The 57,671-nt window shown below is 46.6% G+C and carries 48 protein-coding genes (1 of these 48 cut by a window edge); 45 read left to right on the top strand and 3 right to left on the bottom strand.

Annotated elements, in window-relative coordinates:
- A protein-coding gene (locus C8U37_RS05405) for an ABC transporter permease (RefSeq protein WP_108032240.1) crosses the window boundary here: on the top strand, positions 1-3,444 show its 3' portion. It extends 372 nt beyond the left edge of the window; the window shows 3,444 of its 3,816 coding nt (coding positions 373-3,816); the start codon falls outside the window, past its left edge; it ends in the stop codon at positions 3,442-3,444.
- 61 nt (positions 3,445-3,505) lie between these two features.
- Here the strand turns inward: C8U37_RS05405 and C8U37_RS05400 are convergent, their stop codons facing one another.
- Complete coding sequence (locus C8U37_RS05400; RefSeq protein ID WP_170100197.1) at positions 3,506-3,976, bottom strand: FUSC family protein; 471 nt, start codon at positions 3,974-3,976, stop codon at positions 3,506-3,508.
- A 439-nt stretch (positions 3,977-4,415) separates the two neighbouring features.
- On the opposite strand from C8U37_RS05400, the gene C8U37_RS05395 reads away from it, so the two are divergent.
- From C8U37_RS05395 to C8U37_RS05305, 19 genes are all read left to right on the top strand, one after another.
- Positions 4,416-5,564: an ABC transporter substrate-binding protein gene (locus C8U37_RS05395; RefSeq protein WP_108032238.1), complete on the top strand. Its 1,149-nt coding sequence runs from the start codon at positions 4,416-4,418 to the stop codon at positions 5,562-5,564.
- 224 nt (positions 5,565-5,788) lie between these two features.
- On the top strand, positions 5,789-6,667 hold the full coding sequence (locus C8U37_RS05390; RefSeq protein WP_108032237.1) for a branched-chain amino acid ABC transporter permease: 879 nt from the start codon (positions 5,789-5,791) through the stop codon (positions 6,665-6,667).
- A gap of 9 nt (positions 6,668-6,676) precedes the next feature.
- Entirely contained in the window at positions 6,677-7,663 is a 987-nt protein-coding gene (locus tag C8U37_RS05385; protein WP_108032307.1) for a branched-chain amino acid ABC transporter permease, read from the top strand.
- Positions 7,663-8,436: an ABC transporter ATP-binding protein gene (locus tag C8U37_RS05380; RefSeq protein ID WP_108032236.1), complete on the top strand. Its 774-nt coding sequence runs from the start codon at positions 7,663-7,665 to the stop codon at positions 8,434-8,436. The genes C8U37_RS05385 and C8U37_RS05380 overlap by 1 nt, the downstream gene beginning before the upstream one ends.
- Before the next feature lie 37 nt (positions 8,437-8,473).
- Entirely contained in the window at positions 8,474-9,142 is a 669-nt protein-coding gene (locus tag C8U37_RS05375) for an ABC transporter ATP-binding protein (RefSeq protein WP_106449384.1), read from the top strand.
- Positions 9,143-9,145: 3 nt separating this feature from the next.
- Positions 9,146-9,799, top strand: a complete 654-nt coding sequence (locus C8U37_RS05370; RefSeq protein WP_086629317.1) for a CBS domain-containing protein — start codon at positions 9,146-9,148, stop codon at positions 9,797-9,799.
- Positions 9,800-10,647: 848 nt separating this feature from the next.
- Complete coding sequence (locus tag C8U37_RS05365) at positions 10,648-11,184, top strand: hypothetical protein (protein WP_108032235.1); 537 nt, start codon at positions 10,648-10,650, stop codon at positions 11,182-11,184.
- 155 nt (positions 11,185-11,339) lie between these two features.
- Entirely contained in the window at positions 11,340-12,200 is an 861-nt protein-coding gene (locus C8U37_RS05360; RefSeq protein ID WP_108032234.1) for a M15 family metallopeptidase, read from the top strand.
- A 37-nt stretch (positions 12,201-12,237) separates the two neighbouring features.
- A complete protein-coding gene (locus C8U37_RS05355; protein WP_170100196.1) occupies positions 12,238-12,858 on the top strand; it encodes a glycoside hydrolase family 73 protein in 621 nt (206 codons plus the stop codon).
- A 216-nt stretch (positions 12,859-13,074) separates the two neighbouring features.
- Positions 13,075-14,205 (top strand): 5-(carboxyamino)imidazole ribonucleotide synthase, encoded by a 1,131-nt coding sequence (gene purK / locus C8U37_RS05350; RefSeq protein ID WP_108032233.1) that lies wholly within the window; start codon positions 13,075-13,077, stop codon positions 14,203-14,205.
- Between the two features lie 45 nt (positions 14,206-14,250).
- Positions 14,251-14,907 (top strand): GntR family transcriptional regulator, encoded by a 657-nt coding sequence (locus tag C8U37_RS05345; protein ID WP_108032232.1) that lies wholly within the window; start codon positions 14,251-14,253, stop codon positions 14,905-14,907.
- A gap of 695 nt (positions 14,908-15,602) precedes the next feature.
- Positions 15,603-17,885 (top strand): DNA helicase PcrA, encoded by a 2,283-nt coding sequence (pcrA, locus tag C8U37_RS05340; RefSeq protein WP_211306134.1) that lies wholly within the window; start codon positions 15,603-15,605, stop codon positions 17,883-17,885.
- A 19-nt stretch (positions 17,886-17,904) separates the two neighbouring features.
- Positions 17,905-19,935 (top strand): NAD-dependent DNA ligase LigA, encoded by a 2,031-nt coding sequence (gene ligA / locus C8U37_RS05335; protein WP_108032230.1) that lies wholly within the window; start codon positions 17,905-17,907, stop codon positions 19,933-19,935.
- Entirely contained in the window at positions 19,928-21,061 is a 1,134-nt protein-coding gene (locus C8U37_RS05330) for a CamS family sex pheromone protein (RefSeq protein ID WP_108032229.1), read from the top strand. The genes ligA and C8U37_RS05330 overlap by 8 nt, the downstream gene beginning before the upstream one ends.
- 358 nt (positions 21,062-21,419) lie before the next feature.
- Positions 21,420-21,725 carry an Asp-tRNA(Asn)/Glu-tRNA(Gln) amidotransferase subunit GatC gene (gene gatC / locus C8U37_RS05325; protein ID WP_108032228.1) on the top strand — a complete coding sequence of 102 codons (306 nt, stop codon included), beginning with the start codon at positions 21,420-21,422 and terminating at the stop codon, positions 21,723-21,725.
- Positions 21,722-23,176, top strand: coding sequence for an Asp-tRNA(Asn)/Glu-tRNA(Gln) amidotransferase subunit GatA (gatA, locus tag C8U37_RS05320; protein ID WP_108032227.1), 1,455 nt, complete (start codon positions 21,722-21,724; stop codon positions 23,174-23,176). Before gatC ends, gatA begins: the two co-directional genes overlap by 4 nt.
- A gap of 12 nt (positions 23,177-23,188) precedes the next feature.
- Positions 23,189-24,619, top strand: a complete 1,431-nt coding sequence (gene gatB, locus C8U37_RS05315) for an Asp-tRNA(Asn)/Glu-tRNA(Gln) amidotransferase subunit GatB (RefSeq protein WP_108032226.1) — start codon at positions 23,189-23,191, stop codon at positions 24,617-24,619.
- Between the two features lie 510 nt (positions 24,620-25,129).
- Positions 25,130-26,161 (top strand): diacylglycerol kinase, encoded by a 1,032-nt coding sequence (locus C8U37_RS05310; protein WP_108032225.1) that lies wholly within the window; start codon positions 25,130-25,132, stop codon positions 26,159-26,161.
- Between the two features lie 101 nt (positions 26,162-26,262).
- Entirely contained in the window at positions 26,263-26,673 is a 411-nt protein-coding gene (locus C8U37_RS05305; RefSeq protein ID WP_108032224.1) for a thioredoxin family protein, read from the top strand.
- Positions 26,674-26,852: 179 nt separating this feature from the next.
- Here the strand turns inward: C8U37_RS05305 and C8U37_RS05300 are convergent, their stop codons facing one another.
- A complete protein-coding gene (locus C8U37_RS05300; protein WP_108032223.1) occupies positions 26,853-27,251 on the bottom strand; it encodes a VOC family protein in 399 nt (132 codons plus the stop codon).
- A 219-nt stretch (positions 27,252-27,470) separates the two neighbouring features.
- Here C8U37_RS05300 and rlmD point away from each other — a divergent pair, with 219 nt between their 5' ends.
- The 16 genes from rlmD (at position 27,471) to C8U37_RS05215 (ending at position 48,648) form a co-directional block, all read left to right on the top strand.
- Positions 27,471-28,853, top strand: a complete 1,383-nt coding sequence (gene rlmD, locus C8U37_RS05295; protein WP_108032222.1) for a 23S rRNA (uracil(1939)-C(5))-methyltransferase RlmD — start codon at positions 27,471-27,473, stop codon at positions 28,851-28,853.
- 153 nt (positions 28,854-29,006) lie between these two features.
- The gene (locus C8U37_RS05290) at positions 29,007-29,912 is read left to right on the top strand and encodes a GGDEF domain-containing protein (protein WP_211306133.1); all 906 of its coding nucleotides are present in this window, start codon (positions 29,007-29,009) and stop codon (positions 29,910-29,912) included.
- Positions 29,913-30,082: 170 nt separating this feature from the next.
- On the top strand, positions 30,083-30,520 hold the full coding sequence (locus C8U37_RS05285) for a hypothetical protein (protein ID WP_108032221.1): 438 nt from the start codon (positions 30,083-30,085) through the stop codon (positions 30,518-30,520).
- A 139-nt stretch (positions 30,521-30,659) separates the two neighbouring features.
- The gene (locus tag C8U37_RS05280; protein WP_108032220.1) at positions 30,660-31,448 is read left to right on the top strand and encodes an SDR family NAD(P)-dependent oxidoreductase; all 789 of its coding nucleotides are present in this window, start codon (positions 30,660-30,662) and stop codon (positions 31,446-31,448) included.
- A 138-nt stretch (positions 31,449-31,586) separates the two neighbouring features.
- The gene (gene truA / locus C8U37_RS05275; RefSeq protein ID WP_108032219.1) at positions 31,587-32,327 is read left to right on the top strand and encodes a tRNA pseudouridine(38-40) synthase TruA; all 741 of its coding nucleotides are present in this window, start codon (positions 31,587-31,589) and stop codon (positions 32,325-32,327) included.
- 158 nt (positions 32,328-32,485) lie between these two features.
- Positions 32,486-33,814, top strand: coding sequence for an MATE family efflux transporter (locus C8U37_RS05270; protein ID WP_108032218.1), 1,329 nt, complete (start codon positions 32,486-32,488; stop codon positions 33,812-33,814).
- Entirely contained in the window at positions 33,798-34,175 is a 378-nt protein-coding gene (locus tag C8U37_RS05265) for a hypothetical protein (RefSeq protein WP_108032217.1), read from the top strand. The genes C8U37_RS05270 and C8U37_RS05265 overlap by 17 nt, the downstream gene beginning before the upstream one ends.
- Positions 34,176-34,245: 70 nt before the next feature.
- On the top strand, positions 34,246-35,175 hold the full coding sequence (locus C8U37_RS05260; RefSeq protein ID WP_108032216.1) for a Fic family protein: 930 nt from the start codon (positions 34,246-34,248) through the stop codon (positions 35,173-35,175).
- 534 nt (positions 35,176-35,709) lie between these two features.
- A complete protein-coding gene (gene pflB / locus C8U37_RS05255) occupies positions 35,710-37,980 on the top strand; it encodes a formate C-acetyltransferase (RefSeq protein WP_108032215.1) in 2,271 nt (756 codons plus the stop codon).
- A 161-nt stretch (positions 37,981-38,141) separates the two neighbouring features.
- Entirely contained in the window at positions 38,142-38,600 is a 459-nt protein-coding gene (locus C8U37_RS05250) for a nuclear transport factor 2 family protein (RefSeq protein WP_108032214.1), read from the top strand.
- Positions 38,601-38,605: 5 nt separating this feature from the next.
- The gene (locus C8U37_RS05245) at positions 38,606-39,589 is read left to right on the top strand and encodes an SDR family NAD(P)-dependent oxidoreductase (RefSeq protein WP_108032304.1); all 984 of its coding nucleotides are present in this window, start codon (positions 38,606-38,608) and stop codon (positions 39,587-39,589) included.
- Positions 39,561-41,165 (top strand): phytoene desaturase family protein, encoded by a 1,605-nt coding sequence (locus C8U37_RS05240; protein WP_108032213.1) that lies wholly within the window; start codon positions 39,561-39,563, stop codon positions 41,163-41,165. Before C8U37_RS05245 ends, C8U37_RS05240 begins: the two co-directional genes overlap by 29 nt.
- 474 nt (positions 41,166-41,639) lie before the next feature.
- The gene (rsgA, locus tag C8U37_RS05230; protein ID WP_108032211.1) at positions 41,640-42,719 is read left to right on the top strand and encodes a ribosome small subunit-dependent GTPase A; all 1,080 of its coding nucleotides are present in this window, start codon (positions 41,640-41,642) and stop codon (positions 42,717-42,719) included.
- A gap of 172 nt (positions 42,720-42,891) precedes the next feature.
- Positions 42,892-43,965 (top strand): Fic family protein, encoded by a 1,074-nt coding sequence (locus C8U37_RS05225; RefSeq protein WP_108032210.1) that lies wholly within the window; start codon positions 42,892-42,894, stop codon positions 43,963-43,965.
- A gap of 234 nt (positions 43,966-44,199) precedes the next feature.
- Positions 44,200-45,879, top strand: a complete 1,680-nt coding sequence (locus C8U37_RS05220) for an SWIM zinc finger family protein (RefSeq protein WP_108032209.1) — start codon at positions 44,200-44,202, stop codon at positions 45,877-45,879.
- 156 nt (positions 45,880-46,035) lie between these two features.
- A complete protein-coding gene (locus tag C8U37_RS05215; RefSeq protein ID WP_108032208.1) occupies positions 46,036-48,648 on the top strand; it encodes a PRD domain-containing protein in 2,613 nt (870 codons plus the stop codon).
- A 26-nt stretch (positions 48,649-48,674) separates the two neighbouring features.
- Here C8U37_RS05215 and C8U37_RS05210 read toward each other — a convergent pair whose 3' ends face one another.
- Positions 48,675-49,118, bottom strand: coding sequence for a DUF3284 domain-containing protein (locus C8U37_RS05210; protein ID WP_108032303.1), 444 nt, complete (start codon positions 49,116-49,118; stop codon positions 48,675-48,677).
- A 313-nt stretch (positions 49,119-49,431) separates the two neighbouring features.
- Here C8U37_RS05210 and C8U37_RS05205 point away from each other — a divergent pair, with 313 nt between their 5' ends.
- The 9 genes from C8U37_RS05205 (at position 49,432) to C8U37_RS05165 (ending at position 57,604) form a co-directional block, all read left to right on the top strand.
- Positions 49,432-49,746: a PTS lactose/cellobiose transporter subunit IIA gene (locus tag C8U37_RS05205; RefSeq protein ID WP_108032207.1), complete on the top strand. Its 315-nt coding sequence runs from the start codon at positions 49,432-49,434 to the stop codon at positions 49,744-49,746.
- 16 nt (positions 49,747-49,762) lie between these two features.
- Positions 49,763-50,062 (top strand): PTS sugar transporter subunit IIB, encoded by a 300-nt coding sequence (locus C8U37_RS05200; RefSeq protein WP_108032206.1) that lies wholly within the window; start codon positions 49,763-49,765, stop codon positions 50,060-50,062.
- A gap of 23 nt (positions 50,063-50,085) precedes the next feature.
- On the top strand, positions 50,086-51,408 hold the full coding sequence (locus tag C8U37_RS05195; protein ID WP_108032205.1) for a PTS sugar transporter subunit IIC: 1,323 nt from the start codon (positions 50,086-50,088) through the stop codon (positions 51,406-51,408).
- A 34-nt stretch (positions 51,409-51,442) separates the two neighbouring features.
- A complete protein-coding gene (locus tag C8U37_RS05190; protein ID WP_108032204.1) occupies positions 51,443-52,957 on the top strand; it encodes a family 1 glycosylhydrolase in 1,515 nt (504 codons plus the stop codon).
- Between the two features lie 364 nt (positions 52,958-53,321).
- Entirely contained in the window at positions 53,322-53,798 is a 477-nt protein-coding gene (locus C8U37_RS05185) for a hypothetical protein (protein ID WP_245879763.1), read from the top strand.
- A gap of 299 nt (positions 53,799-54,097) precedes the next feature.
- On the top strand, positions 54,098-55,492 hold the full coding sequence (locus C8U37_RS05180) for an alkaline phosphatase (protein ID WP_211306132.1): 1,395 nt from the start codon (positions 54,098-54,100) through the stop codon (positions 55,490-55,492).
- Between the two features lie 283 nt (positions 55,493-55,775).
- Positions 55,776-56,429: a class I SAM-dependent methyltransferase gene (locus C8U37_RS05175; protein ID WP_108032202.1), complete on the top strand. Its 654-nt coding sequence runs from the start codon at positions 55,776-55,778 to the stop codon at positions 56,427-56,429.
- A complete protein-coding gene (locus C8U37_RS05170; protein ID WP_108032201.1) occupies positions 56,426-56,746 on the top strand; it encodes a DsrE family protein in 321 nt (106 codons plus the stop codon). Before C8U37_RS05175 ends, C8U37_RS05170 begins: the two co-directional genes overlap by 4 nt.
- A gap of 18 nt (positions 56,747-56,764) precedes the next feature.
- The gene (locus tag C8U37_RS05165; protein ID WP_108032200.1) at positions 56,765-57,604 is read left to right on the top strand and encodes an ADP-ribosylglycohydrolase family protein; all 840 of its coding nucleotides are present in this window, start codon (positions 56,765-56,767) and stop codon (positions 57,602-57,604) included.
- Positions 57,605-57,671: the final 67 nt, after the last annotated feature.

Genomic DNA, 57,671 nt, shown 5'->3' with positions numbered 1-57,671 from the left:
CCGAAAAAAAGCGGGGAAATCGCTTTGGATGCCAAACAGAATCTGATGGAGACTTATCAGATCGGGGATACCGTCAGCTTCCGCCATGAGTCCGATGAAGGGCTCTCGGAGGAGGATAAGGAAAACCGCATTTCCTTGAAAGAGCAGGAATACACAGTCGTCGGTTTCGTAGACTCGCCGATGTACATCGAAACGATGATGCGTGGCTCTACGAACGTCGGGAAAGGCAGCTTGGATGCTTTCGTTGTCGTGCCCGATTCGGACATGCTCGGCAGCATCTACACGGAGGCTTACCTGACGATCGCTCCCGATGCGGCGGAAACCGGCTACACGGATAGCTATGATGATCAGGTTGACAGCCTGGCCGATGAAGTGGAGCTCGCCTTGAACGGGAGACCGTTGGAACGCATCAACGAAATCCGTGCAGAAGGTCAGCGGAAAATCAAAGATGCGGAAGATGAACTGCAGGAAGGGAAAGACAAACTTGCGGAAGCCGAGCAGGAACTGCAGGATGCCCGGCAACAATTGGATGACGGGACAGCGGCCTATGAAGAAAATCGCCAGTTGTTTCTGGATGAGATCGCAAAAGCCGAGAACACGTTAGCCACCACCCAAGCTGAAATCGATGCGGGCATGGCCGAATACCGTGCAGGCTTGGCGACATATCTGGAAAAAAAAGCGCTCTACGACGAGGCGAAAGTTGCCTGGGAGACGCAGAAAGACTCCCTGCAAGGACAAACCGGTTCGGATGCTTCCGTGGACGTGTTGCTGGCAAGTCTGCCTGATACGCCGGAGGGCAATGAAATCGCTGATTTGGCGCAGGCTTTATTGGATGGGCAAGCCGAAGTTGGAGCGACCCAAGCCTCACTGGAAGCCAAAGCTGTGGAGCTGCAGGAACGGGCAACCGCTTTAGCCACAAAAGGCGAATTGTTGCTGGCTGAGCAGACGAGTCTGGAGACGGATGGAGCAGCTTATCAGAACGAACTGACCCTTTTCACCGCTGATATGACAGCTTTCCAAACGGAAAAAGCAACCAAACAAGCGGAATTCTCCGCAAGACAAGCCGCCATCGATGCAGAAAGGGACGCCTTGGCAGCTTTGGATCCAGAAACGGACCCCAGCGTGGCAGAGCGCTTGGCGGCCTTAGCCGATCAACAAACGACTTTGGATACCGAACAAGCGGCTCTGGCGCAAACTGAAGCGGATTTGGCAAGCCGTCAAAGCGCTTTGGAGCAAGCGGGAGCCTCCTTAGCGATCCGGCAAGAAGCCCTAACCGCAGCAGCCGCGGCCTTCCAGGCGGAAAGCGCGACTGAAGAGGCGGCTCTATTGGAAGAACAACGCCTTTTGGAGGAAGCCGGCGCTGAACTGGCTGCCAAAGGTGAAGAATTAGTTCAGCAGCAACAACTGTTGGAAGAAAAACTTGCGGCATTCATGGCCGATGCCGAAGCCCAAATCGCAGCCGCCGATGCGCAATTCGCCGAACAAGGAACAGCTTTGGAGAACGGCAGATTGGAATTGGAATCGGCGTTCGCCCTACTGGAAGCCGGACAGGCACAGATCAACAACGGTTGGGCTGAGTTGGAAAGTCAGCGTGTGAGCGGAGAGCAGGCCCTATCCGAAGCTTGGCAGGAAATCCAGCAGGGCGAAGAGGATTATCAAGAAGGCTTGGCCACCTTCACAGCTGAGCGCGCAGACGCAGAAATCGAGATAGCCGAAGGGGAACGCCAGGTCGCAGAAGCGAAACAGACGCTGGCCGATCTGATCGAACCGGTTTACTATGTGACGGATCGGTCCGGAAATCCTGGCTATCAGGAATACCGCGACAATGCCGACCGCATCTCGGCGATCGCAGAGATTTTCCCGGTGTTCTTCTTCCTGATCGCGGCCTTGGTGAGCTTCACGACGATGGCCCGGATGGTGGATGAACACCGCCAACAGATGGGGACGCTGAAAGGCCTCGGTTACAGCGATTTCGACATCGCCAAAAAATATTTGATTTATGCAGCAATCGCCTGCGTCGTAGGAACATCGCTCGGTTTGGTGGCTGGTTATAATATTTTCCCTGCTGTCATCTTTGATGCCTACGGGTCCATGTACAGCCTACCTTCCGTGAAAATCACCTATTACTTGTCCTATGCCCTGATTTCGATAGCTATCGCGATGCTCTGCACCATCGGCCCGGCAGCATGGGCAGCCCATGCCTCGCTCCGAGAAAATCCGGCAGCGATGATGCGGCCGAAAGCGCCGAAGAACGGCAAACGCGTACTTTTGGAACGCTTGACGTTCATTTGGGATCGCTTGAGCTTCAATTCGAAGATAACGGTACGCAACTTGCTGCGCTACAAAGCGCGCAATATGATGACGATACTGGGCGTAGCCGGCTGTACGGCCTTGATCCTGACCGGGTACGGCATCAAAAATTCCATATCCGGATTGGCGGACACGCAATTCAATGATGTGATGCGCTACAATGCCATCACGGCGATGCGTCCGGAAGCGAGTGAAGAAGAAATCGCCTCCTATGATGAACTGATCGCTGCGACCCCAGAAATAACCGACCATCTCAAGGTGGTCCAGGAGAACTATAAGCTGGATAAAAAAGGCGTGAACCTGCAGAACGTCACCGTCTTTGCTCCGCTGGAAACCGATAATCTTTCGGATTTTGTCAGCCTGCGTGACCGCGGGACGCAAGAACCAATCGCACTGACGGATGAAGGAGCCGTCATCTCTGAGAAATTGGCCAATTTGGCCGGCGTCGGACCGGGGGACAGCATCGAAATCCGGAATGATGAAATGCAGACCTATCAAGTTCCGATCCAGGCTGTCACCGAGAACTACGTCAACCATTACCTTTACTTGACGCCGAACCTTTACGAAGACATTTTCATCCAAGCCGCGGAACCGACAACGGATTTGTTGCTGTTTGAAGAACCAGAAAGTTGGGAGAGGAGCTTCGGATCCGAAGCGATGGGAGAAAAGGCTGTCGCACTGGTGACGTTCATAAACTCCGTCGACCGCAGCTTCGCTGAAACCTTAGGGAGTCTTGACATCGTCACATTGGTATTGATTGTGTCGGCAGCCGCATTGGCTTTCGTTGTCCTGTACAGTCTGACGAACATCAACGTATCTGAGCGGATCAGGGAACTATCTACCATCAAAGTGTTGGGGTTCTATGATGTGGAAGTGAGCATGTACATCTACAGAGAGTCGTTGATCTTAACCTTGCTGGGCATTTTGTCCGGGTTTGTTCTCGGAAAAATTTTGAGTACAGTCGTACTTAAAATGGTGGAAATCGACTTCATGATGTTCCCGCCGACCATCATGCCGATCAGTTACCTTTACTCAGGCCTGCTGTCTTTATTGTTCTCAAGCGTCGTCATGCTGATCATGCACCGCAAGCTGAAACAAGTGGACATGATCGAAGCGTTGAAGTCAGTCGAATAAGAAAATAAAAAACGCGCAAGCAGCCAATGGATGGCGGCTTGCGCGTTTTTTCTGCAGTTGCTCAGTTTTCGGATGGTGTTTGAGGCGCACCAGGCAGCAGGTAGTTGACCCCGATGGCGATGGAAGTGCCGATGACTGTGTCCAGTACCCTTTGGATGGCATAGGTGATTTTTTCAGTGTCATCTATATTGTAGAAAACGACAAGGAAGGTCGCGGTCGCACCGACGATAGCCGTTGACATGTCCAAGATGTTGCAGACCATGATCAGGATGATGACGGCGATGATTGTTCCGAAGAAATCCACAGAAAAATCCAGTCCCAGAAAATCTTTGATGGCAATCAAGGTGACACCAAGGATGCCGGCGACAGTATTGCCTCCGACACGACGGATTCCATGATGGAGTGACTGCGAGCAATCTTCACGCAAAGCAAAGACTGCCGCCAAACCGGCCAACATAGGAGAACCTCGGTCCAATAATTTGAACAGTAGGACACAAAAACCGACAGCAACGCCGGATTTGGTTGTACGCATGCCTACGCGGAACTTCTCCTTATCCAAATGGAACATAGTAAGTACTGCACTTCCTCTCGAAATGAAATAATATCTCAATCATAAGCATTTTTGAATTTTTATCAAGTCATTTTCGTATTATTGTGCAAATAATGCACCTGCATTTGCTGTTTTGTTCAGTATGACTTTCCGGAAAATGAGAAAAAAGAGCAGTTGTTTTTGGACAAAAAATGCCCGTTATTATGCAAGTCATTTTATTGGATTTGTTGCAACGGCGCTTCTTTGAGGGGGCGTAAAAAAAGAACATTCGCTTTTTGCCAAAAAAGGCCAAAATTGGGTTGCTTAAATTGTCAGAATATTCTATACTAATGACATTAAATTTTAAGGAGAAGGATGAGGGCCTTTTCTTTGAATTTACAACGAATTATTAACATATAGTGAGATGGGGAGGATTATTTAGATGAAAAAGAAATTATTGATGGGCTTGGCATCTGTATTCGTACTTGCAGCATGCGGCAATGGCGCGACGACAGAAGAGAGCGATACAATCAAATTGGGTGGTAACTTCGAATTGTCAGGCGGTGCGAGTGCATACGGAACACTGATGGACGAAGGGATCAAAATGGCCGTTGCAGAACAGAATGCTGCAGATGGCTTGTTGGGCAAAGAGATTGAATACATATCTTACGATAATAAATCCGAGCCTTCAGAATCCACATCGGTTGCGACGCGTTTGGCTACCGAAGATAATGTTGTCGCAATCCTAGGACCTGCTACAACTGGTGCAGCCAATGCACAATCGCCTGCAGTTACAAGAGCAAAAGTACCAGCGATCCTTCCTGCTGCTACAGGCGATAGCGTAACAATGGATGGCGAATCTGTGTTGGAATACGTATTCCGCGTATGCTTCCAAGATTCATTCCAAGGTAAAGCTTTGGCTGAATTCGCTCAAACAGATTTGCAAGCTACAAAAGCTGTTATTTTAGTGGATAACTCAACTGACTACGCAATCGGTTTGGCTGATGCGTTCAAAGAAACATTTGAAGGAGAAATCGTAGCGGAAGAAAACTTCACAGCCGGCGATACAGACTTCAAAGCGATCCTGACAAACATTTCGAAATTAGATTATGATGTCATCTTCTTGCCTGGCTACTATGAAGAAGGCGGCCTGATCATCAAGCAAGCCCGTGAAATGGGTATCGCGCAACCGATCCTTGGACCGGACGGCTTCGCCAACTCAACATTGGTTGAATTGGCCGGTGCCGACAACGTTGATAATGTATTCTACGCCAGCCACTTCACTCCGAACAGTGAAGATCCTAAAGTACAAGACTTCTTGGCTGCTTTTGAAGCAGAGTACGGCAAACCTGCAGATTCATTCGCAGCTTTGGCTTACGATGCCGCACAATTAGTATTCGATGCAATCGCGACTGCTGACAGCACAGATCCTCAAGCAATCACAGATGCTTTAGCGGCAACTGAAGATTTCGAAGGCGTTACAGGTAATTTCTCATTCGACGAAAATCATAACCCTGTAAAATCCGCTTTCGTTATCGAATTACAAGATGGTTTAGAAGTCGGCAACTCTGTTGTGGAACCAGCTAAATAAAAATGGCCTGGCGCACAAAATAGCGGCATTGAAACCTGAATAGACCGTTTGATTCCAAAGTAACACAATGAGGTGCTGGCAGAATTTGCTTAGCACCTTTCTTTATGTTTTACCTCATCAAAAGTTAATCCCTCATCGTGCGTTAATATTAGTAAACTATAATCGGACAATACAGTATAATGAAAGAAAGAATTCTGTAAAGCAGAAGAAAAGAGAGGTGTAAAATGGAAAATTTAGTTCAGCAGCTGATAAACGGTATATCGTTGGGAAGTATCTACGCCTTGATTGCGCTAGGGTACACCATGGTATACGGCGTCATCAAATTGATTAACTTTGCCCACGGGGACATTTATATGGTGGGCGCGTACCTTGGCTATGCTTTGATCCAAAACGTTGGCCTCGGCCTATTCCCAGCCATACTGATTTCAATGATTTTTTGTGCCATTTTAGGGGTGGTCATCGAGAAGATCGCCTACAAACCATTGCGGGGAGCAACAAGGGTAGCAACGCTGATTACAGCCATCGGGGTTTCCTATTTATTGCAAAACGTCATGATCTATATAATGGGGCCTCAAGTGAAGGCCTTCCCGACAGCATTGAAAGTCCAGAATTGGACATTCGGCGGGGTGACCATCAACTCGCAGCAAATCCTGATTTTTCTGACGACGGTCATTCTGATGATCGCTTTGCAGGTCATCGTGAAGTACACCAAAATGGGGAAAGCCATGCGGGCGGTCAGCACCGATCCTGAAGCGGCACAATTGATGGGGATCAACGTGGATAACGTCATTTCCTTTACATTCGTCCTGGGCTCTTCCTTAGCCGGAGCGGCAGGCGTATTGGTCGGTATCTACTATAATTCGATTTCACCATTGATGGGTGTGACACCGGGTCTGAAAGCTTTCGTTGCGGCAGTATTCGGCGGCATCGGCATCATCCCTGGGGCCATGGTCGGCGGTTATGTCATCGGAATCATTGAGACATTGGTCAGCGCATATGGCGGCTCAATGTTCAAAGATGCAGTCGTTTACCTGATCCTGATCATCATCCTGATCGTAAAACCTTCCGGAATCTTCGGGAAAAATACAAAAGAGAAAGTGTAGGTGATAACAATGAAACAATTGAACAAAACAAATCTAGGTTGGCTCATTCTTATCGCTTTGACGGTTGTTGTCCTGTTCGTCGGCGTCAGCACAAATGTCATTTCTCCGTTCTATCAAATTACTTTGGTGACGATTCTGATCAACATCATCCTGGCGATCGGATTGAATCTGGTCATCGGTTTTTCAGGCCAATTCTCACTGGGACATGCCGGCTTTATGGCGATCGGAGCCTACAGCGGTGCCATTATCGGGGATAAGATGGAAGGCTTGCCAGGGTTCTTCGTAGGGTTGTTGGTGGGCATGGTCATTTCCATCGCTGTGGCCTTGATCGTCGGGATACCGACGCTCCGACTGAAAGGCGACTACTTGGCCATCGCGACACTGGGGGTAGCGGAAATCATCCGTATCCTGATCCTGAACATGGGGGACCTTACGAACGGTGCGCGCGGCATCAGCGGCATCTCTTTTCCCTTCGAATCAAACATGAGCTTCATTCTGATTTTATTCCTGATAGTGGTCATAACGACAATCATCACCGTCAACTACATCCACAGCAGCCCGGGTCGTGCGACCATCGCCATCCGTGAAGATGAGATCGCAGCCGAGTCGATGGGGGTCAACGCAACGACATACAAAGTCATTGCCTTTATGATCGGTGCGGCAACCGCCAGCATCGCCGGTTCTTTGTACGGCACCTATTTCAGCGTCATCACGCCTGGCGATTTCACTTTCCAGAAATCAATCGATGTGCTGATCATCGTCGTATTCGGCGGCATCGGCAGCGTAACCGGCACGGTCGTCGCTGCTGTCGTGCTAGGCGTCCTGAATACCTATCTGCAATCGTTCGGTGAGCTGCGGATGATTTTCTACGCGCTTGCCATCATTGCCATCATGGTCTTCCGTCCAGGCGGACTATTGGGTAACCGTGAATTCACGATGTCCGGCTTGTTGAAACGCTTCGCGAAAAAAGATTCTGTTAAGAAGGAGGTCCAATAATGAGCCTATTAGAAGTAAAAGAGTTGACCAAAAACTTCGGCGGTTTGGCCGCTGTCTCCAATGTCGATTTTGCGATCGAAGAAAATGAATTGGTCGGTCTGATCGGTCCCAATGGTGCTGGTAAAACGACCTTCTTCAACTTGCTGACGGGCGTTTACGTTCCGACAGAAGGCACAATCGAATTGGAAATCGACAACAAAAAAGTGCTTTTGAACGGAAAAGCGCCTTATAAAATTACGGACCTCGGCTTGGCGCGTACCTTTCAGAACATCCGCCTCTTCAAAGAACTGACGGTCATCGATAATGTGCTGATCGCGATGCACAGTACTATGGGTGAAAATACTTTCCACAGCTTGTTGCGCACACCGACTTATTACCGCAAGGAAGCGGAAATGCGCGAAAAAGCGTTGGAACTGTTGGCCATTTTCGAATTGGAAAAGAAATACGATGTTTTGGCGAAAAATCTCCCTTATGGCGAGCAACGCCGTTTGGAAATCGTCCGCGCTCTGGCGACAGATCCGAAAATCCTCTTTCTGGATGAACCAGCAGCCGGCATGAACCCGCAAGAGACTGCGGAATTGACCGCTCTGATCCGTAAAATACAGAAAGATTTCAAAATCACTGTCGTTTTGATCGAGCATGATATGTCCTTGGTCATGAATGTGTGCGAAAGAATCTATGTATTGGAATATGGCCGTCTGCTTGCCAAAGGAACGCCGGAAGAAATCCAAAAAAATCCAGCCGTAATCAAGGCTTATCTAGGAGGCGACTAACGTGCTGAAAGTAAAAAATCTATCTGTGCATTATGGCATGATCCAAGCCATCAAAGATATCAGCTTTGAAGTGAATGAAGGCGAAATCGTGACTTTGATCGGAGCCAACGGAGCAGGGAAGTCCACCATTTTGCGTACGATTTCCGGGTTGGTAAAACCGTCTTCAGGCGAAATCGAATATCTAGGGAAACCAATCCACAATGTGGCGACCAGAAAAATCGTTGAACAAGGGATCGCCCAAGTTCCGGAAGGCCGCCATGTATTCAAAGGTTTGACCGTACAGGAAAACCTTGATCTGGGAAGCTTCACCCGCAAAGACAAGCAGAATCTTGCAGGTGATCTGGAAGCGGTATTCGAACGTTTCCCGATCCTGCGTGAAAGAAAAAATCAGGATGCGGCCACTCTGTCCGGTGGAGAACAACAGATGTTGGCGATGGGCCGCGCTTTGATGACGAAGCCGAAGCTGTTGCTTCTGGATGAGCCTTCGATGGGGCTGGCGCCAATCTTCATCAAGGAAATCTTCCATATCATCCAGGATATCCAGAAACAAGGCACGACGATCCTTTTGATCGAACAAAACGCCAATGTTGCGCTGAAAATCGCGAATCGCGGCTATGTATTGGAGACGGGAAATATCGTATTGACCGGAACCGGGGAAGAATTATTAGCAAGTGACGAAGTTCAGAAAGCTTACTTAGGAGGCTAAATAATGGATGTACAAAGCTATATGTCAACGGATTTAGTAACGATTCAACCTTCAACAAAAATCATCGAAGCTTTGGATCTGATGAAAGAGCACAAGATTCACCGTCTGCCGGTCGTGCAAGGCGAGACCATCGTGGGTTTGATCACGGAGGGCATCATCGAGCGCAATACACCTTCCAGCATGACCAGCTTGGATATGCATGAAGTCAACTATCTGTTGAATAAAACGACAGTGGCCGACATCATGGAAAAACGTGTCGTGACAATCAACAAGGAAGCTCTTTTGGAAGAAGCTGCCGTAATGATGCGCGAGAATGGCATCAGCGTATTGCCGGTCGTCGAGGCAGGCAACCGCCTGATCGGCATCATCACCGAAAAGGATATCTTCTCTGCCTTCATCGATGTGCTGGGCTACTACACACCGGGCGTCCGCGTTGTCGTCAATATCCATGAAGACAAAAAAGGCGTCCTCGAAGACCTGACGGATATCTTTTCCGATGAGAACATCAACATCCAACAGATCGCGACTTACCGCAAAATGGGCTATGTCCAAGTCGTCATCCAACTGGAAAGCAAAGACATCGACGGCATCCGTGCCAGACTAGAAGAACACGGCTACGAAATCGGATCAATCATCTACAAACCAGAAAGAGTATAGTGTGTGATGAATCCTGAGCTCAGAGTTTGAGCACTAACGAGGTTCAGGACCAAACAGCCCGGTTTTGGCTGGGTGGGCATGAACAGCGTTAGGCGGAGAACTCTAGGATTCAGAACCGTACTAAAAGGATACGATGAATCCTGAGCTCAGAGTTTGAGCACTAACGAGGTTCAGCAAGCAATATCTTAAAAATTAATAACCGAGAGGCTGTATCTCAGACCAGAAAGTACTATTCTGGTCTGAGATACAGCCTCTTCTAATTTAGAATGGAGTTTATGCCCGGAAATTCCCCGCCAAAAGCTTGTTGGCGGGGAAAATCAGTTCAGATCACAGTCAGAAAACCCGCCAAAATCAGCTTGGCGGGGAAAAATGCCCGCGGACAACACGAGATTCCCCGCGATAACCATTTTGGCGGGGAATCTCACCACGAACTCGAACGCTAGACCCTACAATCATACCGTCAAACCACATAGATGAGGCGGACCCATTTGCGAGACAGTACCGTTTTTTCGTTATCCGGTAACTTTCTGTGCGACCACTCTCCATTGCTGCGAGCTGTTCTCTTCTCCGGCGAGCGGAGGGTTCGCCGGAGTTCGGCCCACATTCTGTTTATTTTCTCCGATAAGCACTGCCTCACCGGAGTTAAGACCGATAGTTACCGGCGTTCTCCGAGGAGCGGATCCTTCACCGGAGCTGCGCACGCATGCGGTCGCGCTTCTCCGGCGAGCGGGTGCATTAGGAAGAAGCAATCCCGCATTTCAAGACAGCCTCAGTTTTTTTTCGCAAATTATTTCTTTTATCACGTAATAAGTGTATAATAAGAACATGATAGATTGGAGGTTACATAAATGAATAATGCACTTATAACAATTGTCTTGTATACGATCAAAGAGCAATATGTCAGTGAAAAAGCTTTTTATGCCAATCAACTAGGGATCTCGCCGCAGAGCTGGGATCGCTGGAAAAAAGGAGAGCATGGTTTAAAACCAGAGAACATGCAGATCATTTCAAAATTGTTTACCGATTATGAATGGATGCTTGTCCAGAAAGTTTGCCGCAATGCCGAAATTCTACCCGAAGTGGCAGAGAACCCTGTAAGAGAATATCATTTCCTAAAATATCAAGTCGCCAAAAAATGGATAGCGACGGATTTGGCCGATTTCAAATGGTACACTACCGATGAGACCGTCCATGATTCAGAAGTCCATAGATCGGCAATCACCACACTCCGGCTTGAGTGCAATTATGATTTCTGGAGTTACAAAGATATCATCGATCTGCGCTTGCCTAGCATCATCCGCCATCAGATCGATTCGGAAAAAATCAATCTGCTTGAATGGTTCAATGAGAATACGCCTGATACCATCACAAAAATTACTGAATAACAGAATATAACAGAATATAAACCGGAAAGCCGAGATGATACTATCTTGGCTTTTCGTTTGGATTTGAGCGTAGGCTTACTTTTTGGGTGTGGAATGACGGATGTTTGTGCTAAAATAGGCATAACAAAAAATTACAGACCAGAAGAGGGTAGAAGATGGAAACGAAAAAAAAATACTCCCATACACCTGAGAGGTACGCACAAAGACTGCGTTGCCTTGCGGGTCTCTTGCTGGCGATGCTCTTTTTCACAGGGTGCACAACCGAGGACGATGAACCGTCAAACAGTCAGCAGGATGCGATAGCAAGCAAGCATTCCGAAGAATCGCAAGCCGCTTCCGAAGCTGCAGTTGATGAAGCCGATGAAGACGAGCCCAAAGTGATCGTGACTCCTACCGCTTCCTCAACTGATTGGAATCTGGTTTTGGTGAACAGGGAAAATCAGCTTGCTGCAGAAATCGCAACGGAGTTTTACCTTACCGAGAGCGGCTATCAGATCGACAGCAGGATAAAGGACCCTTACTTGGCACTTTTGGAAGCCGGGAAAGCCGCCGGAATGGATTTCACGATGATCTCAGGTTACCGCTCCATCGAGCAGCAGCAAGCAAACTACGACGTCAACTATCAAAATTATCTGGCCTCAGGTTTGTCTGAAGAAGAGGCGCGCGCCAAGACGGAAGAATATATCGCTTTGCCGCATGCCAGTGAACACATAACTGGTCTCGCAGTTGACCTTACGTCGACGGCTTTAGCGACCCAAGAAGGCGGATCCGGTTTGCTCCCGGATCTGGAGAACTATCCGGAGGGTCTTTGGTTGAAAGAAAATGCAGCGCAATATGGCTTTATATTGCGCTATCCAAAAGAGAAAGAGGCCATCACCGGCATCAATTTTGAACCGTGGCATTTTCGGTTTGTGGGTGTTGAGAACGCCATTTACATGACCGAAAACAATCTGACGTTAGAGGAATATGCAGCGATCCTGAAGCAAAACGAAGCCCTCGGGGACAGCAAAAAATAGCAGGTAAACCAGCTCAACCAAATAGATGGAGGAACATATGGCACGAAAGAGAAAGCGGACTCGAAAAAACCCGCAATCGGCATCCGCTCAAGCAATCAAGATTATATTTTTCTTGTTGATCAGTTTTATGGCAAGTCTGTCGCTCATCGGCGATTTTACTACAATTGTTCCGGATATCCCGGAGTACGGCAATAATCAGGGGACCGGCTTCATCGCCACTGTCGCCCCTGCCGCACAGCAGATGCAAGCAACATATGGTGTCCACGCTAGCATCAGCATCGCGCAAGCGATCCTCGAATCGGATTGGGGAGAGAGCGAACTGTCTGCCGTCTACAACAATCTTTACGGCATGAAGGGTGATGATCCGGGAAATACGGTCCTCTTGACAACCAATGAATACTACAACGGCCAGTGGGTAACCATTCAAGCGAACTTCAGAGTCTACGGCAGCTGGACGGAATCGGTCCAGGACCATGCGTTGCTGTTCGTCAATGGCACCACTTGGAATCCGAGCCAATACGCGCCGGTTCTGCAGGCAACCACCTATCAGGAAGCGGCCCAGGCTCTCCAGGATTGCGGCTATGCGACCGATCCGGATTATGCGACCAAGCTGATAGCAGTCATCGAACAGCATGCACTTTATGAATATGATAGTTGAAGCATACAAACAGAAACGCGCGGACAGATTGGGCCCTTTTGAGGAGGGAACCAAGTGTCGGCGCGTTTTTTGGCTCAACTACCCTTATTTCTCGCGAAAATTCTACAAACAGGCAGTTTTTGCATGGCGACATTCGTCGAACATAGTGATAAAATGATTTGGTAGAGACTTTTTCAACAAAATTCTAATGAAAATCCAAGAGAGTAGTGTGATCACATGCCGAATCAAATTTTACCCGGGAAAACAATCGGTATTATTGGCGGAGGACATGTCGCCCGTATGATTGCTTTGGAAGCCAAAAAAATGGGCTACCAAATAGGCATCTTGGACGCTGATCCTGCCTGTCCGGCTGGGCAAATAGCTGATTGGCAGATAACCAAGAAATATACGGACTTCGATGCGCTGACGGATCTCGCGGCAAAATCGGACGTGCTGACCTTTGAATCCGAAGCCGTGGATACGATGTTGCTGACGCAAATCAATCCTTATATCGCTATACCGCAGGATCCGGATAGCCTTTCCATCACCCAAGACCGGTTGATCGAAAAAGCGTTTTTGGAATCCTTGAACATAAACGTAACGCCTTACGCGACGATAACCGCCATCGAAGACATGGAAGAGGCCGTCAAAAGCATCGGCTTCCCATGTGTGCTGAAGCCGATCCGTGTCGAAGCGGCCACGCCGGTCCAGCATCTTTTGTATAGCGAAGAGGACTTTGGCAGGGCGTCAGCCTTGCTGAAAAAAGGAACGTGCATTTTGGAGGCATGGATCCCATTCGAGATGGAGTTGACCATTACAGTAGCCCAGGATGCGAACAATGTGTTCACGTCATTCCCCGTCACGGAGACGGTCTACCGGGAGCAAAAACTTGTGAAGACCATCACGCCTGCACGCGTAGGCGGAAATATCCAGAAAGAGCTGGAACATATCGGCAAACTGACTGCGAAGGCCATGAATCTGACCGGGATTTTGACGATCGAAACATTCCTGACTTCCTCAGGTTCCCTCTATGTGAACCGATTGGTCGTCAGACCGCACCATTCGTGCAATTATTCGTTGGACGGCTGCAGCATCTCTCAGTATGAAGTCCTAGTCCGTTGCATCTGTGGGTTACCCATTCCGGAAATCCAGCTGTACGATACAAGCGTGACGTTCAACATCATGGAAGAAAAACTTGATGAAGCACTGATTCTGCTGCTGACCAAACCGGATTGGCATTTCCATTTTTACGGAAAAAAAGAACACCGCGCGAAAAGGAAAATGGGACACGTCACATTATTGGGTGACAGCCCGGATATCCTCATCAACGAACTGGAAGAAAACGGCTTGTTAGAATCTACAGAGTAACGGAAACAGGTGTCCGCGCTCTTATATGAAGGAAGGAATCAATTCATGGAGGATAGACTATTCAATAAAGCATACGACTACATAAAAGACAAAATCGACAGCAATTGTTGGTCTCCGGGAACAAAAATAACCGAACAACTGATTTCGGAAGCCTTGTTCATGAGCCGGACACCGATCCGTACAGCGCTGCTTTTGCTGGAGGAGGAAGGATTAGTGAAATCCATCACTTACAAAGGCTATATCGTAGCTGAGAAGAAAATCTCAAATGAAGGTCTACTGGAACGCTTGGAACTGATCGCCGGTCTTATCATGAACTACCTGCAATATCTGAAGGAAAACGACATTGCCTTGGATTATAGGGTTTTTGAAAAGATACTTGAAAAACAAGCGGAGTATCTGAAATACCGGGATGCTGCGGGGTATTTCAAGAATGAATACAAAATATTTGAGACGTTCATCGCCAAAAGTGAAAATCAGTTTCTGAAGAAAGTGATCATGACGACAGCCCGCGACATCCATAACACTTATTCCGACAACAGTGATCTGATGGATGAAGAACGTTATCAAAGCGAAGCACAGTTGCTCGGCTTATATAAGGAAGTAGCGGTTTGTATGCGCAACAAGGACTACGACAAGATGGGCGAATATCTCATCTTTTTCTTCGAAACGTTGAAAGACACAAACGACATTCTGGCCCAATAGACCTAGAAAAGCGGAACGGGTTCGTTCAGCCTCGAAAGAAATTAAAGAAAGTCCTGCCGTGGAATCATTTCGTTGATTCAGCGGCAGGACTTTTATGTTATATGGCATCGCAGCCGTATGGGCAGATGGATGATCAGTACCGTCTCGGTGCACGGGGGGAGAGGTCGCCCTCGCTGGTGCTGACAGGCGTAACGTAGACTTTATTGCTTTCTGGATCCGAGACAAGCGAGTTTTGTTCTTGGGAATCGCGGATACCTTGCGCGACTTCCCTTGAAAGGGCCTGCGAGTATGGGATTTGGAACGTCCAAATCATTAAAATGATAAACAAACTTACCAGATAAAACGCTAACCTTTTTGCGTCATGAAATCCACCCCATAGGCTAATATCAAACAGGTTCCTATCGGTATGCTGACTACTGTCTTCATTGTAACCCCTGACATACGGAAAAGGAAGTTCTTTTGCTATAAACAGCCGAAATAATGGCATAATGGGATGAAAAGAAACTCAGGGTCACCGAGGGGAACAAGGGTTAAAAACTATTTTAAATATCCGGGGATTCATTGATAGCCACGCTCTAAAATGATAGACTAAACCATGATGCAAATCAGAAACGATAAGGCTGCACCATCGCCTTGAACTTATCAAAAAAGAAAGTACCCATACATACTCCGGAACAAAGGCAACAAAAGAAAGGATGGCAATTGTGCAACAAAAACACGACCTCATAAAAGGAATGAACCCAAGGCAAGCAGAAGCCGTTTTGGCGACGGAAGGGCCACTATTGATCATGGCTGGGGCAGGCAGCGGCAAAACGCGTGTGCTGACTCACCGCATGGCCTATCTACTGGAAGAAAAATCAGTAAACCCTTGGAACATCTTAGCCATCACCTTTACGAATAAAGCAGCAAAAGAAATGAAAGAGCGGGTCATCCGCTTGGTCGGAACAGTCGGCAACGACATGTGGGTATCTACTTTCCACTCCATGTGCGTGCGGATCCTCAGAAGAGAAAGCGAACAGCTCGGCTATGCGCGCTCCTTCACCATCTGCGACCAGAGCGAAACCGAAACATTGATGAAACGCATCATCCGCGAAAAGAATCTGGATTCGAAAAAATTCGATCACCGCATGATTCTGGGTCGGATCAGTCAAGCGAAAAATGAGCTGCAGACACCGAAGGAATTCGGCGATTTCGCCGGCGGTTATATCGACAATATCGTCTTCGAGTGCTACAAGGATTACCAAAAAGCGCTCGAAAACAGCCAATCGATGGATTTCGACGACCTGATCATGTTGACGGTCAAACTGTTCCAGGAATATCCGGAAACGCTGTCCTACTACCAAAATAAATTCCATTACATCCACGTGGACGAGTACCAGGATACCAACTTCGCCCAATACCAATTGGTGCAACTATTGGCCAGCAAATTCAAAAACATCTGCGTCGTCGGCGATGCGGACCAAAGCATCTACGGTTGGCGTGGTGCCGACATGGAAAATATCCTCAACTTCGAAAAGGATTATCCGGACGCAAAAGTGGTCTTGCTGGAGCAAAACTACCGTTCCACAAAAAAAATCCTGCGTGCAGCCAATGACGTGATCCAAAACAACGTCAACCGGAAAGAAAAAGAGTTGTGGACAGACAATCCGGACGGCGAGAACATCGTTTACTACCGGGGCCAATCCGAACACGATGAAGCGCGCTACGTCATCTCGAAGATGCTTCAGGAAGTCCGTGAAAACAAGCGCCAGTACGGAGATTTCGCAGTGCTTTACAGGACGAATGCGCAGTCGCGTGTCATCGAGGAGAACCTCCTGAAGTCGAACATCCCTTACAAGATGGTCGGCGGGCGCAAGTTCTACGACCGAAAAGAAATAAAAGACATTTTGGCGTATCTGCGCTTGATCGTGAACCCATCGGATGACTTGAGTTTCGGCCGCATCGTGAATGTGCCAAAACGCGGCATCGGTGATGCGAGTGTCGAAAAGCTGCGTGAATTCGCCAATATGCACAACCTGACTTTGCTGCAGGCGGCCCATGATGTGGCGTTATCCAGTGTATCCGGAAAAGCCGCGAAGGAATTGAAGAAATTCGCGACCATTATGGATAATCTGCATAAAATGCAGGAATTCCTACCGATCACAGAATTGGTGCAGGAGTTGCTTTCCCAGACAACTTATCTGGAAGCCCTCGAAATGGAGAAGACGCTGGAGTCGGAAGCACGGATCGAAAACATCAACGAATTCCTGTCGGTAACCCAGGAGTTCGATAAAATGAATCAAGAAGACTTTGATCTGACCGCCTTCCTGACCGATTTGGCGCTAGTTTCCGATTTGGATCAGATCGAGGAAGAACCGCAGAGCGAAGTGACGCTGATGACGATGCACGCAGCCAAAGGATTGGAATTCCCGATCGTCTTCATCATCGGGATGGAAGACGGCATTTTCCCGTCGTCCCGCTCCTTCATGGATGAGGACCAGATGGAAGAAGAACGGCGCTTGGCCTATGTCGGCATCACGCGGGCGGAGCAAAGACTGTTCCTGACGAATGCCTATTCCCGCATGCTTTATGGACGTACGATGTCCAACCCGGCATCGCGTTTCCTTGATGAATTGGACGGATCCGTTCTGGACCGCGAGGACAGTTCGGGATCCACGTCAAGCATGTTTTCTTCAAAACCGGCAAGCTCGGGCGGGCGCTGGAAAACAGCAAGCGATACCCGTCAGGAGAAAGCCTTCAGTCAGCCGTTCTCGGCCGGACCGCGAGAAAAAACGACGCAGTCCGTCAAGCAAACAGGAAGCAGCGGTGCGGCCAGCCTTGGCTGGGCTGTCGGGGACAAAGCCAGCCATAAGAAATGGGGCACAGGCATCGTCGTTCAGACGAGCGGAGAAGGCGATGGGTTGACATTGGATATCGCCTTCAAAGACATCGGCATCAAACGCCTGTTGGCATCCTTTGCACCGATCGAAAAAGCATAATTTAGGAGGGGAATCATTCATGGCGAAAGAAAGTCCAGCTGAAGCCCAAGAGCGCATCGAGACGTTGAAGACGCTCCTCAACCGCTATAGTTACGAGTATTATGTACTGGACAAGCCCAGTATTTCCGATAAAGAATACGACCAGCAGTATCAAGAACTGGAAAGATTGGAAAAAACCCATCCTGAGCTGATCACCACGGACTCACCGACGCAACGCATCGGTGGTACCATCCTGCCCGGCTTCACAAAGGTCCAGCATGATTCACCGATGTTGAGTTTAGGGAATGCCTTCAATCAGGAAGAACTGCTGCAATTCCATCAACGGATCAGTAAACTGACCGACCAGCCTTTGCAGTACATCTGCGAGCTGAAAATCGACGGTTTGGCCGTGTCATTGAAGTACGAAAATGGCTTGTTCATCCAAGGCGCGACGCGTGGGGACGGAAATACCGGAGAAGACATCACGCAGAACCTGCGGACGGTCAAAGCCATTCCCTTGCGCCTGAATGAACCGCTGACTTTCGAAGTCCGCGGCGAATGCTACATGCCGAAAGCCTCATTCGTCCAATTGAATACGGACCGCGATGAGAAAGGCCTGGAGATTTTTGCGAATCCGCGCAACGCCGCTGCCGGCAGTCTGCGTCAACTGGATTCCAGCGTTGCGGCCAGCCGCAACCTGAGCATCTATCTTTACAGTGCCACCAATTTCGAACAATTGGTTGTTGAAACGCAGGATGCGCTGCTGAACCGATTGGCTCAGGTCGGTCTGCGGACCAATCCGGAACGCCGGCTCTTCGATTCGATCGAAGAAGTCTGGGCATTCACGGAAGAAATCGCAGCAAAAAGAAAAGAGTTGCCTTACGATATCGACGGCATCGTCATCAAAGTCAATGCCTTCGCTGCTCAGGAAGAAATCGGTTATACGGTAAAAGCGCCGCGGTGGGCAATCGCCTATAAATTCAAAGCGGAAGAAGCCGAAACGATCGTGCGCGACATCGAGTGGACAGTGGGCCGTACCGGTGTCGTGACGCCGACAGCCGTGATGGATCCTGTTTTCTTGGCCGGTTCCACCGTGCAGCGCGCCAGCCTGCATAACGTCGATCTGGTCCGCGAGAAGGATGTGCGCATCGGCGACACGGTCGTGATCCATAAGGCCGGTGACATCATCCCGGAAATCCAACATGTCCTTATCGACCGCAGAGGTCCGGAAAGTGCACCCTATGTCATTCCGGAAGCGTGCCCTGCCTGCGATAGCCACTTGGTGCATTTGGAGGATGAAGTAGCTTTGCGCTGCATCAATCCGAAGTGCCCGGCCCAAATCAAAGAGGGCCTTTCCCACTTCGTTTCGCGCAATGCGATGAACATCAGCGGTCTGGGTGTCCGCGTCGTCAGCCAGATGTTCGAAAAGGGCCTCGTCAAGGACGTAGCCGACCTGTACAAATTGACGGAAGAAGATCTCTATCAATTGGATAAAATCAAAGAAAAGTCTGCTCATAATATTGTGACCGCCATCGATCAGAGCAGGGGGAACTCATTCGAACGTCTGCTGTTCGGATTGGGAATCCGCCATGTCGGATCGAAGGCTGCAGCCAGCCTGGCAGCGGAATTCGAAACAGTCGAACGCGTGATGAAGGCGACGAAAGAAGAAATCATGGCCGTCGAAGGCATGGGTGACATCATCGCGGACAGCGTTGTAGCCTATTTCCAATTGCCTGAAGTGAAGGACCTGATCGAAGAATTCCGAGCGAACGGCGTCAATCTGACCTACCTGGGCAAGAAAAAGGCCGAGGTGGCCGCGGTCGAGTCCATCTGGAACGGCAAAACCGTTGTATTGACGGGCAAACTGACGCACTATAACCGAAACGAAGCGACGGAAATGATCGAAGCACTCGGCGGAAAAGTGACCGGCAGTGTCTCCAAAAAGACCGATTGGATCGTTGCCGGTGAAGAAGCCGGCAGCAAATTGGCAAAAGCCCAATCTTTGGGCATCCCTGTCTGGACAGAAGAAGATATGGTGAAAAATTTGGAAAGAAGTGACAGCAGTGAATAAAGCGAAAAGCGTCATCCTTATGACTGTCTCTGGAGCAGCGATGTTCCTGTTGGCCAGTTGCGGACAGCTATCAGAGACGCAAACGACGGAGAATACCACCAATACCGGACCTGAAAAAGTGACAGTCCAAACGACTCAGAATCAGTTGTCGACCGATTATTACCCGGCCTTGATTGTGGACGGCAAGTACCAATTCAGCCAGAATCGCGGCGTCAGCCTTTCGCTGAACTCGACAGCCAACATCAAAGACTTTGAGGCGGATCTGTTGGATGTGGCAAAAAATATTTTTCCGACTGACCAATATTTTTTTCAGGAAGGCCAAGTCATCGATTACGATACGACAAGGTTATGGTTGGGTCGTTACAGCGACTCCAATCCGGATGGTTTGAACCCGACCGACAACGGCAGCACCGACGCGGCAACCAGAGAGCCGATTTATCTGGAGCAGATTTTGGAACAAGACTATATGATCCAAAATGAGAATGGCTTCGAATTGGCCGGGATGGCCATCGGACTGGCGATGAATTCGGTCGACTATTACAAGGTGAACGATGTGCCGATGGAACAAGCCATTTCCCGCGATAAACTGGAAGAACAGGCCAAAGCCTATGCAGATACGATCATTACGCGTTTGCGCCAGACCGAGGGATTGGAAAGTATTCCGATCGTCATCGGCATTTATGAACAATCGGCGCAGGACAGCCCGGTCGGCGGTGTCTATCTGTTCGAAGGTGTCTCCACGGAAGGAACTGCAATCGGCGAATGGATCACCCGCAATGAAAGCAAAATTGTCTTCCCGTTGCAAAGCGGAACGCAGACGGAAGAATCTTCCAACTTCGATAACTTCAAGAATGAAGTTCAGGATTTCTTCCCTAATCTGAACGGTATCGTCGGTGAAGGGAAATATGTCGATGGACAATTGCTTTCGCTCGAGATCGACATCACGACGCAATTCTACGGGGAAACGGAAATCATCGCCTTCACCCAGCACGTAACGGATGCAGCAGGGCGTTTCCTGCCCCAAAACATTCCCGTCGAGATCACGGTTGAATCCATCAACGGCATCGAATCGTTCCTGACAAGGGAGAACGACAGTCAGGGCTTCAATTACCATATCTTCGATTAGCGGACAGGGCGACCTTGATTAAGGGCTGAACGAACCCGTACCGCTTTTCTTCTCCAGCTTCACGGGTTAGCCCTTCGGAAATTATTTATAAAGGAACCCCTTGTCTCTGCGAGCCAAGGATACTGTTCGACTAACCTGCTGACGCAGGAAGTCTCTCAGCATATTGCGCTCTTCGATGCTCATACGGTACGATTTCCTAAATTTCTTTCAGGTCTGAACGAACCCGTACCGCTTTTAACATTTTCAGAAAGTACTGGAAACATCAGAAAACTCCGACAAACCAATGATTTTTATGATAGAATAAAACAGTATGTAAAAAAACGAAACCTACACAAAACGACAGAAAGAAGGGTATTACATGGCAATCACTGAAGAGCAAGTGCGTCACGTAGCAAAACTGGCCAAGCTGGAATTCGCTCCTAATGAAATTAAACATTTTACAGAACAATTGGGCGACATCATCGACATGGTGGAACAATTGGAAGCAGTCGATACAACGGATGTACCCGTGACTTCTCATGGCTATGCATTGAAGAATGTCATGCGTGAAGATGTAGCGGAACAAGGAACGGATCGCGACCTCTTATTCAAAAACGTCAAGACAGCCGAAGACGGCATGATCCAAGTGCCGGCAATTCTAGATAACGAGGTGGAAGGCGCATGAGCATTTTCAATGAAACGCTGACGAGCCTGCATGAAGGTTTAGTCAACAAAGAATTCTCTTCCGTGGAACTGACACAAGCAGCCTTCAAACGCATCGCTGAAACAGACGGAAAAGTGGAAGCATTCTTGGCTTTGAACGAAGAAGGAGCTTTGAAACAAGCCCAAGCGGCTGACGAAAAAGGCTACGCTGACGGCAATGTCCTGAACGGTATTCCTTTAGGGATCAAAGACAACATCGTAACGGAAGGCGTGACAACGACAGCGGCGAGCCGCATGTTGGGCGACTTTATGCCAATCTATGACGCAACAGTCGTCACAAAATTGAAGCAAGCCGGCGCAGTCAACGTCGGAAAACTGAACATGGACGAATTTGCCATGGGCGGAAGCACAGAAAACTCCTACTACAAAAAAACAAAAAACGCTTGGGACCTGACTAAAGTTCCCGGCGGTTCATCCGGTGGCTCAGCTGCTGCGGTTGCCAGCGGCGAAGTTGTCGCTTCCTTGGGTTCCGACACAGGCGGAAGTATCCGTCAACCGGCTGCCTTCAACGGCATCGTCGGCATGAAACCGACATACGGCCGCGTATCCCGTTACGGCTTGATCGCTTTTGCGTCCAGCCTTGACCAAATCGGCCCGATGACGCGCAACGTAACCGACAATGCGCTATTATTGGAAGCAATCAGCGGCTATGATGCCAAAGATTCGACAAGCATGAAGCTGGAAGTGCCTAAATTCAGCGCGAACCTGAACGGAAATGTAGCAGGCATGAAGATTGCCTTGCCGAAAGAATATTTCCAAGAGGGCGTATCCGCCGAAATCCAAGAGGCTGTAAGAAAAGCAGCTGCCCAATTCGAAGAAATGGGCGCTACCGTGGAAGAAGTCAGCATGCCGACTTTGGCATACGGAATCCCTGCTTACTACATCATCGCTTCTTCGGAAGCTTCATCCAACCTGCAACGTTTTGACGGTGTGCGTTATGGCTACCGCGCAGAAAATGTCAATTCATTGGATGAATTGTACATCAAGAGCCGTTCCGAAGGTTTCGGGATGGAAGTGAAACGCCGCATCATGTTGGGATCCTTCTCATTGAGCGCCGGTTTCTATGATGCTTACTTCAAAAAAGCGGGTCAGGTCCGCACGCTGATCAAACGCGACTTCGCGAACATCTTCGCAGGTTACGATCTGATTCTGGGACCTACCACTACAACGACTGCTTTCGGAATCGGCGAAAAGAACGACGATCCATTGGCTATGTACATGGACGACTTGTTGACCGTAACGATCAACTTGGCGGGCGTTCCGGCCATTTCCGTTCCTGGCGGTTTCTCGGCTGACGGCATGCCAATCGGTATCCAACTGATCGGTAACTATTTCGAAGAAGCGAAGATCTATCAGGCCGCTTTTGCCTTGGAACAAGCGAACGACTATCTTGAACAACACCCAAACCTGTAGGAGGAAAACATTATGAATTATGAAACAGTCATCGGACTGGAAGTCCATGTGGAATTGAAAACTGAATCAAAAATGTTCTCCCCATCTCCAGCACACTTTGGGGCAGAACCGAACACAAACACAAACGTCATCGACTGGGGCTACCCGGGCGTCTTACCTGTCATCAACAAAGGAGCTATTGAATTCTGCATGAAGGCTGCTTTGGCGCTGAACTGCGAAATCTCGACGGAAACGCACTTCGACCGCAAAAACTACTTCTATCCGGATAATCCGAAAGCTTACCAAATTTCGCAATTGGATAACCCGATCGGCCATGACGGCTGGGTTGAAATCGAAGTGGAAGGCGTCAAGAAAAAAATCCGCATCGAGCGCGTCCATCTTGAAGAAGATGCCGGCAAAAATATGCACGGATCGGACGGCTATTCCTACGTCGATTTGAACCGTCAAGGCACGCCATTGATCGAAATCGTATCGGAAGCGGATATGCGCTCCCCGGAAGAGGCTTATGCATACTTGGATGCGGTCCGCCAAATCATCATGTACACAGACGTATCCGATGTGAAGATGGAAGAAGGCTCGATGCGTTGCGATGCCAACATTTCCATCCGTCCATTCGGCCAAGAAAAATTCGGCACGAAAGCAGAATTGAAGAACCTGAACTCCTTCAACTTCGTCCGCCGCGGACTGGCTCATGAAGAAAAACGCCAAGCGCAAGTATTGAACGCTGGCGGCATCATCCAACAAGAAACACGCCGGTTCGACGAAACAAACGGCGAAACGATCCTGATGCGCGTCAAAGAAGGCGAAAGCGACTACCGTTACTTCCCGGAACCGGACCTACCGGGCTTGACCATCTCCCAAGAGTGGATCGACCGCGTCAAAGCCAGCATTCCGGAAATGCCTGCAAAACGCCGCGAAAGATACATTTCTGAATACGACCTGCCTGAGTACGATGCAATGGTATTGACACTTTCAAAAGAAATGTCCGACTTCTTCGAAGGCACCCTTGCTGCCGGTGCCGACGCCAAACTGGCTTCCAACTGGTTGATGGGCGAAGTATCAGCTTACCTGAACAGCGAAAAAGTGGAACTGGCCGACACCAAACTGACGCCAGCGAACCTTGCCGGCATGATCACGTTGATCGAAGACGGTACCATCAGCACGAAGATCGCCAAGAAAGTCTTCCGCCTGTTGGCAACAAAAGGCGGCGACGCAAAAGCAGTCGTTGAATCAGAAGGCCTGATCCAAATGAGCGATCCGTCGCAACTGTTGCCGATCATCAACGCCGTTTTGGACAACAGCCAACAATCCGTTGACGACTTCAAAGCCGGAAAAGACCGCGCCAAAGGCTTCCTGGTAGGCCAAATCATGAAACAAACCAAAGGCCAAGCCAACCCAGGCATGGTCAACCAACTACTAGCCCAAGAACTGGAAAAAAGATAGGATACGATGAATTGCGGGTAGGGGGCGAGCACTAACGAGATTTAGGAACAACCAGCCCGGTTTTGGCTGGATGGGCCTAAATAGCGTTAGGCGGAACCCCCTGCAATTCAGAGTTCAACTAATAGGATGTGATGATTCGCGGTTAGAGTTCGAGCACTAAGAGGACAAACACAAAGCGGACGTTTTTTGTCCGCGTGTGGTTGTCAACTTAGGCGGAGAACTCTGCGAATCAGAACTCAACTAAGATAGAGCGTTCTGAAAAGCGTTCCGTATCTGCTTTTCAGAACGCGTTTGCGTTGCAAACATTCAAGCCAACTTCCTTCCGGAGGTTGGCTTTTTTTTTTGAATGAATGGATCTCAAAAAAAAAATCGCAATAAACCTATCTTTTCCCAGTTCAGCAATTAGTATTCTTATGATTTTGGTGCTATAATCATTAATTGAGTGGTTTGGCAAAGAAAAGATGAATTGTGACCTATATAACAGATGAGCCTAGAAAGATGAGGAAAAGAATGAGAGCAAGAGTAATTTATAATCCTACTTCCGGAAGAGAAATGCTGAAAAAAAGCATGATTGACATCCTTCAAATATTGGAAGAAGCAGGCTATGAGGCCAGTGCTTATGCCACGACACCCGAGCCGCTTTCCGCAACCAAAGAAGCCGAACGTGCCGCGTTGGCCGGATTCGACTTGATCGTTGCAGCAGGCGGAGACGGAACCGTAAACGAAGTCGTCAACGGGATCGCCGGATTGGAACACAGACCGACAGTCGGCATCATACCTGCAGGGACCACAAATGACTATGCCCGCGCTTTGAAGATTCCGCGCTCAAATCTATTGGATGCAGCCCGCGTCATCGCTGATGGAAATGTCATTCCGATGGATATCGGTCAATCAAATGATACTTATTTCATTAACATCGCGGCAGGCGGCTATCTGACGGATCTGACCTATGATGTCCCTGCGAAACTGAAGACCATTTTCGGCTACCTTGCTTACCTGGTGAAAGGCGCCGAAAAAATCCCGCAACTGAAACCGATGCATATGCGCATCGAGTATGAAGGCGGCGTCTACGATGGCATGGCTTCCATGTTTTTCGTAGCCTTGACCAACTCGGTTGGAGGCTTTGAGACGATCGATCCGAACATCGTTTTGGGGGATGGCAAGTTCACGCTTTTCGTCGTGAAGACGGCGAACATCTTCGAAATCCTGCAACTGTTGGCCCAGGTTTTAAATGGGGGCAGACATCTCGAAAATTCGAACGTCCTCTACACACATACTAGCTTTGTGAAAGCAGAATCTCTGGATGGTTCCCGTTTGATGATCAACTTGGACGGCGAATACGGCGGTGATGCACCAACCTTATTCACGAACCATCAGCAGCACATCAAAATCATGGGCAATACTTCCGATTACGCTGATCCAATCGAAGAAGTCGATGAAGATATGCTTGAAGGCGCCGGAACTGGCTTCATGAAGGAAGTCGAAACACTTCATCCGGATGAAGTGAACGATAAACGTTTGCCTTATGACGGCAAGAACTAAAGAATAAGAATGCCCAGCCTCTCGGAGTTGTGACGAGAGCTGCCGGGCATTTTTTGTTATACTGGGAAAAAGAAACTTTAATGCAAAAGGGGACCTGCCGTATGCCGAAAAAACAGAAGAAATTTTTGTTCCTATTATTTTTTAGCGGACTGCTGATGCTGTTTGCAGCCTGCGAGAAAGCGGAAAGTTCCTCCATCGTGGCCATCAGTGATGAAGCGGGGTATGAAGAGGTGGTCGCGCAGGACGTGACCTATCTCTATTTCGGATTCGATGATTGCCCCTATTGCAAAAAGTTCCATCCGATATTGGAAGAGAAATTGACGGAAACTGGGCAGACTGCTTACTACTACAACACGAAAAAACGCGTCAATGATGCCAATTATGATGAGGTGCTGGATACCTACGGCGTCGAGTTTGTTCCTCTCTTGATCAAGTTGGAAGACGGAAAAGCGGTCGGGTCCGTCAATCTGGACACCGTCGCCGACCTGCCGGCGTTGCTGGCGGAAGAATAACAGGCGAGAATGTCCGAGGTTGTCCGATAACCCGAAAGAATCGGACAACCTGCAAGCAAGTGAACGCCAACTTGTCCGATAACCACAAAGAATCGGACAACCGGCACACAAGCGAGTTCGAGCTTGTCCGATAACCAAAAAAATGGGCTGCCCCGACTCTCCGAGGCAGCCCATTCACATTATTTCCACACTAACTGCCAGGTAACGCCGAATTGATCGGTCACCCATGCTACCGCACGTAATTCTCCGACCGCTTCAGGTCCCATCATTACAACACCATCCACGGATAAGGAATCAAAGTAGTTGTCGAAGCTGGCTTCATCTTCGCAGTCCACGTAGAGGGAAACAGCCCAAGTCATATCCGGCAAAAAATCCTCTTCCATGTCCATCGCCATGAAATCCTGTCCGTTCAACACAAACTGCTCATTAATCACGCGGCCGCCTTCGCCATGCTCATCTTCATCGATCTTGGTGAGGGAGGTCACGCTCGAATTAGGAAAAATGGAAATATAAAAGTTCATTGCTTTTTCTGCAGTCCCCGGTAACGTCAAAAAGGGAACAATCCGTTGTCCGCTCATTTTGTCATCCTCGCTTTCTTCCTGTACCCGTCAGTAACTGGTTTATATACTCCTATTATACTGAACGCAAGCGAAACTTCCTATCGATAAGCCGCGCTGCATCCGGTGATATTATGAGAAAGTACTTATTTTTTCCAAACAAACGGGCTTGCTGTATCGAGACCCCTTCTTTTTTGGTATAATGATTCTGAATGAAAAATTATGAACTGAGGAGCACATATGAAAAAACAATATACGGTAGCACCGGTAATAAAAAATGAGAAGATGACTGTAACATTTGAGGACTTAACGTCAGAAGGTATGGGTGTCGCAAAAGTTGAGGGTTATCCATTATTTGTAGCGGATGGACTACCGGGTGAACGGGCCACCATCAAAGTGACGAAAGTCGGCAAATCTTTTGGATTCGCCCGCATTGAGGAAAGACTAAGCAGTTCTCCTGACCGTATCCCGACACGCGATGTTAAAGGTACACGCGTTGGTACAATGCCATTGCAGAATCTGCGTTACTCTGCCCAATTGGCTTTCAAAAAGAACAACGTCGAACAAGTGATGAAACGCATTGCCAAAATGCCTGAAGTCGAAGTCAAAACGACAATCGGAATGGAAAATCCATGGGGATACCGCAACAAAGCACAGATCCCAGTACGTCAAAAAGACGGCAAATTGGTTACTGGATTCTTCCGCACCAACACACATGAATTGATCCCGATGGAAAACTTCCAGATCCAGGATCCAAAAATCGATGAAGCCATCGTAAAAGTCCGTGACATTCTGCAGGAATTCAACGTGAAAGCTTACGACGAGAAGAAACATACCGGAAATATCCGTCATATCATGATCCGCCGCGGTTATTACACAGGCGAAATGATGGTTGTCCTGGTTACTCGTACGGCGAAACTGTTCCCGCAAAGCAAAATCATTCCAGCTATTTTGGAAGCTTTACCGGAAGTGGTCAGCATCGTCCAAAACGTGAACCCGAAACAAAACAATGTCATCCTGGGTGACGAAACCATCGTCCTGCACGGCGAAGACGTGTACCGCGACAAATTGATGGGCCATACATTCGCGATCTCTTCCCGCTCATTCTATCAAGTGAACCCGATCCAAACGGAAAAACTTTATAAATTGGCGATCGAAGCTGCACAATTGACAGGCGAAGAAACCGTCATCGATGCTTATTGCGGAATCGGAACAATCTCCTTGTCATTGGCTGAAAAAGCGAAACACGTGTATGCGATGGAAGTCGTTCCGGATGCAGTCAAAATGGCTGAAATGAATGCTGAAGCAAACAACATCGAAAACATCACCTTCGAAATCGGCGCTGCCGAAGAAGTAATGCCTAAATGGGCTGCTGAAGGCGTCAAAGCCGATGTCTTGGTTGTCGATCCGCCACGCAAAGGCTTGGAACCGGCCTTCATCGAAGCTGCTTTGGAAATTGCTCCTGAGCGTATCGTCTACGTCAGCTGCAACCCAGCTACAATGGCACGCGACCTACAGTTATTCCACGAAGGCGGCTACAGCGTAGGCAGCATCCAACCAGTGGACTTATTCCCGCAAACGTTGCATGTTGAGTCGGTTGTGGCGTTGACACGCAACAAATAAATAGATAAGCCCTTTGAGAATGACGTAGTTGCGTTATTCTCAGGGGGTTGTTTTCTTTGCATACGTTTAAAGTGATGGATTTTGGATGTATTTAAAAATGATAAAATAGAGTAAGCTTTGTTGTAAGGACAAGTCTAAACAAGAGGTGATTAAGTGGAAATAAATTTGAAAGGGTTTCAGAAACTCTTAAGTCAATTGACATCATTTGATAAAATGTATGAACAAGTAAGGTTTGTAGATCCTGTTAAAAAGGAAGTCCTTATGGTTAAACATAAAAACCAAGAAGAACTCGTAACTGTTCTAGAACCCTGTTTTGGCATTTGGGGGAAAGGCGAAGTATGCAAGAATTGTATTTCTATGAGAGCCTATAATGAAAATGATACCGTTATCAAAATAGAAACTTCTTCTGATGAAATCATTATGGTTACAGCAATACCTGTAAAAATAGAAGATAGAATGGTTGTAGTTGAACTTTTAAAAAATGTTACAAAAAGCATGATTCTGGGTGACAGAGAGTTAACTGAAAGTTTGGAAATTAAAAGATTACTGGACCAAGCCAATATAGCAGCAGTAACAGATGAGCTGACACAAATTTATAACAAGAGATATATCATTGAAAGATTACCTGTAGATATGCTCAAATCTCATCTGGAAAATCAACCAATCTCACTTCTGATGGCAGATATTGACCATTTCAAAAAAGTCAATGATACTTATGGTCATTTGGCAGGGGATTTTATATTAAAAGAAGTCGCGGGAATCCTCGGGAAAAATACAAGACAAGGTGTGGACTGGATCGCCAGATTCGGAGGTGAAGAGTTTATGGTCTGCTTGACAAATACAGATAAAGAAAAAGCAAGAGCTATCGCTGATAGAATGAGAAAAGCCATTGAAGATACAGTTTTCAGCTATAATGGAGAAAAGATTAAGTTAACTTCAAGTTTTGGACTTTCTACTTTAACAAGCGAAGAAATGATAGACTATGAGACTCTAATTCACTGTTCAGACAAGAAATTATATGAAGCTAAAAAGACCGGAAGGAATAAAGTGGTTGGTTAGTAGGATTCTTTTTTCAGAAGAAAAAGAGATTTACAAGGCTGAACAGTATCAGCAACAGTTTGACTGGCTCATCAAGCACTTCGATAAGCTTAAAAGCCCGCTTTGTGCCATAGATTAAAGGAGCGTTAAGGAGAGGGAAACTAATTGCTGTTTTTTAAGGAGGATCATTTATGAAAAAACTTCAATTCTCAATCGAAATCAATGCCTCTAAAGAAAGCGTCTGGGCAACGCTTTGGGAAGATGCGTCCTTCCGCGTCTGGGCAAACATCATTGATGAAGGCACTTATATGAAGGGCGAAATGAAAGAAGGCAATGAAATCCAGTTTCTATCTTCTGTAAATGGTTACGGCGTGACAAGTCTGATAGAGAAACTCGATCCGAATGCGTTCGTCTTGTTCAGGCACAGTGCGGACACACAAGCAAGCGGTCAGCAGGAACGCGAAAAAGAGTGGACTGGGGGGAAAGAAAGTTATTCCCTCACCGAAAAAAATAGAATTACGACATTGACTTTCAATACCGAGGTTCCGGAAGAACTGGAAGAAATATTCACTATCAGCTTGCCCAAAGCGCTGGAACGCATCAAAATGCTAGCGGAAAAAATGCAATAAGAATGTATCACGAAGAAAACGAATTAAATAGAGGCGATAGGTTCTCTCATACGACGGTTTCTTAAATTGATAAAAAGGTAAAATAGGGAAATATCCTGTCTGTTTGGGAATGGCGGAATGCAAAAAAACGGAGGCTATTATGAGGAATATTGTGATAACGGGTAGCACGCGTGGCCTTGGCTTTTCTATGGCAACTGAGTTTCTGCGAGCTGGATGCAATGTTACGCTGTCCGGCAGGGGCGAAAAGCTCGCGGAAGCAGCTCAAAGTGAGCTGTCACCTTTTGAGGGGAAATACATCTATGTCCCGTGCGATGTCCAGGAAAAAGTAAATCTGCAAAAACTCTGGGACGCTTCTTTGGCGCAGTGGGGCGAGATAGATATATGGATCAACAACGCGGGGCAAAACACGCCGCACATGTTTTCGTGGGAAACGGGCGGAACCTACACCGAAAACATTATTAAGGCCAATCTTATCGGTATGATATACGGTTCGCAGATTGCGGCAATGGGAATGCTAAAACAGGGACATGGCGCGATATACAGCATGGAGGGTCTTGGCTCAAACAATATGATACAGATAAAAACAATATTATACGGTACTACCAAGCACGCTTTAACGTACTTCATGAAAGGACTCGCCAAGGAACTGGAGGATGCCAATGTAATAGCGGGGCGGTTGTCGCCGGGTATGGTGCTGACTGATTTTATCACAAAAACGCCTGATGGTGAGCAGTCAGATGTCATCACAGATGAGAAGTTCAGAAAGATATTCAATATATTGGCCGATAAACCTGAAACGGTCGCAAAATATTTTGTGCCGAGAATACTGAGCAACACCAAAAACGACGCCCAGATTGCTTGGTTGACAAACCGAAAAGCGGCATGGCGTTTTATGACTGCAGGCTTCCGCAAAGACAGGCTAATATAGAACCAGAAAAATAAGCTAATTGTCGGTTATTGGAAAAAATTCCGCGAAAACACGCTAAACCGTAATGACATCCGGTATAATACCTGAGTACAGGACTTCAAACCTGAAACAGAATCGGATAATGAAGAGGGATAAAAAATGAGAAATATAAAAATGACGATCGAATATGATGGCGGAAGATACTTGGGCTGGCAAAGGCTCGGGGATTCGGACAAAACCATCCAAGGCAAAATAGAGAACATCCTGTCGGCAATGACGGGAACGGAGATCGAAATCATCGGCTCAGGCCGGACGGATGCCGGCACCCACGCCAGAGGGCAAGTAGCTAATTTCAAGACGATATCCAATATGGATTTGGCAGCGATGCAGGACCATCTGATCCGTTATCTCCCGCGTGATATTGTCGTCAAAGAGCTGGAAGAGGTTCCGGAAAGGTTCCATGCCCGCTATCATGCCGTCGGAAAAACCTACAGCTATCATGTCTGGAATAATGCCGTGCCTTCCGCATTTGAGCGCCACTACAGCTACCATTACCCTGGACACCTTGATGTCGACAGAATGAATGAGGCATGCAGCAAGCTTGTCGGAGCCCATGACTTCCTCGGTTTCTCTTCACTCAAGAAATCGAAAAAATCGACGGTCAGGACTATCAATGACATCACGATCCAGCAGGAAGGCAATCTGCTGCACTTTTCGTTCACAGGGGAAGGCTTCCTCTACAACATGGTCCGGATCATGATGGGAACGATCCTGGAAATCGGGGCCGGGACGATGGAGCCGGAATATATCGATGCCATCTTCGAGAGCGGGATCCGGAGCGATGCCGGGATGACAGTGCCTTCTCACGGACTGTTCCTGGATGAAGTTTATTACGATTGACAATCCCTCTCCGAAAAATTATAATCAAATGATATCAATCAAATAAATAACCCTCTTTTTGCCACCGGGCAGAGAGTTTAAGGTGTTCAGGAACATTCCGTAGGTCTTTGAAGGAATGGTTCCGGGGCACCTTTTTTATTTTGGAAGGAGACTGTAACATGGGAAAAGCATTACTGAGGGACTTCTCGAAGTACGTCAGCCTGAATATTTTGGGAATGATCGGCGTGTCCTTCTATATTTTGGCTGACACGTATTTTATTGCGAAAGCATTGGGGGTCAATGGGATTGCCGCACTGAATTTCGCCATTCCGGCATTCAGTATCGTCCACGGCATCGGCTTGATGATTGGCATCGGCGGAGCGACCCGCTATAGCATATTGAACTCTCAGAATAAAAGCGAAGAGGCGGAAGGCGTGTTTTCCGGATCGCTTAAGCTAGGCAGCCTGATAGGATTGGTGCTTATCATAGTCGGTTTGTTTGGATCACGAACGCTGTCTTCGGTCTTGGGGGCGGATGCGGTCACTTTGCCTTTGACGCAGGCCTACATGGCTACCATCTTATCCTTTGCGCCGTTTTTCATCCTGAACAACACAGTGCTCGCTTTTGTCCGCAACGACAACAATCCTAGACTGGCCATGACTGCGATGCTGGTCGGCAGCTTTTCGAATGTCATCCTGGACTATATTTTCCTCTTTCCTTTCGGAATGGGCATGTTCGGTGCCGCCTTTGCGACGAGCCTTTCGCCGATTATCAGTCTGGGCATCCTTTCGCTTCATTTCGCAGGAAAGAAACGGATTCCGGCGTTTCTGAAACACAAAATGACCCGTCCGGCGGTCCTGGACATCCTCACTCTGGGCTCTGCAACGTTCATCACGGAAGTGTCCTCTGCGGTCGTGCTGACGACTTTCAATCTGCTGATTTTAGGGCTCGAGGGGAACAGGGGTGTCGCCGCTTACGGCATTGTCGCGAACCTGGCCTTTGTTGCGGTCGCGATTTTTACCGGGTTGGGGCAGGGCGTGCAGCCGCTTGTCAGCAGATATTATGGGTTAAAGAAATGGGAATTGGTCAAAAAAGTGAAACGCTATGCCTTGCTGACGGCAATTTTTATCGCACTGCTGATCTATGCGGGTACCTTTGCGTATTCGGACACCCTGATCAGCCTGTTCAATAATGAAAATGATCCTGCAATCGCGCAACTAGCGGATGAGGGGATGAAAATCTATTTCCTTGGTTTCTTCTTCGTCGGCATAAACATCGTGACAGCGATGTTCCTGAGCGCCACCGAAAAAGCACGTGCCGCCTTCGTCATTTCCATTCTCAGAGGGCTGGCGGTCATCGTTCCGCTTGCGCTCGTATTCAGCAATATTTGGCAGATGACCGGCATCTGGTCGGCGTTTGTGCTTTCTGAGTTGATTGTTGCCGGATTTGCGCTCTATCTGGCGACTGCTACAGAAAAGGGGACCGTTATCTATGGAAAACGTGACTGAAACAACCAAAACGGAATCGCTGCAATCCTTCCGATCGACCATCCGCAAATCGGAAAATGCCTTAAGCGGAATGACCGAGAAAGGCGCCAACACGACGTTGGTTACGAAAAGGCTCAAGGCCCTTCGCATCGGCTTGGCCGTGCTGGAACATGCTTGGGATGAGAAACCGTATATCTGCACGCAGGAAGACTTCGCAGAAGCCCGCAGTGTGCTTGCCGGTTTGCTCCCGTCGATCGAAAGCATCTATGTCATGTCAAAGCCGGGCAGTCCGCAGAAAACACTTCTGGAAAGAAGAATCAGATCGTTGGAACTGGCACTTCAGGCGATGGATGATATTACCGAAAGAGGTCAACCTTCATAAATGTGAAGGTTGACCTCTTGATGTTTATGAAACTAAACTTTTCGTGATATAATCAGGGCGAGGTGATTGTATGGCAATCCAGTATAATAAATTATTTAAACTCCTTGAGGAGAGAGCTATCCTTAAAACAGAATTAAAAAAAGGGATTGGGATATCTTCTGCCACGATGGCAAAATTAACAAAGAATGAGCCGGTTTCCTTAAAAGTCATCGAGGATATCTGCGGGTTTCTGCACTGTCAGCCTGGAGATATCATGGAGATGGAACAGGAACTGCAGTCGGAACGGCCATTGCTAAAGCTTTTGAAGGAAGAGAAAGAAATGAAGTTGAAGGGCGGGTTGTATCACCAGACCCAAATCAAACTTGCCTATAATTCCAATCGGATAGAAGGAAGCATCCTGTCGGAAGAGCAGACGCGCTATATTTACGAAACGAATACGATTGCAATGCCGAAGGAAGAAGCTACACCTATCGATGATATCATCGAGACAATCAATCATTTCCAATGTTTTGATTATATGATTGATGTGGCGGATCAGGAATTGACGGAGGAAATGATTAAAGTCTTTCATCGTTTGATCAAGTCGAATACTTCCGACAGCAGAAAAGAATGGTTCAAGGTTGGGGATTACAAAGCAAAACCGAATATGGTCGGTGAAAACCGAACCGTTTCCCCAGGAAAAGTGAAGGGTGAAATGGCTAAGTTGCTGGCAGATTATGCCTCTCTGGAGGCCGTACAATTCGAGGACATCATTGCGTTCCATCATCAGTTCGAATCGATCCATCCGTTTCAGGACGGTAATGGCAGAGTTGGGCGAATTATTCTGTTCAAGGAATGTTTGCGCTGGGGAATTGTACCGTTCGTCATTGATGAACGCCACAAATTGTTTTATTATCGCGGCCTGAAGGAATTTGAAACTGCGAAAGGGTATCTGATGGATACGTGTTATTCCGCGCAGGACGAATACAAAAAGCTAGTTGATTATTTTATGGAGGAATAATTGTTAAAGACAAAGAGTCGTATCAAAAGCCGACAAACCGCATCCAGACAGGAGAATGAACGTGGGAAAAGTTATTTTGGACCTGACCATTTCTTTGGATGGATTTGTGGAAGATCCTGAAAGATGGCCATAACATTTGTCACAACCGGCGTCTGTGATGCAATCCGCCAAACCAAAGCGACAGAAAAAGATGTGAGCATCATAGGCAGCGCACTGACCACACCCCTTTGTTTAAGAAAAGGTTTGGTCTATGAATTGCAAGTGGATAGAGTACCTTGGTTTTTACCGGAAATGTGCATTTGTTCTCGTGTGTATCATGGGAATACTAACAAAATAAGCGTGAATCACGTGAGAACGCCATCAGTTATATAACAATTAATACAGATTAGTTGCTGATTATATAACAGATATATCCCTTTGTTACGGCGTTTTTGTCTTTTTTAAGATATTTGAGCATATCTGTTATAAAATCATTCATGATGGTGTATAATGTGAATATAAAAACAAACTACTAAGATGCGGAGGAATTAGTTTATGAATAATTCGTGGCGTGGTTTTAAAGGTTCTCAATGGCAAGAAGGTATTAATGTTCAAGAATTCATCAAAAATAACTATACAGAATATGTTGGGGATAAAAGTTTCCTGGAAGGCCCTACGGAAGCGACAAATGAATTGTGGCAAGTGATTGTAGAACTCAAAAAGCAAGAAATCGCTAATGGTGGGGTTTTGGATGCAGATACTTCTGTTGTCAGCACGTTAACTTCTCATCCGGCTGGTTATATCAATAAAGATTTAGAAAAAATCGTTGGTTTACAGACAGAAAAACCATTGAAACGTGGCTTGAACGTTTATGGTGGTATCCGTATGGCAGAAACAGCATTAAAATCTTATGGTTATGAACTTGATCCTGAATTGGATGAATTTTACACAGAACACCGTAAAACACATAACCAAGGTGTCTTTGATGCTTACGATGACGACATTCGTATGGCTAGACGCAATAAGATCGTTACGGGATTACCGGATGCTTACGGTCGCGGACGAATCATTCCTGATTTCAGACGTATCGCATTGTATGGTGTTGATTATTTGAAGAAACAAAAACTAAACGATTGGAACGCATTGCAAGCAAAAACGTATACTGAAGAAGACATTCGTTTACGTGAAGAAGTTTCAATGCAATATCGTGCATTAGGCAAATTGATTGAATTAGGTAAAATTTATGGCTTTGATATCAGTAGACCAGCAGCAAATGCACAAGAAGCAGTACAATGGGTTTACTTAGGATTCTTGGCTATGGTCAAAGAAGACAATGGTGCTGCTCAAGGTTTAGGACGTATTGCAGAATTCCTGGATATTTATATCGAGCGTGATATTCAAGAAGGTACTTTGACTGAAAAAGAAGCGCAAGAATTGATCGACCACTTGGTAATGAAAGTTCGTATCGTTCGTCAACTAAGAACACCAGAATACGAAGCTTTGTTTGCCGGAGACCCAACATGGGCAACATTGACATTTGCAGGTATGCTTGATGATAACAATTCATTGGTAACAAAAAATACATTCAGATTCTTGCAGACACTCTATAATATGGGTAATGCACCAGAACCTAACATGACTTTAATGTGGAATGAAAAACTTCCTAAAGGATTCAAGGATTTCTGTGCAAAAGTAAGTATTGATACAAGTGCTATCCAATATGAAAATGACGATGTTATGCGTCACTATTATGGAAGTAATGACGTTTCAATCGCTTGCTGCGTAAGCCCGACAGCAGGAGATACGGGTAGTTCTATCCAATTCTTCGGTGCAAGAGCTTCCCTTCCTAAAATCTTAACTTATGCCGTTACAGGTGGTTACGATGAAAAAAATAGAAGTAAAGTTATCGATGGCCTAGAACCCATCACAGCTGAATACTTGGACTATGACACTTTGATGGAAAAAATCGATGTTGTTATGGATTGGGTAGCAACAACTTATGTAAGAGCATTGAATATCATCCACTACATGCACGATAAATATGCATACGAAGCTGTTCAATTTGGTTTGCTGGATACCAAACTTCACAGAATGATGGCTACAGGTATTGCTGGTATCGGATTGGCAACTGACTCAATGAGTGCTGTTAAATATGCTAAGGTCCGTGTGGTTCGTGACGAAGAGGGATTCCCGATCGACTATGTCGTTGAAGGGGAGCAGTTCCCAACATTCGGTAATAACGAAAAAGCAGCAGACGAAATTGCTGACATGCTGATCAAGAAATTTGTTGGCAAGTTGAAGGCTCAACCTACTTACCGTAATTCTGAAATTACAACTTCTATTTTGACAATTACTTCAAATATCGTTTACGGAAAAGCAACAGGTGCTCTATTCAGTGGACAAGATGAGAAGTACAAAGGCTACAGAGAGGCGTTCACTCCACTGTCTCCAGGAGCTAACCCAAGTTATAGCAGTCCTTACAAAGGTGCTCTGGCAGCATTGAAATCAGTTAGTACGATTGATTTTGAAGACGTTAAAGATGGCTCTTCCTATACATGGGCAGTTCATCCTAAAGCATTAGGAAAAGAAAGTGATGTTCAAATAGAGAACTTAACGATGCTATTGGACGGATACTTTGGAAAAGAGGGTGGACATCACCTAAACGTAAACGTATTTTCTAAAGAAGGACTAGAAGAAATGTTGAGAAATCCAGAGAATTATCCACAAGCTACCATTCGTGTATCCGGTTATGCGTTGGAATTAGCAAAAGCAACGAAATCACAAATTGCAGACTTGCTGGAACGCGTTATTCACGGTTCATTCTAATTAGAATAAGAAACAAAGACTGTCCTTGGGGCAGTCTTTGTTTGTTTTTATTTTGCAGACTATCAAAGTCAGGTGAACTTCGTCACTAGGGATGTTGGCAACAATATGCTAAAATAATAGTAAATAGGTGAATTCAAAATATTCTGAAAGAGACGATGTATATGGAAGAATTTAAAATGGAGAGCGAGCACAAACTCACACTGGAACTTGTAAAAGAGCTTTGGGCAAAAACCTATAATACCGATGGAAAGCCTGATTGGTCACACATCTTACCTTATTATGACGACAATATTTACTTTAGAGATACAATACAGGAAATCAGAGGTATTGTTGAATTCAAGGAAATGACTGATAGACTGACAGAACGCTCAAAAGATTTAAATATGAAATTAGTTAAAGCTGTACAACAGGGGAATGATATATTTTTCGAATGGGAGATGACAATCAGCTATAAGAAGTATCCTAGTTCCATATTATACGGGCTTTCAAGATTAACCATAAATGAGCATGGTAAAATTATTGAGCAACGAGATTATTATGATCTGTGGGGAGATATATTTGATAACATTCCGTCATTCGGTAAAAAGTACAGAAAATTCATGAAGAAAAAATTTGGGTGAAAAATATGAAGAATAATGGGATAAAATTCGGGAAATATTTTAAAGAATATCGTTTGTCCAATGTGCTGGCAATGATAAAAAACAACTCTAAAAGCCCACTGATTTGTTTGGATGATTGCAAGGGTAAGTTGGTTGTCATAACGGGTGCTACTTCTGGAATTGGCTATGCCACTGCTAAAAAGTTTGCCTCAAAAGGTGCTGATTTGATTTGTATCAACAGAAACAAAGAGCGCTCAGAAGCTTTGAAGCATGAAATTGAGCGTGCGTATAAAGTAAATTGTGAGTATATTTTGGCTGATTTCAGCAGCTTGGATGATACACATAAAGCTGCTCATGATTTGCTGGAAATTGAGAAACCAATTGATATCATTATTCATAATGCTGGCATTTATCTTACAAAACGACAAATCACTTCAAATGGAATCGAGAAAGTCTTTATGGTCAATTACCTCTCGTCTTTTATCATGAACGACATCCTAAAAGATAAACTAAAATCCCAGGGGAAATGTCGCATTATATTGGTAAATTCAGAAGGGCACCGCTTTGCGGCTTGGGGGATGCGTTTTGATGATTTGGATTGGTCAAAAAGACGTTATTCCGGTTTGAAAAGCTACGGTACAGCCAAACTCGCTGAACTCTTAGCGATGATAAAATTTGATGAGTATTTCCGAGGCTCGGGTGTAACCATCAATGCAATGCATCCTGGAGCTGTAAAAACAGCTACAGGAAAGGATAATGGTCCTTTATACAAGTGGTTCAAGAAGAATTTATTAGACAAAACGTTGAACCCTGTTTCGGTTGCAGCAGAAGCTATATACTATTTAGGGGTTTCTGAAAATCTGGAAACAGTTAGTGGTGAATTTTTCAATCTTACAACTCTTGAAGAACCAGCTCCACCAGCGCTAGATGTTGAAAATGCAAGAGTTCTGTGGGAAATAAGTTTGAAAATGGGGAATTTGGATGGAAAATGCGGAACAAAAAAGATATGATGCCATAATTGTAGGGGGAGGACTTGCTGGGCTTACATCTGCGGTGTTTCTTTCTCAAGCAGGCAAGAAAATTTTACTTATTGAAAAAAATGCCGAATTTGGTGGATTGGTAAATTCATTTGAAATGGATGGCTTTGTTTTTGATGCTGGAGCCAGAGCAATTTTAGGAGTCGTTTTAGCTATGCTAAAAGATTTGAATCTTAATATTGAGGTTGTCTCAAGCAAAGTTTCCCTAGGCGTTGAGGATAAAATCATCGGCATTGAAGGCCCAAATTCTGTTGGCGAATACAGAGATTTGTTGGTAAGCCTATATCCTGACAGCGTAGAGGATATCGACAAATTCATAGAAGTCATGATTAGAATAATGAAGCTGATCGATATTATATACGGTATTGATAATCCATTATTTAAAGATATCAAGAGAGATAAAGCGTATTTCTTAAAAGAACTTTTGCCGTGGTTACCGAAGTTCATGTTCGCAATGAGCAGAATTGAAAGGCTTTCCAAACCTTGTGATGAGGATCTCAAAAAGCTTATTAAAGATCCTTCCCTTATAGATATCATCTCACAACATTTCTTTAAAGGCACCCCAACATTTTTTGCATTGAGTTATTTCACCTTGTACAGCAGCTACGTATATCCAAAAGGGGGTACAGGCAAGCTTGCCGAAGCACTAGTTGAGAAAATCCAGGAGTTCAAAGGTGAAATACGCCCCAATACGTTTGTAAAAAAAATCTGTGCCGACCAACAGTTTATTATTGATGAGAACAACAACGAATACTATTATGAAGACCTTATTTGGGCTGCAGATCTAAAAACATTCTACAATATCACTAGTCTGGATAACCTGGCCCCAAAAATAAGGGAAAAGTTTGAAACAACAAAGGCATCGATAGCTAAAGGCAGGCCTGGTGAATCTGTATTTTCGCTCTATTTGGAAGTTGATTTACCAGTGTCTTATTTTAAAGACTCTTTTAATGGACATCTGTTTTACACACCATCCAGAAAAGGTTTAGGCAACATCAACAAAAGTGAACTTAAGGAAATGCTGGGAAAATGGGGAGAGACAGATAAAGAAGACGTTCTTTCCTGGCTAGATCGTTTTCTAAAATACAACACTTATGAAATAGCAATCCCGGCTATAAGAGACTCTAACCTAGCACCAGAAGGCAAAACGGGTTTAATAATCAGCTTGCTTATGGAGGCCGAATTGTTTTATAAAGTTGAAGAATCTGGCTGGTATGAAGAGTTCCGAGAGGAAATTGAAAATAAAGTAATCAGTGTGCTTTCTGAAAGTTTATGTCCTGAGTTAAAAGATAAAGTGGAAAAGCAATTTTCCTTTACACCTTTAAGTATTGAAAAACGAGTTGGGAGTGCTGGTGGCGCTATAGTAGGTTGGTCTTTTGAAGCCCCGATCCCTGTTGTTTATAAAATGCAGCAAGTAAACAAATCAGTGCTTACGCCTATTCCGAATATTTATCAAGTAGGGCAATGGGCCTATAATCCAGCAGGAACACCTACATGTATTATTACAGGTAAATTAGCCGCTGACAGGATAACTAAAAAAAACAAGTAAGCGTCAAATAATTGAACTTTTGCACACAGAAATAGTGCGTAATCCATTGCAGTATCAAAGCCGGGGATTTGATGTTGTAAGGTTCACGACTGGCTGGTGATTTGCGCCCGCTGAGCGGAGGAGTGCGTGTAATTGGTGTAATTTTCCCCAGCTCCGGTGAACGGTCTGCTCACCGGAGCACATCGGTAATAATCGGGCTGAACTCCGGCGAAGCCACCTTCATCGGAGAACGCAAACGGAATGCATCCTGAACTCCGGCGAAGCATCCGTTCGCCGGAGAAGAACGATAAAGCTCATCATCAAGAGCGAGGAATCCCCTGCCTTCACCGGCGGACGGTCCCTCGCTTTTTGCGTGTAACCGCAACTTGAATCCTTCCGATATCGGAAGGATTCAAGTTGCTTCTACCCATCTAAAACCGTAAAATGAAAGAAAAGGGCGCACGATTATGGAATGGTAGGAAGGACGGGAAAGCGATGCAAAACAGATTGAGTGAATTGGGGTTTGCGGACAGATTCGCGCAGGAGGCGGCCCTATATCCGGATCTGCATCCGGCAAGAGTCATTGCGCAATACAAGGAATTGTACCGGGTGACGACTGCTGAATCGGAGAGGCTGGCCGAAATATCAGGGAAAATGCGCCATGCAGCAGTCGAAATGTCGGATTATCCGGCAGTCGGTGACTTTGTGATGATCGACCGGAATGAGGGAAGCCAGGACCATGCCATCATCCACCAGACACTGACAAGGAAAAGCGTCTTTATCCGGAAAGCAGCCGGAAAAGCGCATGACGTCCAGGTTGTGGCGGCGAACATCGACATTGTCTTCATCTGCATGTCGCTCAACAATGATTTCAATCTGCGGAGGCTGGAACGCTACCTAGCGATTGCTTGGGACAGCGGGGCAACGCCGGTGATTGTGCTGACGAAAGCGGATCTGTGCGCGGATATCCCGGAAAAGCTGCGTGAAATCGAGACGATTGCTTTCGGGGTCGATGTGCTGGTCACGTCGAGCCTGAGTGAGGACGGATATACGGCCGTCCTGAAATACATCACACTGGGCCAGACCGTCGTATTCATCGGATCATCAGGTGTGGGAAAGTCAACATTGATCAACCGAATCATTGGGGAAGAACTGAATGAAACGCGGGAAATCAGAAGAGACGACAAAGGCCGGCACGCGACCACAAACCGCGAGCTATTCCTCGTTCCGACGGGCGGCTGCATCATCGATACGCCGGGCATGCGCGAAATCGGGCTGGAAAGTGTGGACTTGGCGAAAACCTTCAGCGACATCGATGCGTTGGCGGAACAATGCCGATTCAAGGATTGCCGGCATGAACTGGAACCTGGATGTGCGGTGCGACAGGCGATCGCGGATTGCAGCCTGACCGAGGAACGCCTGCAGAGCTACCTGAAGCTCAAGAAGGAAGCAAAGTACGAAGGCATGAACGCCAAACAGATCGAAAAAGAGAAAATCAACACGATGTTCTCCGATTTCGGCGGCATCAAGAATGCCAAGCGGTATATCAAATCGAGAAATAAAGGGAACTCATAAATTGGAAGAAGCGCAGTGAAATCAGGAATCATCATTCAAGCAAAAGAATACGAAAAATCTTTGCATTCAATGGAAAGTCAACTTTTTATTCTGCCTATTCTTCTTCTCTTCTGCATAATTTACATGTATAATTATGCAGAAACGAAATGTGTTAGGTAGGAAGGAAACACTCATGCGAAAATTTGATTATTCAATAATCCCGGAAGAATTGATGAATCATGAAATTATGAATCTGATTTCTGCGATTCACGAGTATAAAGGAAAACAAGAGCTATTTATCGAGGCAAAGTCGGATGTTTTAGAGTCAATGCTTGAAATAGCAAAAATCCAAAGCACCGGAGCGTCCAATAGGATCGAGGGTATCTATACATCCGATGAGCGTTTGGATGCGTTGGTAAAGGAAAAAGCAGAGCCGCGTAACCGATCAGAGAGAGAAATTGCTGGTTATCGTGAAGTACTGGGTCTGATTCATGAAAGCTACGATTATATAGTTCCACGTGCTAGCGTTATCCTACAGCTGCACAGAGACCTTTACCATTTTAGTCCACTAGCTCACGGTGGTAATTTCAAAGGGTCGGATAATGTTATTACTGAAACAGATGCCAGCGGACAAAAAAAGATTCGCTTTCAGCCTATGTCAGCATTTGAAACTCCAGATGGAATAGACCGACTCACTGATACGTTCATCGAAGCGATCAACACTGAAAAATATGATCCCTTGCTGCTGATTCCAATGTTCATCTTGGATTTTCTTTGCATTCACCCATTCAGCGATGGCAACGGACGAATGAGCCGTTTATTAACATTGTTGCTCTTGTACAGGTCCGGATATATTGTAGGGAAGTATGTCAGCATTGAAATGATAATCGAAAAGACCAAGGAAACATACTATGAGGTTCTGCAAGATAGCTCGACGGGGTGGTCTGAAGATAAGAACACTTACTTTCCCTTTGTTAAGTATTACCTCGAGGTTATTTTAAGCGCCTCTAAAGAGTTTTCGGCCCGTGTCGAGTTGATGCAAAATCGTAGCCTTCCCAAACCGGAACGTATCCGCTTATTATTCGATAACACACTGCAGAAGCTTTCAAAGCGGATGATTTTAGAAAAATGCCCTGATATCAGCAAATCGACTGTAGAAATAACCTTGGCTTCACTGTTGAAGGAAGGGTATATCATCAAGATGGGCGCTGGGAAAAACACTTCTTATATTCGTAATATGGAATATACAAATAAAGAAAAAGAATAGCAGTGTTTGAATTATTGGTCAAACCATTGACAATGAAAGGGAAAATAGCAATGGCTACAATTATTGAATTTGAACGTGACAGTGATGATGAATTTTACTATATCGCAGGCTATATACCCCCGGCGGAGCTCCTTACGGCATCACTTGGGAAGAGGCAGCAGAAGACGGACTTTTAGATTCCGAGGAAAAGACTGCATCCAATCAGGACTTTCCTTTTTAAGAAAGGGTGCTACGATGAATATCAAAAATTTCCAGGAATACATCAACCAAACTATTTTGAATAGAGGGTACAACTACTATATCAGCGGCAATGTGGATAAGGATTATGTCAGAAGGGGGAACACCTACCTTTTTCAGGTTGAAGGAAGCGAAAATTATGAGGTTACAGTAGATATTGATGATACGGGAGAAATCATCCATTCATACTGCGATTGTCCTTATGATCTTGGGCCTGTCTGCAAACATGAAGCGGCTGTATATTTTCAGCTCGCCGAAATCATAAACAATGGAAATGTCAATGGGGACACCAAGGAAGCCCCAACCAAGCAGCCGGGAATCGAAGAGGTACTGAGCACGCTCCCTAAAGAAGAGCTGATAAAAATAATAATGGCTATATCATCTAAGGACGCGACGTTAGAGAAAAGTCTGACCGTAAGGTATTCGAAAGGGGATAGGGAAGAGGAATTAGCAAAATGCGCCAAGTTCATGCAAGCTGTCGTTAGAAAATATGCCGGGCGAGGCGGGTTTATAGAATATGGAGCAGTCAGCGCTTTTGCGGATGAGATGGGGAGTCTCCTGGAAAAGGCCAGAAACACAGCGGATAGCCTGCTTGCTTTGGAGATCATTATCCTCCTCCTGCACGAAGCAGTGGAAGCCTACCAATACGCGGATGATTCTTATGGCGATATTGGAGGGCTGATTTCGGAGTGCTTTGACGTGATGGAAGATTTAATTCTCGGAGAAAAATTTTCCGACAGTGAGTTAAAGCAAAACTTGTTCAACAGATTGTTGGAAGATAGTGATGAAGACGTCTATGCTGATTGGGAGGAATACAAAATCGATCTTCTCCGATTGTGCGCGGAAGTCGCGGAGACAGAAGGGCTGAGACTCCTGCTCAAGAACAGAATAATGACATATCTCAACAACAATAGTGCGGATGACAATCGATCCTATTACACGGCGCCTTTGCTGCACATCTTGCATAGGCTGATCGTCGTATACGGAACGGATGCTGAAGCGCTGCGATTCGAGGAGGAGAACAGCGGATACGCATCCTTCCGGGAATTGTTGATCGAGAGGGCCATCAAGGAAAACAACTTCGAAAAAGTCATCGTGTTGGCAACGGATGGGGAAAAACAAGATAATGAACATGCGGGCAGAAGGTCAAAATGGAAGGAAATTCGCTACGATGCCTACAAAAAATTGTCCATGAAGGCTGAACAGGCGCGTTTAGCCAAAGAACTGCTCTTTGAAGGGAATTTTGGCTATTATCAAGAACTCAAAGCTTTGAATACTGAAGATGAAATAACGTTTTATAACAAGTTGAAAACGTCTTTGAAAAACGATCAACGGTGGCAAGCCAAAAATATATATGTAAATCTCATTGAATATGAAAAAGATTCAGAAGAAATTATGGCCTACGTCAGGGAGAACCCAGAATACATCGTAAAGTATGCGGATATCTTGAAGGGAAATTATACGGAGGAAGTGGCGATACTCTATGGAAATCACATAAGGACCGCTGCCAAGAGCTCCACAAAAAGAAGTGCCTACCAAGATATCTGCAGTCTCATCAGACGATACCAGAACATCGCCGGCAAAGATAGCGCCGCAGAATTGATGAACGAATTGCTTGTCCTTAACAAAAGAAGGCCGGCCTTTGTGGATGAACTCGGTAAGATAAATTTTGGATAATTTCTGTTTCGTTATTGAACAATCCCGTTAATATCCGTATGATAAAAGTATCTTCTTTGCGAAGGTACTTTTTTATTTGCATTCAGTTGGTAACGTATACAAAGGGGGGTATCTTTGCCGGATAACCATAACGTGTAGGGAAAAGGAGCAGGTAATTTGAAAACGACAAAAGAAATCATACACGACTTTATACAATGCGAATTATATAACAGTTTTGATGAAAGGGGGGGCTTGACGACTTCCTTCGTCGCAGATGCGCTAAAAATCCAACGGACTAATGCGAGTGCGGCATTGAATGAATTGGTCAAGGAAGGACTGCTCGAAAAATCCAAATCAAGGCCTGTCATCTATTCGCTCACGGCAAGCGCAGAAACTGTCCATTCCTTCGATAAACTGGTCGGAGCGAACGGCAGCCTGAAAAATGCCATCCAATTGGCGAAGGCGGCCATTTTGTACCCGAATCAAAGCCTGAATGTCATAATTTCGGCGAATCCGGGAAGCGGGACGACGGTGTTTGTAGATAAAATGTTTGAATTCAGCAAGGAAAGCGGCATCCTCGGGAAGGATGCTCCCTTCGTCAAAGTCAACTGCAAACGCTACAGCAAGGATATCACGGCTTTGAACGGGGAACTTTTTGGGGAAGAAGAGAATTTCAAAAACAGCGTCTTCGAAAAATCTTGGAACGGACTGCTGTTCATGGATCATTATGATTTGCTGGACGTCGGTCAGCAGTCCAAGGTGCTGGAGTTCCTTGATACCGGGGTGGGAGCATTAAGAAAATGTCATGCGGGAACCATGATGGTGGTGCTGTCCTGCTCCGCGCACAGCGGACTTGATGTGAACCGGAAAATTCCGATGAAGATAGAACTGCCTACCTTGATGGAGCGGCCCCACAAGGAACGGTTCGAACTCATCAACCATTTCTTTTCGATGGAAGCCTATAACTCGCAGCGATCTATCATCGTAACGGGCGAAACGATCAAAGCGCTGCTGCTCAGCGAGTTCAGCTTTAACGCTAAGGAACTGGAATTGGAGATCAAATCCGCCTGCGCAAATGCCTACGTAAGGGTCGTGATGGCCCCTAATGAAGACATCGTCGTGCAGGCATCGGACTTCAAATCCAACATAAAAAAAGGTCTGTTGAAGATCAAAGACAACTACCTCATAATCGAGGAGCTTCTGGGCAGTGCGGAAACTGTTGTCTATGACAAGGACACGGGATATTTGTCCGACCAGGGAACGGACAGCGATCAAGATATGTACAGGGAAATCGAGAAACAATATGACGAATTGGCGAAGCGAGGCATCCAAGGCACCAGCATCACAGGCGTCATCAATGCTTATATCAAAAATCTGTTCGATCGCTACAGCTACCATCGGATTATGGACGAAAAAAACAATCTGGAACAATTATCCAAGATCGTCAATCCGGATGTCATTGAGGCAGTCAGTCTCTGGCTGGATTCCTGCAAAAAACAATTGTCGCGAAATTTCAAAGCGAATGTATTCTACGGGCTGTGTATTCACGTAAATTCATTGTTGTCGAGCAACCACACGCGGAAGAAAATCCCGAATGACAAAATAACCGAAATCATCCAGAATTATCCCGATGAATATGCCCTTACGCTGCAATTTTCTGCTGGACTGCATCAGAAATTTTCGGTCCAACTTGCGATGGAAGAGATCATGCTGATCATGATGTTTTTGATTAAGGAGGATGTGACGGAAGAGACCGGTAATCCGGTGTTGCTTTATGTCTTGCATGGGAAAGGGGTCGCATCCGCTTTGGCGGAAACGACGAACCGCTTCACGCAGAGCAACAACATCTACAGCTATGAGCTGTTGCTGGAAGTGGATACGCACACCGCCTTGCATGAGCTCAAGGCCCTGCTGCTGAAAATCGATCAGGGGCAAGGGGTCATTGTGATCTATGACATGGGATCTATAAAAACGATGATCGAGATGATAACCGATGAGACGAACATGAAAATCAGGCTGATCCATATGCCGATTACGATGGTAGGGATCGAGGCTGCCCGAAAAGCGGCGATGGAAACGGACATCGATTATGTCTACCATATGCTGAACACGGAGCTGAACAGCTTCAATGCAGAAGTGAAAAAACAAAACAGCCTGATCATTACGCTTTGCCATACAGGGGAAGGCGGCGCCGAACAGTTAAGGCGGTATATCGATCAGTATTCGAAAATCGGGATGAAAGTGAAGGCTTTGTCCATTTCCGACCGGAATGAGTTGGTGAAGGAGGTGCTTGAATTGAGGGAAATCTATCAGATCCATGCCTTCATCGGCACTTACGATCCCAAATTATTCGGCATTCCCTTCATCTCGATCGGGAAGATCTTTGAGAGTTCGAGGAAGCATTTGGACAGAATCATCATGTTTGAACCTGTCACATCGAAATATATCGAATATGCTGATGTGTATGATTATCTGGAAACCCAGTTCAGCTACACTTCAATCGCGAAACTAAAGACGGTCCTGCCGGAGATCATCGACCAATTGGATGCGCACTATGCTTTATTGGAGGATCAAAAAGTGGGGCTGTTCATGCATTTGGCCTGTCTTGTGGAAAGGCTGCTGGAAGGGAATTTTGTGGCGAAAAATGAAAACAAGCAAAAAATGCTGCAACTGTTCCCAGAGGAGTACAAGGTCATTTCAAGAATACTGAAGAAACTGGAAAAAACATTCAAGATCATCATCGATGACAACGAGCTCGCGACAATCATCATGATCATCAAGAAAATATGAAAAAAGAGGATGGGCGAATAGATGCCTCATCCTCTTTCGTCTGCCAACAGCTTTTCGTTCCGGTTGCGTGTGATCCCCTTCTGGATCTCAAACAGCGCATCCGACATCCGCCCGAAGTAAACCGCTTCGCTGAACAATCTTAAAAATTTATTTTGCTTACTGGATTGGAAACTCTCAATCTCCTGATAAAAAATGACTTCCAGCCCTTTAGGCACTGCTTGGGTCCTGTAGTGGACCGTACAGGTGTCAAAAGACGACTTGACCTTCATTCGATAGGAACTGCCACGCTTATAATCCTCAATTTCAAATGAAACGTAGGATTGGGTCTTTTCATCAAACTTTGTATAGGCTGCTCCTTTCTTGACCTCGGTTGGTTCCATCGAATGTTTTTGGAGATCGCTAAGGAGCTGACTCTCCAGATAATCGTAAAATTCATATTCGCTGACATCTAAAGTTCTTGTTATTTTCATAATATCATTATAAGCACTCGTTAATGCGCTGACAAGTGTGCCTGTTCGGGCGATGGAATGCTTCACTTTATACAGATGAGCATCCGGATATACACAAAAGGCTTGGAGTCCGCTCGAACCTATACACTATCGGCGGATTTGCAGGTTTGACCGGAAATTCTTCGGGTTCATGCCCTGTTGTTTGGGAAATTCCAAAAATTAGTGTATAAATAAAAAAAATTCCCGGATTGGAAGCGGTTTATTTTTATAGGGACGTTTGATAAGATGTGTTTGTGTTCGAAACGAATAAACCGAAGGAAAGCAGGGGAAATGTATGGATGACACTATGACAACAGAATTAGCCTCAATGACGATCATTGCCAATGCAGGAGATGGACGCTCGTACGCCTTTCAGGCGCTCGAAGAAGCACGCGCCGGAAATTTTGAAGAATGCGATCGGCTGATGGCCCAATCCGATGCAGCGATCCATTTGGCCCACAAGGCGCAGACGGATTTGTTGGTATCGGAAGCGAGGGGGGAAAAACAGGATATAAATATTCTTTTGATTCATTCCCAGGATCACTTCATGACCAGCATGCTCGCGAACGAATTGATCAAAGAAATCATCAGATTATATAAAGAAAAATAGAAGGGTGGAACTTATCATGAAAATTTTATTAGTTTGTGCGGGTGGAATGTCAACGAGTATTTTGATGAAGAAAATGGAGACCTATTGGAAAGAAAAAGGGCATGCGTTGGACATCAAGGCAGTGGGCTTGTCCGAGTACCAAGATGTTTATCAGAAATACGATATCGTCATGGTCGGCCCTCAAGTATCCTATCGACTCAAAGAAATCAAAGAGAATACCGGCTTGCCGACTGCCGCAATCCCTTCGTTCGATTACGCCATCGCAAACAGTCCGAACATCATGAAACTTGCCGATAAATTGTATGCAGAAAAATAAAATATAGGAAAAGGGGTTTGAAGATGGAAAAGTTTTTTGAAAGTTCATTCATGGTGAAATTGCAGGACTTCGGCCAAAAATTGGGAAGCAACAAATTTTTGACGGCCTTGCAAGCGGCAATGATGTCTCTGATGGGGATTATCATGGTCGGGGCAATCTCTCAAATTATCGTTTCTGTTCTTGGTCCATCCATGCTTAATTTATTTGCTGCTGACAGTTTGATCTATGCAACAATCTACTTGCCATACCAGTTCACGATGAATCTGCTGTCGGTATGGGTCGTTGTCCTATTCGCCTATAACTACGCAAAAAACCTGAAAATGAAATCGCCGCTGATGAACGCCATCGATGCTTTGGTCTGTTTCTTCCTGATTGCCGGTACCTTGATGGTGAGTGAAACTGGCGTAACAAGCATCGACATGACATATTTGGGTGCACAAGGTATGTTCATTGGCTTCATTACGGTATTCATTTCTGTTCAGATCGAAAAATTCTGTGCAGACAAAAATATCCGGATCAAAATGCCTGATGTTGTGCCGCCTTTCCTTCAAGATGGCTTTGCTTCCATTCTGCCATTATTGTTCAGTGCAATCTTATTCCAGTCCGCTTCAACGATCGTCACAATCGCTTCAAATGGAACTTATAGCGTCGTTTCAGGCTTTATGGCGCTGTTGGCAACACCGTTGAATGCTTTGACTTCCGTACCGGGCATGTTCGTAATGTGTCTATTCGCAGTTCTGCTTTGGTGCTTCGGTATCCACGGCACCATGATCCTTGTACCGATCATCATGCCTTTGGGTATCCAAGCGGCTGTAGCAAATGGGGCAGCGCATGCAGCCGGTCAACCGTTAGTTTTCTATCCAGTTGCTTTGTTCGGAGCTATGGCCATCGCAGGCGGTACTGGCAATACCCTGCCATTGGCTTTGATGGGACTCAAATCCAAATCCAAACAAATCAGTGCGGTCGCAAAAATTTCTGCCGGCCCTGGTTGGTTCAACATCAATGAGCCAATGACTTTCGGCATGCCGATCATGTACAACCCGATTCTGTGCATCCCTTATGTATTGAATGTTCCGGTGATCATGCTGCTTACTTATCTGGCATACAGATTTGGCTTCCTGCAACCGGGTTGGATCTCCATTTCGGCTTTGCTTCCGATGGGATTCGGCAGCTACCTGTCCACCTTGAGATGGCAAAATGCAATCTGGGATTACCTGATGCTGATCCCTGCTGCGCTGATCTACTATCCTTTCTTCAAAATCTATGAAAAACAGCTGATCGAAAGGGAAGCTTTGGCAGAAATCGAAGCAGAACAAGAAGTGGAACTGAATGCAGAATTTCAATAAGCAAAAATAAATCATCTGGAAAGGAAATAAATCCATGACATTTAAACAAGACTTTTTATGGGGCGGCGCGACGGCTGCCAATCAATACGAGGGCGGCTTCTCTGAAGGGGGAAAAGGCGTCAACACCTCCGATGTGTTGACTACGGGGGCCCACACCAAACCGAGACAGATCACTTGGGTCATCCCGGAAACGGGCGAAACCGGCTCGACCGGAATGGGTTTCGGATCGGAAATGTTTTTCCCTGAAGGCGCGATTCCGAGTGTGCTCGAAGGCGAGTATTACCCGAGCCACCTCGCAACCGATTTCTATCATCATTATAAGGAAGATATCGCGCTGATGGCGGAAATGGGCTTCAAAACCTTCCGCATGAGCATGAACTGGGCGCGCATTTTCCCAAACGGCGATGATGAAGCGCCAAATGAAGCCGGGCTGGATTTCTACGATGGCGTATTCGATGAATGCAAAAAATACGGCATCGAGCCGCTGGTGACGCTATCGCACTATGAAACGCCGCTGCATTTGACGATCCAGTACGGCGGATGGATCAACCGCAAGCTCATCGATTTCTTTGCCAAATATGTGGAAACCGTGATGAACCGTTACTTGGGAAAGGTGAAATATTGGTTGACTTTCAATGAAATCAACTGCATGGAGTTTGCACCGTTCATGGCTGGCGGAATCCTCAATCCTTCGCCGCAAAACAAAGCACAAGGGGCGCATAACCAGTTTGTCGCCAGCGCAAAAGTTGTGAAGCTGGCCCACGAAATCGCCGAGGAAATCCAGGTCGGACAAATGTTGGCCTATCAGCCATTGTATGCGAATACTTGCGACCCGGCCGATCAGCTGTTGGTTATGGAATCTTCCCAAGTATCCCTGTTCTATTCGGATGTGCAGACGGGCGGAAAATATCCGGCTTATCAATTGAAAAAATATGAACGGGAAGGGATTGTGCTGGAAGATTCGTCGGAAGATTACGAGCTTCTGGAGAAATATCCTGCCGATTTCCTGAGCTTCTCCTGCTACGGCTCGACGACCGTCACAACGCACAAGGATGACTTGGAAGGCGGCGGCAACCTGTTCAACGGCGTAACGAACCCTTATCTGGAAACGAATGCGTGGGGATGGGCCACTGATCCTGCCTGCCTGAGATTGGCGCTGAATACACTCTATGATCGCTACCATAAACCGCTTTGGATTGTCGAAAATGGCATCGGTTGGGACGATAAAGTGGAGGCTGATGGCAGCATCCATGATGATTATCGGATCGAGTATTTAAGGAAGAACATCCAATCGATGGACGATGCCGTCAACATCGACGGTGTGGACTTGATGGGCTACACCATGTGGGGCTGCATCGACCTTGTTAGCGCGGGAACGGGAGAAATGAAGAAACGCTACGGCTTCGTCTATGTCGACCGCAACGATATAGGTGAAGGATCATTGAAACGTAGCAAGAAAGACAGCTTCTACTGGTACAAAAAAATGATTGCTTCCAAAGGCGCGGATCTTTCGGAACTGCCCAAGGATGTGGCTGCTGCGGTCAATTAAGCAGTTCATTTATTAGCTGAACTGAAATTCATAAAGTATGGAAACGGGGCTGTCTCTCATCGGGGCGGCCCCGTTCTTATTAAAGACGCAAGTACAACAACTATTTTGACTGTCTTTGCATCTTTTCCATCAGTTACTTATTTGTGCGTAATTTAAAAAATTCAAAAGGATGCTAGACTGATGGTAAGAACACCACAACTAATCGATCAAAAGGGGAATATAGACATGAACATAGGTATGGAAGCAAAGAACTTTATCGCAGTGAATTTTTTTTGTCGAGAATGTAACTGTTGAAGGGGTTGAGGCACTGAGGGTCACAAAAGATCCCAAAATCGCAGCTTTTGATGAACCAACGTATGCCCGATTGAGCGGCAGCTCGTTCAAAAATGGTACGATCGAAGTGAAAGTGTTGAGCCGGCTCTTGCCGGATGCGCTTGAATTCGCCAGAGGTTTCCTCGGCATTGCTTTCCGCATCGATGAGAACAGCGAGCATTTTGAGGCGCTGTATATCCGCCCGATGAATGGCAGAAACGAGAATCAGCTGAGAAGGAACCGGTCCACCCAATATTATTCATATCCGGACTATAAATTCGATCGTTTCCGGGCCGAAAGTCCAGGGGAGTACGAATCATATGCCGATATGGGTCTGGATGAATGGATCGATCTGAATGTCACAGTGGACGGAGAACATGCGGAATTGTACGTGAACAATTCAAAGTATCCCGCATTGGTCGTCAATGATCTGAAGCACGGCGCCGATGCGACGGGTGCTGTCGCACTCTGGGTCGAAGAAGGCACGGAAGGCTTCTTCAAAGACTTGAAAACCACAGCATCGGAATGAGTTGAACGCGTTCGGATTCTTGAAAGGAAAAACCTGTGGAGGTGATCAATGGCCATCTCCACAGGTTTTTTTTGTCACGCAATCGACATACAAGACATAGCGACAAACGTAATAATCAGATGGTTCAGCAATAGAAAATAGCTTCTGATAGCATATCAGAATTAACCATTTTTTCACAAAATTTACAAATACCATAAATGTTGTTAACAATAAAATGACATTCAAGGAGTAAACTGAGATAGAAAGCGAAAGAAACAAACAGTCAACTTTGGGTAAGTGACATGAGGAGGAAATGACAAATGATGAACAAAAGAATCAGAAGATCAATCACGGCAGCTTTGATGGCAGGGGTTATGAGTACAGCAACGTTTGTTCCGGCTGTGGCAGCCGCAAAAGATGATGCGCAATTGACCGGGAACGGCAAAGATGTCAAGAACGTCATTCTGATGATTTCCGATGGCTGGGGATACAACCAAATTTTGGCGACCGACTATTACACCGAGGGCAAAGCGGATACGCAAGTGTACGAAAATTTCCCGACAAAATTGGCTATGAGCACTTATTCATTGGGGGATCTGACGACAGCCGACAATGCTGACGGCATATATGATCCTTCCCTAATTTGGGATAATTTCAACAACTTGATGAATAATTCTACCGACTCAGCTGCCGCCGGAACAGCAATGTCGACTGGCGTGAAAACCTATGATGCCGCAATCGGTGTCGATGAGCAGGAAACCGATTTGACGCATATGACAGAAAATTTTGAAGCGCAAGGTAAGGCGACTGGGGTGGTCTCTTCCGTTGAATTCAGCCATGCCACACCGGCAAGTTTTGTGGCGCACCATGAGAACCGCAATGATTACAGCATTTTGGCGAATGAAATGATCAAGGATAGCGCGACCGACGTCATCATGGGTGCCGGAAATCCGCTTTATGACGATAATGGTGATGCTAAATCCGTACCGAACTACAAATATGTGGGTGGGGCAGATACCTGGAATGGCTTGGTTGACGGAACTTTGGATGTTTCCGATGCTGACGGCGACGGAATCGACGATGCCTGGACATTGATCCAAAGCAAAGAAGACTTCGAAGCGCTCCAAACCGGAGAAACGTCAAGCCGTGTCATCGGTGTGCCGGAAGTCTATACGACTTTGCAACAAGCCAGAGGAGGAGACGCCCAGGCTGCCGCTTATGCGGTTGAACAAAATGACACTGTTCCCGGCCTTGATGTCATGACTAAGGGTGCATTGAATGTCTTGGACAATGATGAAGATGGCTTCTTCCTGATGGTCGAAGGCGGCGCAATCGACTGGGCCGGACACGCCAACCAGAGCGGGCGTCTGATCGAAGAACAAGCATCCTTCAATGATTCCGTTGAGGCTGTCTACGACTGGGTGGAGGAAAACAGCAACTGGGGCGAAACTTTGCTGATCGTAACAGGAGACCATGAGACCGGCTACCTCACAGGAACAGCTGGCGTGTATGATGAAGTTGCCAACAACGGAGCCGGCGTGATGCCGACGATGGCATGGAACTCCAACAATCACAGCAACCAATTGATTCCGTTCTTCGCGAAAGGTGCAGGAGCAGAAATATTCAAAAAAGTTGCCGACGAAACGGATCCTGTAAGAGGGGCCTACTTGGATAACACGGAAATTTCCGAAGTCATCCGGACGTTGATTGATTAAAGAGTTCGGCTGAAGATGCAGTAATTACACTTTTTCTGAATGACTGTAGCATCTGAACTGAATAGATATAATAGTAGTGAGATTACCTGGCTTGGGTAGGCTCACTACTATTTTGTTATTTTCGTAATTACAATGAATGGAGGGGATCCTAAAATTATAATAAGATACTATGGGATCAAGTCATTTTCCCTTCCCATTCAGGAATAAGAATTTGTTCGATGTATGCAAGCATTCCTTATGCTAAAATGAACCTAAAGAAGAGACGAAACGAGAGGTGAGCCCGATGGCAAGTAAGGAAAATCCATTCGATTCGGATGCGGAAGAATACGAATCGTGGTTCAAAGAAAACGACCGGTTGTTCGCTGCGGAATTGGAGGCAATCAGACAGGTGCTGCCGACCGTCGGCGAAGGGATCGAGATCGGAGTGGGCACGGGACTTTTTGCGGCTGCTCTGGGCATTTTCCGGGGGATTGAGCCTTCCAGAGAAATGGCGGCGTTGGCCATCCACAAAGGCATCGCGGTCAGCAGCGGAGCGGCAGAAGCATTGCCTGTCGCTGACGAGGCGTATGATTTTGCACTAATGGTGACAATCGATTGTTTCCTGGCTGACGTCCCCAAAGCGTTGGCGGAAGTCAATCGCATTCTTGTAAGAGACGGCGCGCTCATCCTGGCCTTTTTGGACAAAGCCACGCCGCTCGGGAAAATGTATGATCAAAACAAGCAGGCCCATAAAAGCTATCGGGATGCGCATTTCCATACTGAATCCGAGATGACAACCTTTCTGAAGAGAGCCGGTTTTGAAATTCAAGAAACCCGGCAGACCGTGTATTCGTTGGAAAATGTCCCGCAAGCAGTCAAGACCGGTTTGGGGGAAGGCGTATTTGGCGTCATCAAGGCGGTAAAGACCGCCAACAAAAATAAGGGGGAAAAACAATGAAATTAGGCATCATCATCGAAACGAAAGAATACGAGAAAGCTTGGAACGCCATGCGTTTCGCCGTCACTGCCAAGAAAACCGGCCACGAGGTGAAAGTCTTCCTGATGGGGGAGGCAGTCGAAATCGAAAATATGTCCCATGAAAAATACGACGTCGCCGCGCAAGTGCAAGCTTTTGATGAACTGGAAGGCGAAATTTTGGCATGCGGAACCTGTCTGAAGTCAAGGAATATGGAAGAAACAGCGGTTTGCCCGATCAGCACGATGATCGATTGCGTCGAAATGGTCGAGTGGGCGGATAAGACCGTCACTTTCTGATAGAGGAGGGAAAAGCCCATGCTGGGTGCGATCATCGGGGACATCATCGGTTCCCGTTTCGAATGGAACAACCACAAAGCCAAAGATTTTGAACTGTTCACAGCGGATTGCCGGATGACGGACGACAGCATCATGACGCTCGCGGTCGCCAAGGCGCTCATGCAGACGGAGAAGGCGGTGAAGGCAGCAGGAGAGGCGTACGGATCGAGTCAAGCGTATGATGAATTGCTCGGGAAAATGAGCATCCGATACATGCAGGAATTCGGGCGCCGCTACCCTGAGTGCGGCTTCAGCCGGGCCTTCTTCGAATGGATTGTCAGCGACGATCCGCAGCCTTACGACAGTTTCAGCGACGGAGCCGCCATGCGGATCAGCCCGGTTGTATATGCAGGCAGGACGGAAGCGGAAGTCCGCCGACTTTCCGCAGCGGTAACGGCGGTATCGCACAACCATGTGGAAGGACTGAAGGGGGCCGAAGCCACCGCCACAGCGATCTATCTGGCTCGCTGTGGTGCTTCGAAGGACGAAATCAGGAAGAAGATTGTGGACCGGTATTATCCATTGGATTTCAGGCTGGATGATATCAGGAATTCATATAGTTTCAGCACCGATTGCCGCGAGACCGTGCCCCAGGCGATCACATCCTTTTTGGAATCCACTTCGTTCGAGGATGCCGTACGCAATGCGGTTTCTCTGGGCGGGGACAGTGACACGCTGGCCGCCATCGCAGGGGCCATTGCGGCAGCCTATTATGGGGTGCCGGGAGAAATCCAAAAGAGGGCGTTGAGCTATTTTGACGAAGAGATGCTTGGGGTTTACAACGATTGGGGCCGTTTTCTGGCGAGCAGAGAGCGTTAATTACCCGGCGAGGGGCGCTTCACCGGGAAACAGCGCGCAGATCCGGGCCGAAATCCCGGCGAAGATT

The organism is Trichococcus patagoniensis (assembly GCF_003051085.1).
GTDB lineage: Bacteria > Bacillota > Bacilli > Lactobacillales > Aerococcaceae > Trichococcus > Trichococcus patagoniensis.
The sequence above is the reverse complement of the archived record's forward strand: the minus strand, read 5'-3'. Positions and strand labels throughout refer to the sequence as shown.

Excerpts from the sequence above, each read along its gene's own strand:
- truA (WP_108032219.1), top strand. The coding sequence starts at position 31,587 with ATGAGAAATATAAAAATGACGATCGAATATGATGGCGGAAGATACTTG.
- C8U37_RS05375 (WP_106449384.1), top strand. The coding sequence starts at position 8,474 with ATGATCCAAGCCATCAAAGATATCAGCTTTGAAGTGAATGAAGGCGAA.
- C8U37_RS05220 (WP_108032209.1), top strand. The coding sequence starts at position 44,200 with ATGAATATCAAAAATTTCCAGGAATACATCAACCAAACTATTTTGAAT.
- rsgA (WP_108032211.1), top strand. The coding sequence starts at position 41,640 with ATGCAAAACAGATTGAGTGAATTGGGGTTTGCGGACAGATTCGCGCAG.
- C8U37_RS05310 (WP_108032225.1), top strand. The coding sequence starts at position 25,130 with ATGAGAGCAAGAGTAATTTATAATCCTACTTCCGGAAGAGAAATGCTG.
- C8U37_RS05165 (WP_108032200.1), top strand. The coding sequence starts at position 56,765 with ATGCTGGGTGCGATCATCGGGGACATCATCGGTTCCCGTTTCGAATGG.
- C8U37_RS05370 (WP_086629317.1), top strand. The coding sequence starts at position 9,146 with ATGGATGTACAAAGCTATATGTCAACGGATTTAGTAACGATTCAACCT.
- C8U37_RS05210 (WP_108032303.1), bottom strand. The coding sequence starts at position 49,118 with ATGAAAATAACAAGAACTTTAGATGTCAGCGAATATGAATTTTACGAT.
- C8U37_RS05240 (WP_108032213.1), top strand. The coding sequence starts at position 39,561 with ATGGAAAATGCGGAACAAAAAAGATATGATGCCATAATTGTAGGGGGA.
- C8U37_RS05300 (WP_108032223.1), bottom strand. The coding sequence starts at position 27,251 with ATGAGCGGACAACGGATTGTTCCCTTTTTGACGTTACCGGGGACTGCA.
- C8U37_RS05385 (WP_108032307.1), top strand. The coding sequence starts at position 6,677 with ATGAAACAATTGAACAAAACAAATCTAGGTTGGCTCATTCTTATCGCT.
- C8U37_RS05250 (WP_108032214.1), top strand. The coding sequence starts at position 38,142 with ATGGAAGAATTTAAAATGGAGAGCGAGCACAAACTCACACTGGAACTT.
- C8U37_RS05285 (WP_108032221.1), top strand. The coding sequence starts at position 30,083 with ATGAAAAAACTTCAATTCTCAATCGAAATCAATGCCTCTAAAGAAAGC.
- C8U37_RS05355 (WP_170100196.1), top strand. The coding sequence starts at position 12,238 with ATGGCACGAAAGAGAAAGCGGACTCGAAAAAACCCGCAATCGGCATCC.
- C8U37_RS05170 (WP_108032201.1), top strand. The coding sequence starts at position 56,426 with ATGAAATTAGGCATCATCATCGAAACGAAAGAATACGAGAAAGCTTGG.
- C8U37_RS05305 (WP_108032224.1), top strand. The coding sequence starts at position 26,263 with ATGCCGAAAAAACAGAAGAAATTTTTGTTCCTATTATTTTTTAGCGGA.
- C8U37_RS05365 (WP_108032235.1), top strand. The coding sequence starts at position 10,648 with ATGAATAATGCACTTATAACAATTGTCTTGTATACGATCAAAGAGCAA.
- gatA (WP_108032227.1), top strand. The coding sequence starts at position 21,722 with ATGAGCATTTTCAATGAAACGCTGACGAGCCTGCATGAAGGTTTAGTC.
- C8U37_RS05360 (WP_108032234.1), top strand. The coding sequence starts at position 11,340 with ATGGAAACGAAAAAAAAATACTCCCATACACCTGAGAGGTACGCACAA.
- C8U37_RS05390 (WP_108032237.1), top strand. The coding sequence starts at position 5,789 with ATGGAAAATTTAGTTCAGCAGCTGATAAACGGTATATCGTTGGGAAGT.
- gatC (WP_108032228.1), top strand. The coding sequence starts at position 21,420 with ATGGCAATCACTGAAGAGCAAGTGCGTCACGTAGCAAAACTGGCCAAG.
- C8U37_RS05270 (WP_108032218.1), top strand. The coding sequence starts at position 32,486 with ATGGGAAAAGCATTACTGAGGGACTTCTCGAAGTACGTCAGCCTGAAT.
- purK (WP_108032233.1), top strand. The coding sequence starts at position 13,075 with ATGCCGAATCAAATTTTACCCGGGAAAACAATCGGTATTATTGGCGGA.
- C8U37_RS05205 (WP_108032207.1), top strand. The coding sequence starts at position 49,432 with ATGGATGACACTATGACAACAGAATTAGCCTCAATGACGATCATTGCC.
- pcrA (WP_211306134.1), top strand. The coding sequence starts at position 15,603 with ATGGCAATTGTGCAACAAAAACACGACCTCATAAAAGGAATGAACCCA.
- C8U37_RS05175 (WP_108032202.1), top strand. The coding sequence starts at position 55,776 with ATGGCAAGTAAGGAAAATCCATTCGATTCGGATGCGGAAGAATACGAA.
- ligA (WP_108032230.1), top strand. The coding sequence starts at position 17,905 with ATGGCGAAAGAAAGTCCAGCTGAAGCCCAAGAGCGCATCGAGACGTTG.
- C8U37_RS05380 (WP_108032236.1), top strand. The coding sequence starts at position 7,663 with ATGAGCCTATTAGAAGTAAAAGAGTTGACCAAAAACTTCGGCGGTTTG.
- C8U37_RS05395 (WP_108032238.1), top strand. The coding sequence starts at position 4,416 with ATGAAAAAGAAATTATTGATGGGCTTGGCATCTGTATTCGTACTTGCA.
- C8U37_RS05280 (WP_108032220.1), top strand. The coding sequence starts at position 30,660 with ATGAGGAATATTGTGATAACGGGTAGCACGCGTGGCCTTGGCTTTTCT.
- C8U37_RS05265 (WP_108032217.1), top strand. The coding sequence starts at position 33,798 with ATGGAAAACGTGACTGAAACAACCAAAACGGAATCGCTGCAATCCTTC.
- C8U37_RS05180 (WP_211306132.1), top strand. The coding sequence starts at position 54,098 with ATGATGAACAAAAGAATCAGAAGATCAATCACGGCAGCTTTGATGGCA.
- C8U37_RS05345 (WP_108032232.1), top strand. The coding sequence starts at position 14,251 with ATGGAGGATAGACTATTCAATAAAGCATACGACTACATAAAAGACAAA.
- pflB (WP_108032215.1), top strand. The coding sequence starts at position 35,710 with ATGAATAATTCGTGGCGTGGTTTTAAAGGTTCTCAATGGCAAGAAGGT.
- C8U37_RS05245 (WP_108032304.1), top strand. The coding sequence starts at position 38,606 with ATGAAGAATAATGGGATAAAATTCGGGAAATATTTTAAAGAATATCGT.
- C8U37_RS05195 (WP_108032205.1), top strand. The coding sequence starts at position 50,086 with ATGGAAAAGTTTTTTGAAAGTTCATTCATGGTGAAATTGCAGGACTTC.
- C8U37_RS05400 (WP_170100197.1), bottom strand. The coding sequence starts at position 3,976 with ATGCGTACAACCAAATCCGGCGTTGCTGTCGGTTTTTGTGTCCTACTG.
- gatB (WP_108032226.1), top strand. The coding sequence starts at position 23,189 with ATGAATTATGAAACAGTCATCGGACTGGAAGTCCATGTGGAATTGAAA.
- C8U37_RS05225 (WP_108032210.1), top strand. The coding sequence starts at position 42,892 with ATGCGAAAATTTGATTATTCAATAATCCCGGAAGAATTGATGAATCAT.
- C8U37_RS05200 (WP_108032206.1), top strand. The coding sequence starts at position 49,763 with ATGAAAATTTTATTAGTTTGTGCGGGTGGAATGTCAACGAGTATTTTG.
- C8U37_RS05190 (WP_108032204.1), top strand. The coding sequence starts at position 51,443 with ATGACATTTAAACAAGACTTTTTATGGGGCGGCGCGACGGCTGCCAAT.
- rlmD (WP_108032222.1), top strand. The coding sequence starts at position 27,471 with ATGAAAAAACAATATACGGTAGCACCGGTAATAAAAAATGAGAAGATG.
- C8U37_RS05260 (WP_108032216.1), top strand. The coding sequence starts at position 34,246 with ATGGCAATCCAGTATAATAAATTATTTAAACTCCTTGAGGAGAGAGCT.